We start from the raw sequence: 57671 nt of genomic DNA, 5'->3' as shown, positions 1-57671 counted from the left end.
TCCGAAAAAGGATATTTCCGCTAATACTTCTCATAAAAAAAGATCTTCCTTGCCCGAGTTTAGGAAAAATATCTACACTAAGGAAATCATAGAATTTATCCTGGAACAAATTGAAACCGGAAAAAAAACGAAGCTAGAAATAATAAATGATTATAAAATCCCAAAAACTACACTCTATAAATGGATAGCAAAATATACAGATAAAAATAGATGAGGTATCAATTTATATTTTGTATGGTTATAATTAGTTTTATTGTGCAATACTCTATTTTAAAATAATATTCAATAAATATGTGAAAAATAGAGTATTTTTAGTTAGAAGCTAAAATAAAACTATGGAACACTATAATCCGCTATTTTGGCCTTTTTTATAGGAAATGAGATGTTAATTCCAAGTTGGGAAGATATCTATTCCAAAGAAATGATTACACCTACCCTGATTTGTTATTCTCCGCCCAATCATCAGAGATGATTTTAAAGAAAAATAAGCATTACGATCCACCCAATAACATATACATCAAATGTACAGCACAATGAAACACACGTATTTTCAAGTAAATAACTCTGTTTTGCCTTTTGGGAGCTAATTAACCCGTACGGGTAACAGATTTCTGTATTTTTTACCATTCAACAAAAGCTGTATACATGATGTATCCAAAACATTGGAGTATATAGAATAGAAAATATACTTTTACATGAAAACACAAACTACATACTTTTTATTAGCTAGTCAATCGTTTAGTTGATATTAAGACCAAGTCAAGTACTAGAGCCGTAAATGGTATTAAAGGATACAGCTGTTGTAAAGTTCAAAGGCAGTTTAGTTTATTATCTTCAGGCATTGAAAGCATTCTTATGATCGGTTGAGAAACGTTCCTGAATTAATTTACGAACTCTGGTATTTATTTTCATTCAAATACAGTTCATTAAAAAAGAACTATAAACTGATAAAATCTACATCATTATATTACAATTATATTACAAATGGATCATCACAAAAAATCTCCCTCAATGACACCTGATTATAAAAAAATTTACAGTGATATTGTCGATCTGAAACATCCGGAAAAGAAGCATGAATGTGCAAGGATTTTGGCCAAGAAAAACCTGTCAGCGTTTGATGTGATAGAAATTAATGGAATCATATTTAATTATAACCAGAACATTAAGGTCAATCAGTCCCACCGTTCTTACAATAAAGAAACGATCTGCAAAATTCTCGAGTATCAAAAAAAGAATTGCCTTAATAATACAAGGCTTGCTTTACATTTTAAGCTGAGCCGTAATACCGTAGCAAAATGGAAAAGTTTATTCAGTGTTTAATCAATTCACATGCAGGATAACAGAGTTTTATCTCTTTCCTTTTAGTTTCAGAGGAGGAGAAACATTCTAATTCTTAGAAAATTCATAATTAAAAATGCCGTTATTGGCTAAACATATATTATTTAACTAATAAATAATTGGTTTAGCCAATAACGGCAAAAAAAATAAGATATCAGAATATCACATCTGTTCTTCTATTGTTTCGAATCAAGAAAACTATTTATAGTCCTTAGAGCTTCTTCTGGGCTCTTTTAGTTCAGGCCATTTTACAGTCTCTCCTTTTTCATCCTGAGGCATTACTCTTTTTTCTCTGTTGCTGAATTCAGGATCTTCGGATGCCATATAAGCTAATGCTGCGGTTAAAATCACATTATTTTTCACCTCATCAAAAACGATTTTGTCATAAGTATCTTTCGTTGTATGCCATGTATATCCAAAATAGCCCCAGTTCAGAGAACCTAAAGATATTCCGGGTACTCCTGCTGCCACGAAAGAAGCATGATCAGAGCCACCACCTCCAGGCATTCCTGGAAAATCAGTTTTAATATGGCTTCTTACCGCTTTTGGAACCCCATCCAGCCATCTTCCTACATAGTCATAAGCTTTTACAAATCCTTGTCCGCTGATGTTGACAACACGTCCTGTTCCGTTATCCTGATTAAAAGCAGCCTGCACTCCTTTAATAATCTGAGGGTTATCTGCCACAAAACCTCTCGAACCATTGAGTCCCTGTTCCTCACTTCCCCAAAGTCCAATTACAATTGTTCTCTTGTTATCAGGATAATATTTCTTCAGAATTCTCATGGTTTCCAGCATCGTGATCGTTCCTGTTCCGTTATCTGTAGCTCCCTGAGCTCCGTCCCATGAGTCAAGGTGAGCGGAAAGAATCACATATTCATCAGGCTTTTCTTTTCCTTTGATCATTCCAATTGTATTGAAACTTTTAGCCTCAGGAAGTACTTTTGACTGAGCATCAATTTTAATTTTAGGCTGAGTTCCATTTTCTGCCATTCTATAAAGCATTCCATAGTCTTCCAAATCGATGTCGATCATTGGAATTCTGGTTGTTTTCGCACCAAATATTCTGTTAGCTCCCATAATACCAGTCCAGTTTGAAATGGCAATACCTGCCGCCCCTGCTTTTTCCAATGCTTCGGGAAGCGTGTTATTATCATACCCGATATTCTTTATATATGCTGCAAAATCTTTGGCAGCCTGATCTTTTTCAGCTTTAAGCTTTTCATACAATTCTGGCGTTGCAAATTCTTTGATCTGCTCATCAGAACGTCCGATTTTCTGGTATTGTGCCATCAGCACAATTTTTCCTTTCACCGATGGCAGCCATTGATCAAATTCAGCTTTAGAAGATACTTTCGGAAGAATAATCACTTCTGCCTCAATCGCTTTTTTTGTAGCCGGACTCCATGCCAGCTGTGTTGCAGAAAGGGATTTTATGCGCGGATATGTCATATCAACATGAGTAGTTCCTCTCTGCCATCCTTTCCATGTTCCGAACTGCTGAAGATTGGCATCTACTCCCCAGGAGCGAAGCTTATTGGCACTCCATTCGTTGGCTGCAAGCATTTCAGGAGTTCCTACAAGGCGGGGACCTATCCCATCCAACAGTTCAGAGGCCAGATTTTCCAGCTGAGAATTATTATTAACTTCATCTACAAAACTTTTTACGACAGGGCTAAGCCTTTCTTTTGGGTCAACCTTTACCTGAGCCCATGAAAACTGAGCAGCCAGCACTACTGCAGGCACTGCCAAAAATCTATTTATCCTCATAATATATATTGATTGGTTTAAAGATAAAAGAAATTGAGGAGATAGTGAAAAATTAAGTGAGAAAAGAGACTTTTAAATCATATTATCAATATTTTCATTAAAAATAAATGATAAAAATTCATCAATAACTACAATATAAAAAAAAAACATCAATACAACAGTCTTTTTGATCTTTTGAAATGGTAATCCGTTTTCTGTGGGAATATCTGATTTCAAATAAAACTCTATTGAATTCAGGCCATAAAAAAACCGGCTTCAAAAGCCGGTTAATGGTGAATTATTTCTTAGCTTCTTCTACAGAAACTTTTCTGAATTCTTTGAACAGTTTGCTAAGTTCTAAAGCTGCTTTACGAGCTCTTGTACCAGCTGCCTTGTTTCCTTTTTCCGCTTGTTGGTTTGCCTCAGTTGTGAACGCTTCAAATTCTACGTTGATTTTTTCAATTAGTTCTTTCATTTATTTAAAAATTTAGGGTGCAAATATAGGTTTTATGGTGATTCCAGCCTAATTGTGTCGAAAAAAAATAGTGGATTAAATAATTTTTTTTTGTCTTTTTCAAATTCAATTTAATTTTTAAAATAAAATCAAATTATTATAGAATACAAGCCGTGTAATCGGATTTCATACAATGCATGAGTTCAGTTCTAAGTAAGTCATTAAAAATCAACATCAATCGATAAAAATTATGATAATTCTGTATTACAATATTCTTATATACATCACTTGATTTTATACAATTCTTCTTAATAACTTTATAACTCTTAGCGCTTTAAAATTGCAGCTCTATTCTATTTCTATCATTATTTTATACTAAAAATTTAATGATACAGGATATTTTAAACAAATAATTTCTGTGCCAGTGGCATTTTCACCAACTGTATCCTTTTTGAATGGATTAATCCTTATAATTTTAAATAAAAAAGATCCCGTGGATATCATTTCAAAATTTACAGTAGGTTCTGAAGAGGGAATTTCTGATCTTATACCTATTATTGATTCTTCTCTTTATGCATTACAAAAAGAATGTAAAAACCGGACCTTTTCAACTGCCGTCTCATTATTTTGGAACTGGAGATTAATAAAGGTTAATCCAGCCACTTTTTAACCATAGATGTTCTAGATATTTGCATATATAATAGGGTATATCATTTTTTAGTTTTGCAACTATTGAGGAAGACTATAATTCTAATTTCTATTATCTCATTTAAAATTATTTTGAATGAATAATACTTTACCTATCTTTGATTTTTATAATTTCTACTTATGAGTGATCAGCTGGAAACGATAGAAGATTATTACAGACGCATCCGTAAAGATCAGATCAAAATATTTGATTCTGAGGATTTTGAAACCGGAAAATCCCATTTTAATATTTCCATGCGGAGATACTGCAGTTTTAAAAGTCCTTACAACCGTCGTGATTATTATAAAATAAGCTTTATCATTGGAAAAGGGACTATTCATTATGGCGCACATCAGTTGTTTATAGACGGTCCAGCTTTATTCTTCCCTTCTCCAAGCATTCCTTATTCATGGGAGTGCGAAAGTGATTTTCAGGAAGGGTATTTCTGTTTGTTCAACCAGGAGTTTTTTAATGGAAATTCAGAATTTAATCTGTTTAAAAAAACTTCCATGTTCAAAGAATGGAGCAAACCTGTTGTTTTTCTCAATGAAGAACAGACCCAGCTGGCCACTTTGTATTTTGATCAGATCTACAGAATGAATAATTCTACGTATCCTTTCCGTTGCAGCAGTATCAAAAGCAATCTTGCCTCTGTAATGCATCTGGCACTGGAAAACCGTATGGAAGATATCAATCCTAATGAGCTTCCCGCCAATGTACGTCTGTATAAATTATTCGATGAATTGCTCAACAAACAGTTTCCTCTGGACTCTCCTGCTTATCCGCTGGCCTTAAAAACACCTTCTGATTTTGCCGCACATCTGAACGTACATGTCAATCATCTGAACTCTTCCGTGAAATCTGTAACCAACCTTACAACCACACAGATCATTAAAGAAAAGATGTTTGAAGAGTCTAAAAACCTGCTGAAATATACCAATTGGGATATTGCCCAGATAGGTTATACTCTGGGGTTTGATCAGCCTGCCCATTTTAATAATTTCTTTAAAAAGCATGCACGGACTTCACCCTTAAAATTTAAGAACCTGCCATAATATTTGATTTTTGCAATTTTTACTTTGTCTTTTAAAATTCATTTTTATATTTCCTGACTTATTTTTGCAGTGTAAAAAATGAATGAATATGTTGAGAGAAGCATCTGAACAACGAATCAGATTAATTACCATTATGGCTTTCGTGTCTATCCCGCTTTCCGGTTTTGTCACGGATATTTATTTACCATCGTTCCCTTCTATGGCAAAAGAGATGATGGTTTCGGAAAAAGATATTCAGATTACACTGACATCATATCTGCTGAGCTACGGGATTTCCCAATTATTTGTAGGGGGAATTCTTGACAGCATTGGCCGCTACCGTCCCAAACTGATAGCCTTATTCCTTTTAATACTTACCAGTATTTTAATTACAATGACCAACAGTATTTTACTGATCTGTCTGCTTCGTATTCTTCAGGGAGCTGCAGTTTCAGTACTTGTTGTGGCTACGCGTGCTATCTTTGTGGATATTTATGATGCGGAAAGGGTAAAGCATTATCTGAGCTACTTCACCATTGTATGGTCCTGCGGTCCTATTCTGGCTCCTTTCCTTGGAGGATATCTTGAGAAAATCTTTAACTGGCATGCGAATTTTTATTTTTTGGCCGCTTATGCAGGATTTCTGTTTCTTTTTGAGTGGTTTTTTAGTGAAGAGAGTCTTCCCCAGAAAAAGAAACTGGATCTTTCAGAGAATATAAGTCTTTACAAAATGATGTTGAAAAACAGGATTTTCATGTTGGGGATTTTCATTTTAGGACTGAGCTACTCTATCGTAATGTTATTCAATATTACCGGACCATTTATCATTGAAAACACTTTTCATTTTACTCCGGTAGTGATTGGCTACTGTACCCTGATCTTAGGATTCTCATGGATGATTGGAGGATTTATAGGAAAACGCAGACTGACTTTGGATTTTAAACCAAGAATTCTACAGCCTATACTTTTACAGCTGATTCTGATTGCAGCATTGATCACCACCAGCTATTTTGCAGAAAGCCTTTTCATTATGATTCCTTTTGCCTTTTTCATTCATATCTGTTCCGGAATTTTATTTACCTCTTTTTTTACGACAAGTATGCTTTACTTTCCTAAAAATGCAGGAACAGCCGGAGGTTTAATGGGTGGATTGGTATATGTGATCACTTCGGTAACCAGTTTTATCATTTCTGTAAGTGGCACTGTAACTGATCAAATGGGGCTGTCCTGGCGATATCTGATCATTGCATGTTTTCTTTTGGGAATTATCCTTATTATGAATCAGGCTGTAAAAAAAGAAAAAGCAGGGAATTAATCTCTGCTTTTTTTATTTCTGTTTTACCCATTCATCAATGCCTTTTCTTATACCATTACATCACCATCCTACAATGCTGATTTCTATAGGTTTAATTGGCTGTTTTATCTTTTTGACAGAATATTTCATCCTCAATTAGTTTTAATTAAAACTAATTTTCCGTATATTTGATAGGATAAGTTTACTACAAGACCTGTTAAGATAAAACTTATCCTATTAAATCATTATTATCAAAATATAATGTCTGCAAAACAGAATAACATATCAGAACTGGCTCTGGAACTTGGTCTGGCAATGAGCGAAATGAAAAGCCGTCTCCGGCAGAAAATCCGGAACAGCATTAATGAATATGATCCGGATCTTTCTTTTGAACTGATCGAAATTCTGGGATTGCTTTCACGAAATGACGGAATCAATCAACAGGAAATAGGAAATAAAGTGAGTAAAGACAAATCAAGCATTACGTATCTCATCAACAGTCTTGTAAAAAGAGATTTGGTGGAAAGAACAGCTGATAAGAATGACAGGAGAAATAAACAGATCTTTTTGACTCCTAAGGGTAAACAGATTGTAGAAACAGTTTATCCATGGGCATTGAATCTTTATAAAAAAGCTGTTGACGGTATTGACGAGGCAGAGGTCACCAAAGCACTCCTTTTGGTAAAAAAAATGACAGCTAACCTGGAAGAATAAGCATTAAAAGATGATACAAAATGAGAACAATTCTTGTACCTGTTGATTTTACATCAACTACGGAAAATGCAGTAAGCGTTGCCGCAGACTGGGCAAAAACCTACGAATATCAAAATATTATCCTTCTCAAAACAGCGGGAGAATCTGAGTTTGATTATCTGCACATCGCAGAAGGGCATTCATTTGTGAATGAAGAAAGTGTGAACAACCTGTTGCAAAGGACTGAATTGTTATTTGATCAGCTAGCGGATATCATCACTGAAAAATCAACTGAAATAAAGGTTTCCAGGGTATTGAGTGATTGGACACTGACAAGGAGTATCAATGAGCTTTTAAAAAACCAGCCTTCTGTAGACCTGATTATTCTGGGAAGTGATGATCAGACTTCTTTCACTGAGAGTTTTGTTTCTGAGAATATTATCAGTATTGCCAGAACAAGTCCTGTGAAAACATTAATTGTTCCTAACAGTTACCATTATTCGCCTATTAAGAATATATTTATTCCCTGTGATATTAAGGGTATTAAAAGATTAGAAAGACTGTTCCATCAAAAATCTCTTATTCATAAACAAGATGTTCGTCTTTCATTTTTAAATATCAATACCTCCGAAAAAGAGGATAAGAACCAGAAAAAAGAACTGGAAGATTATATACGTGAACATCTAACGGAAATTCCAAGCAGTATCTATTATTCTCATGATGAAAATATTATACAAGGTATCTTAAACTTTGCGGCATCTGACAAATCAGATCTTATTATTGCGCTTCCCGGTAAACACAGCTTTTTGTATTATCTGGCAAGCAGAAGTATCTCCGAGGGAATTTACCAAAATACCTTCCAGCCTGTTTTAATTTTAAAATAATCAGAAAACTGAAAATAAATTACCGAAAACTAATAATAAATTTTTGTGCTTTCAATTTTAACCATTTTCTGCTCTTCCATTTTCTTGACATACCGGATCACTGTCTCCACCCGAAGACCGGTTAAGGTTGCTATTTGCTGCCTGGTGTAGGGAATCAGAAATGAATAGGCTTCTTCAAATCCGAAATATTTTTTAATATGATCAAAAAGCTTCATAAGTTTTATAATAGGATCCGAAATTGCCAGAAAGCTGGAAATCATATACCTGAAATGCATTCTGTCCGCTATATATTTATTAATTTCAAGTAGTAATTCAGGATTTACCAGTAGTATTTCGAGAAGTTTGGTTCCGGAAATTCTGATAATTTCACAGCTGGTAACCGCAATAGCATTGATGGCATAATGATGATCGGTAAACAAATAGCTTTCACCAATGCAATGTCCATCAAAAGGAAGTCCATGAACAAATTCTTTTCCATCTTCCAAAAACGTATTCAGTTTTACTGTACCTTGTCTGATCTGGAAATAATATTTTGCTGCTACACCTTCCTGAAAAATGGCATCTCCTGCCTCATAACTTTCCAGAGTGGCTCCGTGGGAAAATAATAATTCTTCGCTTATGACCATTTTCTTATTATTAATTTGAGTAAAAATATTTAAAGTGTAAGCAATGCTGTAACTTATCAAATACCAACAAACAGTATTTTCTAACGTCAACACTACTCTTCTGACCTGATATCAGACTGTAATTTTCTTTTTATGCTTTGCTCCCCAATCTGCCAGTGCTGCAATAACATCTTTCAGTGACTCGCTATATTCCGTGGGAACATATTCTACCAGAACCGGCTTCTGATCTGCAATAACGGTTCTTTCTACCAAATGATTAACCTCCAGCTTTTTCAATTCACTGGATAATACTCTTGCTGAAATTCCGCTGATGGTTCTCTGCAGTTCATTAAAGCGTGTATGCCCGCCCAGAATAGCAATCATTACCCGGATGGTCCATCTGCCTCCCAAGACATACAAAGCATCCTCTGTAGCAGACAGATGGGTACTGCATTGCGGCCTTGAATACACTATTTTTTCTTCTTCCATTGTCTTTGTTTTCACTAATTACTAACCTAAATGTTATTACTAACCTTTTAGTAACTACTATCTTTTTATTAGTAAATATAAATAATTTTGAAACATCCATTTATTATTATTTTTAAGGATATTAATTTCCCGATATTAAAATCCAGTTCTATATTCACTGCCACACTGATGTTGTTTAAACATTTATATTCATTATTTTAACCACAAAAGGCATAAAAGTTTTAAACACTTAAGTTTTTTGAGAACCAAGCCTTATGCGTGATAAGTACCCTAAGTTTTGAGAAAATCTTTGATTTTTCTCTTATGTGAACATTTCTTCATAATTGAACCGGAGCTTTTTATTTTGAAAATAAATGAACATAACAGTTATAATTATTTACAATAAAACAGTAAATTTATAAAAACTAACTACAATGGAAACAAAAACGATCAGATTAGGATTATGTCTTGCAGGTGCTGTATCTGCAGGTGCTTATACAGCAGGTGTGATGGATTATTTTATTGAAACATTGGAAAGATGGGAAAAAGAAAAAGAAAAAATCAGAACTAAATTAAAATGGAATGAAGAACTCACAGAAGCTGAAATAAAAGTTCCCCTTCATGATGTTGTTATCGAAATTATTTCAGGTGCATCTGCAGGCGGAATGACAGGTGCAATACTTGGTTACTCTTTTTGTGACAACACTTACTATAATAAAATTAATGACGAGGTCGCCCATTTTAATTATACTATTCCTGATCATACATTTCAAAAATCGAAATTATACCAATCTTGGATTGAAATGATGGATGATGATAAAAAAGGTATTAGTACCCTTGAAAAATTATTAGATGTCAGTGATCTTAAAAAAGAGAAGTTTTCATTATGGGATATGAAGTCATTTTTAAATTCACAGGTAATTGATGATATTGCCAAAGCTGCTGTTCCGAAAGGTAGCATCAATTACAATCCTCCTAACTTTATCAGTAAAAATCTTAATCTGCTTCTATCCGTAACAAATGTACAAGGAGTTCCTATTGATATCAAATTTGCAAACATCAGCCAGGATAACCCCACCAGAAATGTTTTAAGGATGCACAGTGGCTTTCTACATTATACATTTTCCACAAACACCCACATCGATATAAATTGTGATTTTCCATCAGATACTTTATGTGATGATAATAAAGAATATCTTTCTCATGCAGCCATGGCAACCGGCGCTTTTCCATTTGGCCTAAAAAACAGAATCATTCATGTTTCCCATGACTATTTTTTAAAATTTAAACAAAATTTACTTGACAAATACAAAATGGATGTTGCGATAGATCCTCAGGGAAAGCCATATTCATTCACTGCTGTAGATGGAGGAGCAATAAATAATGAGCCGCTAGGAACTGTGGTAAAATTAATGCAGTCCAAAATAAAAAACTATCATCAAAATGATAAAGCATATTATATTCTAGTAGATCCTTTTCCTAATATTACAAATGCTACCTCAATTCGTTCCCAGGAAGAAGTGACACAAAATAATTTAAAAGACCTAGTTTTTAAACTTATAGGAACTTTTAGAAATCAGTCTATGTTTAAACAGGAAGATATTCTGAGCGCGTTAGATATGGATCGCTCCAGATTTTTAATTTATCCTTCTAAAAGAGGATTTTATTTTTTGGCAAGTGGCTTAATAAGTGGATTTTCCGGTTTTTTCAAAAAATCTTTCAGAGAGCACGACTATCAGTTGGGCAGAAAAAACTGCCAGACTTTTTTAAGGTATTATTTCGGTAATGAATTTTCAGATTTTGAATCTGAAACGGGTATTTCACTTAATGCTGAACAGAAAAGAATCTTTGCCTATGACTCCAATTATAAAATACCTGAAAAAAATAAAAATTTCAGATTTCCATATATTCCTGATTTATTATTACTTGAGCATAAGCGTGAAGAGGAAATTCCGGTTCCCATTTACAATGGATTAAGTATAGAAGAGTTCAAAAAAATCAACAGAAAAATAGAAGAAAGATTAAAAATGATTGTTGATAATACCTACCCTTCAATTATAACACAGATAAAGAAGCAAAGTAAGATTGCAGGATTTGCAAGTTCATTGTTTTCTTCTTACATAAAAAGAAATATTTATAAAAGAATCAATGCGCCCATTACAGAATTTCTCAATAATACTTTTAAGCCTCAATGTATAAAACAGGAGGAGCTCATGGTTAAATATTCAGATTTCATATTAAAACATGGAAAACCTTATTATAAAATAAAAGGTGTATATGCAAAAGCTGCAGAATCCAGTCAGGAAATAAAATCTGTGATAGGAGGAAAAACGGAAACAGTGAATTATGCCGGAAAAGGAGACTATATTATTAAAAACGATACTGATCATAAAGAAAAGTATATCTTACTGAAAGACCAGTTTGATCAAAGGTATATTCCCGATGGAAATGAAACTGATCATGACGGTTATTTATTTTACCGCCCTGTTGAAATACCCGTACACGCCATTCAGTTAACGGCAGATAATATAGAAAAATATAATCTTACAGAATTCTACAATGTCTTAGATCCTAGAAAAGAAGCACACATAGAAGCCCAGTGGAATCAGAGCATGCTGGTGACTCAGGATGACTATTTAGTTCTTGCCTTTGATGAATCCGGGATATACCGAATAGAAAAAGAAGTATTTAAAGAAACTTATCAACCAGCTTAATTATTGGTTGATTATAATTCTCTTTTCATTTTTATTATAAAATTCTCCCTCGAGTTTTACAGGATTATTTTTAAAATCAATCTTTTCTAAAGCTGATGTGGAGAATTTTTCTTTTAATATATCTAAGGTAGGAAGCTCTGTTATAGTGCTATTATTCAGATAAAGTTTTTTCAAAGATTTTAGCTCCAAAGTAGCCAAAGGAAAATTATATAAAGGATTTCCTGATAAAGATAATGATTCTAATTTTTTTAGTTTTTTAATTTCGTCCGGAATGATCAGAATCTTATTATTATTCAATGTTAGAAATCTTAAAGATTCTACATTACAAAGCTCAACAGGAATTGAAGAGATAGAATTCTGATTCAGATACAATGCCTCCAGATTAGTTAACTTTGATATGTCTTTTGAAATTTTTGATATTTTATTATTCTGAAGATTAATCATATTAATCGTTTTAATATTTAAAATATTAGGAGGAATAGTTTCAAAATTATTGTCTTTCAGTTGTACATTTTCCAAATATTTGAGGGTTTTAACTTCGTCCGGAAGAATATTAATCCCTTTATCCTCCAACCCAATTCTTCTACTGGTTATTACACCTGTAGAATCTTGTCTTGCTTTTTTCCATTCGTCGAAAGCTAATATCGATGCATAATAACTACTTTTAATACTGTAAATTTTGGAAGGATTTCCTTTATGCTTATTTATATATAAAACAACTCTTTCATAATTCTTCATTGCTTTCTCATATTCACCAACAGCAAAAAGGGAATCACCTCTTAATCCGGCCATTAAAGTATCCTGAACAGTTCTACTCTCATATTTCCCCCTGACATCCTTATCTGTATAAGTACCTGTCAAACAATAAAATATAATTGCATTTTTGAAATCTTTATTTTCAAGAAACTGCATATAGTAATCATCTTTTTGGTCAACAGAAGCCAGAGAATTTATTATCGAAACAATTGCTGAGTCCTTAGATTTAAAACGAGGTGCATAGATTATCCATAGTATAATCAAACCTATAATCAGTATTGCAAATGCCAAACGAAAGCGCCATAATTTTTTCATATTCCGTTTTAGGTTGCTGCTTGCCTTTTCGGCTTTTTCATTTACTTTTCTCACTTCGTCAGCAACTCGGGCCCTTTCTTCAATTCTTAATATATCGTTCTTTACAGAATCAACCAATCTATCATGGGTAAGTTGGTAAAATGTATTTCCATCAGAAATCACTTCTCTTATTAACCCTTCTTTTTTGAGAATAAGTATTGCTTTTGTAGGATTTCCTTCAGGAATTTTAGTTGTGATAACAAGATCTCTTCTTCCGGTGGAAATTAATTGAGGAACAATAATCTGCTTTACATCAAAGACTTCGCTATCTTTTAGTCCAATATTATAAGAAACAATATCCCAGCAGTCATTATAAAACTTCCAGATGATATCTGAAACCTCCGGAATATCATTTTCCTCAATGACAGTTTTTCCTTTTCCTATCACAATATTTCTTTCTATATCACGAGCAATGATCTGGAGCTGGATTGGATCTACCAAATGAGTATCATAATCAGCAATTTTTTCAATCAAACCTTTTAGAATATTGTCATTTTTAAAATGGAATGGTTTGGAATAATAATCCCCTTCGATAATTGCAGGTTCATAAATTGCATTGAAAGCATCTTCTAAAGAAAGTGGTTCAATTGCAAAATCATTTTTTAAAATATCAGGAAAAAGATCACTAAACTGTGTCATTACCCCCAACTTATCTTCTCTTACAACAAACAAGCATTTTGCTCTGTTCGGAACACTTAAAAAGTTGTATTCCTCCTGAACAGGAATGTCAGAATTAATTTTTACATTAAGATTATCCTCAATGATTAGATAAATTTCTGGTGGAATTTTTGAACCGAGTAGATAAAACAATTCTTTTTTAAAACCTTCAATCTGTTTTTTAGTAAAAATCTGTATGTTTTCAAATTGATCAAAAATCAACACCAAATACTTATTCTGTTTTTCACATCGTTTATTCAAAACCCATAATGATGTTATATCATCCGGAATAAGAGTAAAAAGATTCTTTTTTAATGAAGGAACTTCTTCATAAACCTTATTGAATACAAAATCAGTCAGCAGGTTATTACTCTTGTCATTAATAATTTCTGTAAGCTTTATTTCAATGGGGATAATTTCACACGAAACCTCATCATTATACTTATCTATAATTGGCAGCAATCCCGCCTGGATCAATGAACTCTTTCCAATTCCTGAGTCAGCGTGAAAGACAGTTGTTTTATTCAGAAGCAATCTGTTAAAAAGGTTCTGAGAATCATCATCTCTTCCTTTAAATAAGGATGCGTCTTTTTTTGAATAAGAATTCAATCCGGGGAACCTATAATTGGTACTCATAGCTCTTCTTTCATTTTAATGATTAACTGTAAGATAAAATCATCAAGTAGCTCCTCTGCAATATTGTTCACATCCACTACATAATTATTCAGATCAGAAATATTTTTAATAAATTTTTTAATAAAATCCCTGATAAGTACATATCCTATAATTCTTTCCTGATCAGCTCCTTCTCTGGATGCTGTTTCAGTAAGTTTACCCTGCCAATAATCATAGTAGTACTGCATCCCTACATCAATGTTTTTAAAGTCAAGAATGAGATCATTTGTAATCAAAATATAAAATACTCTTTCATCGAATTTATGATGTTCATTTACCCTCAATGCCTCAGTCATACAATAATATGATTTCAGATAGTCTTCACTGATCATCATAATCACAATCTTTCCTTTTCCAATTCGCGTCATAAAAGAATCAATACTTTGACCATATCCCAAATCCTGAGTATCATATAGTAACTGTAATTCGGTCTGGGCATTTTCATTGATATTCATTTCCGACACCTTATTTTTAAATCGTTCCACAAGAGTTTCCAGAAACATTTTATTTCTTCTATTATATGAAATAAAGGAACTAAATTTATCCTGCATGCCTGTATCCCTTAACAGATCAGTTGCTGGTGTATTGTTAATGATCTGAATAAGCCTGTTTAATATTTGAAGAGGAGGACTATCTGTAATACTTATACCTAGAGGTTTTGTCATTATAGAATTGATCATTTTATCCTTTACATATTGTGGACTACTACTTAGTCTGATTTTATTAGGATCTATGATCTTTTCATTAAATATTTTATAAGTAAGCAATTGATAAGCCCAGGAATCAAACCTAAAACCCAGAAAGAGAAAACTATTTGCCTTTTGTAAATATGTCCGGATTGCATTGGGAAAAGAGTTTTGAGGAAGAATCTCCTGCATCCTTCTATATAAAAGGCCATGAGAAATAATCAAACTCTGAGGGTCTGAAGATTTGCCAAAAACATTATAAATTAAAGGCTGATCTTTATTAAATGTAATATTCTTATTCTCATCCTGATCCCCTTCAAAATAATCTTCCTGAACATTATTATCCAACTTGTGTAAATAGTGGAATAATGATTCGTCCGGGGAAGCATTTATAATTAATGGGAATTTTATTTTGGAAATTGTTTCCAATAATTGAACATCTCCATCTCCCGAATAAAACTTTCTGACATTTTGCTGTATTTTAAACCTATCCTCATCCTGAAATATCATTACACCATCAGTAGGAAAAAAAGTTATGCCAGTGTTTTCTTTCTGAAGCTTGAGAAAAAACTCTGTCCTATCTATTACTCTATTTTCAATCTCATCACTCATATAAATGTCTGGTCCCAAAACCAAAACACATCTTTGCTGTGATAAACTGGCTATAGTAATAGACAAAAGATCTTGTAAATTATCATTTTCATACATATTGGTTTTAGTTTTTTATGATATAACTATCACTATAAAGTTAGTATTTTTTAACACAGGAACAAACAAAAACATTAACAAAACAACGTTATGTTGAAAAAATCAATAAAATATCAAAAAAAACAATTCATTGTTACATTATATCTGTTATTAATTCTTATTCTGGACAAACATCTGAAAACAACCTGTCAAATTATTTAAAGTAATTCTAAACCAAGTGAAAACAAAACCTCTTGAAACTACTTTACGTAAAGGTTTTGTTACAAAAAATTAAAAGCAAATAAAAGCAAATTACGTAGAAATACTGAATCGTATCTGATGGGATCTGATTAATTTCGGATAAACAAAATTGACAACTATGGATCGCTTGAAATACATTCAATCATTTCGGAAAAAGAGGTGGTATCTGAAAAATCAGCAGCTGTAGATCAATAGGCTTGATCATCTCCTGATAAAAGGAGTTGAAGATATCTAACCCAAATTTTTTACGAAATGAATATTATTAACAAAATTCTCAACGTCGACGATTATTATTTCGACGTGTTTATGTCTATCTCGGAAGCGCTTACCGGGTTTACGGTGAACGAACTTCAGTCAACAGGGCTTGCAGAAACTTATTATACCTATGTTTTAAAAAGTCTGGAAGCAGCAACTTTCGTGGAATTCCTTACCGTTTCTAAAAATATTCTTGAAAATTCTTCCGGTGAAGAGGGATTAAAAAAAGCCATACAATCTGAAATTATCAGCAACCCGGGAATGAATGACATTTCCGGAAAAGTAATTACCATGTGGTATCTGGGAACCTGGGAAGGGGCCTATATCAATGATCTTTCTTATAAGGAAGGTCTTGTCTGGAATCTGATGCACTCCCATCCTCCGGGAGCCAAACAGCCAGGATATAAATCATGGAATATTAAACCCGTAAACACCCACTCATGAGCCAGACTAATAACAAAAAAGATGTGATCATCGTAGGAACGGGGATCGCAGGATCATTGATCGCAAAGATATTGTCCGATCATGTATTTGACGTAACCAAAGGAAAAATGATCCATCGTGCAGATGCCGGAAAATCGGATAATGTCAAAGAAATATCAATACTCATGTATGAGGCGGGGCTGGAAGCAGGTATTGAACTGGATTCTGTATCCTCAATGACCACTTATAATGAATATATCCGTACTTTTTACAGAGAGGAAGCCAAAGTTCCCAATTCTCCTTATCCAAATTTAAAGCAAGCTCCTTCTCCAAATGTTCTCGATATGGAACATATTGTTCAGCCGTATCCCGATAAAAAAGGCTATCTGGTACAATTTGGGCCGATGCCATTCGCAAGTGATGCGATAAGAGTAGGAGGCGGAACTACGCTTCACTGGCTGGGAACGACTCCAAGAATGCTTCCCAACGATTTCAGGCTTACTGAAAAATACGGCATTACTATTCCAAAGCCGGATTCTGATGAAAAAACTCCTGTCAACTGGCCAATAAGCTATGAAGAATTAAGACCCTACTATGAGATGGCGGAATTTGAAATCGGAGTTTCCGGGGATGTTTCCAGACAAGAATATCCTATTGATGAGAATATGGAAGAGTATTATGGAAACTATGTCTTCCCGATGGAAGAAATTCCTCAGAGTTATATGGATCATAAGATTATTGAGGGACTTAAAGGCACCAGCGTGAAACTAAGCTCCGGAGAGATTCCTTTAATGATGGTACCATCTCCACAGGGAAGAAACTCCATTCCAAATCCAAAATACGGAAAAACAAAGATCATCAAAGCTGAACCGAAAGATTCAGGATATCAACTGATATTAGACAGCTCTGAAAAAGAAGAATACAAAGCCCTTGGCTCTGTGTGGAATCCTTATATGGGAGAACGCTGTGAAGGAAACGCTTCCTGTGTTCCGATCTGTCCTGTTCAGGCGAAATACAATGCTTTAAAAACATTAAAAAAAGCTTTGTATAAACTTAATGATAATGAAAATCTTAAGCGCAATCCATACATGCAGATTCAGGCACAGAGTGTGGTTTACAGGCTAAGCATTGACCCAAATGATAAAGATAAAATCTCCAAGGTTCATTTAAGAAAATATACTTCAAAAGAGAAAACAGATTTTATTGAAGAATCCGTTGATACCTCAGATGCTATTGTAATTTTGGCTGCTAACGCTTTTGAAAATCCAAAAATCCTACTGAACTCCAAATATACCGTTAACAACGTTGTAAAGACGGCCGCTAACAGCAGTGATCAGGTAGGAAGAAACCTTATGGATCATATGGTAATGCTGACATGGGGACTTTTCCCTGAACCTGTTTATCCTTACAGAGGTCCCGGTTCTACCACAAACATTTCGTCATTCCGTGACGGGGATTTCAGAAGTGAATTTTCAGCATGGATTTCTCCGCTTGACAATTGGGGATGGGGATGGCCGGCATTTTCTCCGGGATCCGATGTCGGAGAATTTATCGGCAAAGGTCTTTTCGGTGCAGAATTAAGAAAAGAACTTACCAACAGGCTTTCAAAACAGGTTTTATTCCATTTTGAAATAGAACAGTTACCTAATCCCAATAACAGGGTTACCATTAACGATCAATATCTGGATGTACTTGGAATTCCACGTCCTGTTATTCATTATGAACTGACAGAGTACGAAATGAAAGCTATGGAGCAGGCAAAAGATGCTTCGGATCAAATGTTTAAAAAATTAAACATTAAGGATTTCACAAAATATACAGAGAAAGACAAAAACTCTGTGATATACAATAAGAAAAGATATTCTTACAACGGAGCGGGTCATATCGTAGGAACTCACAGAATGGGTTCTAAAGCTGAAGATTCTGTAACCAACAGCTATTGTAAAACCTGGGATCATCCGAATTTATACGTCGTAGGAGCAGGAAATATGACTACGCTGGGAACTTCAAACCCTACTTTAACATTATCAGCATTCACGATCCGTTCGGTGGAATCTATCCTTGCTGATCTTGAAATTCTACTTAAAAAATAACAACATGAGACAAAGACTTATCAATAAAACAGCACAGCCACAGGAAACCTTATTAGCAGCAGGAAGAATGGCCGCAAGAAGCGCCGTGGTTACAGAAGCCATTTCATTACCTTCTTTATTATTTGATTCAACATTGAGCAAAGAAGACTGGATAGAGGGATTAAAACATCAAAGCAAAACACTGACTAATCTTTTATTGAATGATCAGATTGAAGATTTTAATGCCTATCTGGAAGCTCAGTTCGGTTCATTAGCTCCGGAATTTAAAAACGGGATAACGGAAATTGATTACAAACCGATTTTACAAGACCTATTGCAAACGGCCATTCTTATTGAACATTCTACCATTCCTCCTTACCTTACAGCTTTATACTCAATCAAGGATGGAACTAACGCTCTGGCTTCACAAATTATCAGAAGTGTTGCTGTAGAAGAAATGCTTCACCTGATTATGGTTTGTAACGTTCTGAATGCAATTGATATCCAGCCTTCTGTAAACAAACAGGAGAACTACCCTACCTATCCGATGAAATTACCAATGAATGTGGATTTCTACGTAGGGCTTGAAACATTTTCAAGCAACAGTATTGCTACATTTATTGCAATTGAAAGTCCAAGCCAGCCTTTGGTAAAAGCTCCCAAATATGATTACGAAACCGATTCTTCCGCATTATATTCTCAAAGGGCAGCATTACAGGAAAACAACTTCTGGACTCTTGAAAATATGAAAGGTTTCATCATGGAAAATGTACACACCATTGGTGAATATTATGATGTCTTATTCTTCTATATAGTTATTTTCCAAATCATTGCTTATTACAAAGAGCATGGAAAATTTCCAACAAATTTTGAGGAATTAAATACCGGAGGAATTTTCACCGGAAACCCGGCAAAACAGATCCGTCCAGAGCAATATTATGGAAGTGGCGGAAAATTACATTCTGTAGAAGCTTTAGCCGGAGTCATTGCTGTTTTCCAGGAAATTAAGGGCCAGGGTGAAGGTGCTGATGATTCTATTTTTGATGTAGATCCATCTCAGTTTGAAGAAGGGGTTGAACTGGCACATTATTTCAGATTTAAAGAAGTTTTCCATGAACATTTCTATCTGGGAGGAAACTATGAGCCTTTCATGGATGAAAACGGGATGATGCCTGTAACAACGCCGCCTACAGGAAAAGATCTTCCGGTAGACTGGAACGAAGCCTATCCTATGAAACCTAATCCTAAACTGGAAGATTATATCAGAAACAAAGAATTACACGCCCAGGGTGTGGAGTTTAATAAAACTTACCGACGTCTATTAGATGCCATACAAAGTGCCGTAGAAGGAAATCAGAGAGAACTGGAGAAATCTATTATGTACATGTATGCTTTGAAAGAACAGGCTGTTAATCTGATGAAACAACCATTAGATGCGCAGACTAATGCCGGGCCAACTTTCGAATACATCAATCTATAATCATAAAAACGATATATCATGCTTAAAAGAAAAAAAGAAAGTCCCGAAGCGGGAGGCGAACAGTTATTCCGCAAAATGCCTGGTCAGAATGAAATTAATCTGGCTGAAATAATGGATGGATATTCAAAACTTCTTATTGATGATCCGGTAAGACCATTCAGAGAAGACAATCTGCAGGCCATTGAAAATAATGTAAATTATGGAGTTCTGGCTGCACTGGATGGTACCTGGGTAAGCTATAATGTCAATTACAATAAAGATATTCCAAAACCATCATTAGCAAGCGGAATACATACCACCATTATGCCTTCCCCCGGAACCAATTCAGGAACAATACCCGGAAAATTCGCTTTTGACAGTGAAGAATATATTGAGAAACTGACATTTTCCATCGTTCCGGGAGGAGTACGTAACCGTGGAGGTGCCAGTGAACTTTTCTGCGGAGCAGTTAAATACGAACAAAGCATTAAAAGTGTTAATGCTATACCAGGACAGGATGGTCTGAAATATACCCCCATCCACGAAGAAAACGGAATGTACCTATGGCTGAGTGATGTCTATAATCATGCAGCAACGAAAGAATCTATTGAAAGAGACCGTGGTATTCATGCCGTTTCAACAGAAGATGCCAAATATGGATATACCGGCGAGTACAGGGATGAGCCTTTACTAAGGATAACACCGGACGAAGATGCCAACCCCCAATATATTCTTCAAAGCCAGCTGCAACCGGGACAGCTTTATTATGAAATTATTCCGGCCCAGGAAATAAAGCCGGGAGCAGGGCTTGATGGTCCTTATTTTATTCCGGACTACTCTATCTCCCGAAGCGGAGTTATTCCTCATGGAAGTACCATTACTTTGCTTGGAGATATTATTCCTCAAAATAAGGATAACACAACGTACTATTTAATTGAAGGTTCTCCTCAGTTCCCTTATGGTAAAGAAGCATGGGAAACCAATCATCTTTCAATTTCACGTACAATGGGAAATGCAGGAGTAACGCCAGAAGAAATCATTGACCTTGATAAACCTGCACCGGATTGGGTTCATGAAACACTGGACGACAAGAATGATCCGGGTTCAAACAAGATTTATACCCAGAGAATACTGGCTGATGATTTATATCCTTACTCTGTGCGCCCTGATCTGAGACTTAGGGACACATTAAGAGGTCAGAAAGTCAGTAATTATGTTCATGTGAGAATGTCTTCCAAAATGAAGACCGGAGCACAGGGAGGAGTTCTGAATGTTCCTTTTGTCAACCGTTTTGTTCCTACCGTTGAGGTAGATATGGATATGTGGATAGAGACAGTGATTGAAGATGGAAAAGAGATTCTTCAACTTCAGTATGAGCAGATTGTATTCTTTGAATTTGATTTCGGAAATGATGGAGGTACTACAAGCTGGCCTCACATCCAGGTAAACACCCTTCGTAAGATACAGGATATTCCTGAAGAGCAGAGAAAGGTAATTGAAGAGCAGTACTTTACTACGGATGGAAATGCTGTTACAGCTTCAGGCTGTCCTTATCATAAAGGATAGAATACTCATCAATAAAATAAAAAATAAGGGGCAGTGATTTGCCCCTTGTTATGTTCTTTACAATTTATCTTTATTAAAGGATTAAAGGTTATCATAGGTCTGATCTACCATAAAGGATATCGCTTTTTTAATCTTTTCGCGCCCTTCAGGAGTGTTGGTATCGATGCCGCAGAAAATGCTTCCGTTTAGAGAAGCAAACATATTCAGGTAATAAAGCCCTGAAACCATGATCGCCATAATCGCACGGTATGTTTCCAATTTATCTTTGAAACGGGATTCCATCAACAGTTTAAAGATAAATTCTCCGTTTTCTTCCTGTGTATCAATCAGTTTCTTCAATGATTTTCTGGGCTCAGAGATGGTCCATAACAAAAGCTTCTGGGCTTCTTTATTGTTATACACATAATCAAACTGGGAAAGCAGCATATGCTCAATAAATTCTCTGCCTCCATCTTCAAGATTCGGTTTCATTTTTTCCACTTCCTCGCTGGTTACTTTTACCCAGAAATCCTGTGTACGGACATATTCGTCCATCAGGCCATCCATTCCTCCAAAATAGGTATAGATCATTTTTTTATCCACTCCGGCAGTAGCAGCGATATCATTAATCTTCAACCCCGCATGTCCCTTCGTTTTCAGTATTTTTCCAACAGCATCCAAAAACTTCTTTTTGCTGCGTTCCTTATTCCTAATACTACCTGATGCTGACTTTCTTTCCATGATTAAACATTCAATATACAAGTTTAAGAATTTTTTTTATCATTTTAGACACCAACAAGTGTCTAATTTAATTTGTTTGTATATATTTGTACAAACTAAAACCATTATATATATAAACACTACCGAAGTTAAAAAATTAAAAACTATTCAGACTGTATCGTTAGTTCCCTCAGTTTAAAATATTTCGAACATCAACGACTGAGGTAAAAACACAACCAGCAGCATCATTTTTCCATAGTGATGCTGCTTTTTTATATAAAATACCAGCCTGATATTAAATAAAATACTTTCCTATAGATATTTTTTATCACTATTTTTTTATTTAAGACACTCTTTACCTTAGAAATGTTTTCTGTTGTATTTTATAACCTAAACTGAGCCTATCGTATCATTTAAGAGAAGTTTTTACATAGACAACGAAAAATAACATACTGAATTTCAAAATATTAAGTAAAAATAAGAAAAATTTTAAAATTTTACACACTTTGAAGTGTCTTATTTTATATATTTGTATAAACTAAAACCAACTGCATATTTTAAAACACTATTAGGTTGAAAAATAAGACAATCCAAATTGTATTATTCGGTTCCCTTACTTTAAGACAATTTCAAATACGAAATAACTAAGGAAGAAACACAACTTATAGACAGACCATTAGCTTTATTTCTAATGGTTTTGTTTTTTTATAACAGTTTCAATTTTCAAAAATAAGAATTTTACAGGCTTTTATAGGTATGATGTAACATGAAAGAAATCGCTTTCCTGATCTTATCCCGTCCTTTAGGGCAGTCAACATCTATTCCACAGAAAATACTTCCATTCATTGCCGCATACATATTCAGGTAATAAAGCCCCGAAAACATAATGGCCATAATGGAGCGTACATGTTCAGCATTATTTTTAAAATGGGAATCCATCAAAAGCTTGAAAATATATTCTCCGTTTTGTTCCTGGGTTTCGGTGAGTTTTTTTAAAGATTTACGGGGTTCTGATAAGCGCCAGAGAATTAGCTTTTGCACTTCTTTGCTTGAATAAACATAGTCAAATTGGGATAAAAGCATTTCTTCTATGAAAGATTTCCCTCTGTCATACAATTTAGGTTTTATTTTCTCAGTTTCCTGAATGGTTACTTTGCTCCAGAAATCCTGTGAAAGGATATACTCATCAATCAAGCCGTCTATCCCTCCAAAATATGAATAAATCATTTTCTTATCCACCCCGGCTGTAGCAGCAATACTATTCACTTTCAAAGCAGTATATCCTTTTGTTCTCAGTATTTTTCCAACCGCATCCAAAAATTTTTTTTTACTGCGTTCCTTGTTCCTGATACTTCCTGCAACAGACTTTCTTTCCATAATAAACTTTCAAACTTACAAGTTTATGATTTTTTTTTCATTTTAGACACTTTTTAGTGTCTAAATTTATATATTTGCAGAAACTAATAACCATTTTATATAAACAGACAATCAGAGTTGTGAGGTTGAGAGAGATCAGATTGCACCGTTAGTTCCCTCAGTATAAATATTCTAATATTCCATTACTGAGGTAAAACATTACTCTGGCAGCATCATTATCATATAATGGTGCTGCTTTTATTAATAAAGCATGTTTTTTTACCCATTACATATAAGTAAATACTTTATTTCTTGGCTGTAGATTTATCCAAACCTAATTTTCAGAATTTTGCTATTCTCTTACAACGCCCTATTAGAAAGGATTTTATTCACCTTTCAAAATATTTTCAAAAAAGTTTTATTTTTTTTCAACTTTAGACACTACCAAGTGTCTTATTTTGTATATTTGCTCCAAACTAATAACCATTTTATATAGAAACACTATTTGAGTTGGAAAAATTAAAAGTTTCGAACAAAAAACAACTAAGGTAAAAACACTAAATGCAACAGCGTCATGAATTTTCTAATGATGCTGTTTTCATTTAGGATGCTTTATCTTCGTTTTAATCTACAGAAAATTGTATGTACCGGGAATCCGGTATCAGAATAGTTGATATGAAGAGAGACTGTCCAGGGACAGTCTCTTATTTTTTAAAGATTGAAATGTATTAACCTCTGGCCTTTTCGTCTGTAAAAAACTGAAATCCATCCTTCTTCTCAATAAGCTGCATTGGATACAATGAAGGATTATATTCACCATTCAATACCTCATTCAGTGCATGTTTTTTGGATTCACCAAATGCAATAGCCAGAATATTATCCGCATTATTGATTATTGGTGCAGTTAATGTGATCCTGAACATTTCCTGAGACTTAAGATAATAGGCAGATACCCATTTTTCTTTTTCATTTAGCACTTCTTCCCCTGGAAATAATGAGGCTGTATGGCCATCATCTCCCATTCCCAGCAGGATAAAATCAAAAACTCCATCATCACCAAGAATAGTTCTGATCTGCTGCTCATAAGCTTTTGCATAATCTTCAGGAGTTATGCCTTCAGCATACATAGGAAAGATATGATTTTGATCTATCGGAACCTGGCTGAGCAGCGTCTCCTCCGTCATCCGGAAGTTGCTTTTATCATCATTTAAAGGAACCCAGCGCTCGTCAACCCAAAAAAAGTAGACTTTATTCCATTCAATATGTTCTTTATATTCCGGTGTTGCCAAAAGTTTGAAAATGGCTTTGGGAGAAGATCCTCCACTTAATGCCACCACAAAACGGCCATTTTTCAGAATAGATTTTTTTGAAAGGTCAACAAATGCACCTGCTGCCCTGGTGTACAGTTTTTCCAGATCGTCAAATACTGTAATATTCATTTTCTGTTTGTTTAAATTTAGATTGTTTTTATACCCAGCTGTGTCCCTGTCTTTCTACCAAAGCATTAACGTCTTCCGGCCCCCAGCTTCCCGCTTTGTAATTGGGGAAAGAAAGATCTTTATTATTTTCCCAGGCTTCCTGGATGGTTGTGACAACATCCCATGCTTCTTCCACCTGGTCGGAACGCATAAATAAGGTAAGATCTCCTAAAAGAGCATCCTGCAGCAAAGTTTCATAAGCTTCCGGAGTATCTTCTTTACAGGCAAAATTATCGAAAATCATTTCCGCAGGCTTCAAATCCAGCGTCAGTCCCGGTTTTTTGGTCATGAACTGTAATCTGATATCCATCATGGGCTGAATATTAATAATCAGTCTGTTAGCCGATAAATGATGCGGACTGTCTGAGAACGTTGAGTGAGGAAGCGGTTTAAACTGAATGGTAATATAAGAATGTTTTTCTTTCATTTTCTTTCCGGTACGGACATAGAAAGGAACATCCTGCCATCTTTCGTTATCCAGATAAAATTTAATCGCTGCAAAAGTTTCTGTATTGGAATCCGAAGCAATTCCATCTTCCTGACGATAGCCTTTCACTTCCACTCCGTTTATGGTTCCTTTTCCATACTGGCCTCTTACTGCATAATGTTCAACCTGATCGGAAGATATTCTTCGAATTGATTTCAGAACGTCTACTTTTCGGTCTCTGATTTCGCCGGACAGTAATGAAGCTGGCGGTTCCATAGCTACCATACACAGGATTTGCAACAGGTGGTTCTGAATCATATCCCTTAATGCTCCGGTCTGTTCGTAAAAAGCTCCTCTCGTCTCTACCCCAACTTCTTCCGCTACGGTAATCTGTACGGATTCTATGTATTTATGATCCCACAAAGGTTCAAAAATAGAATTTCCAAATCTGAATGCTAATATATTCTGTACGGTTTCTTTCCCCAGATAGTGGTCGATACGATAAATCTGTTCTTCTTCAAAAGTTTTAGCCAAAAGGCTGTTCAATTCAATGGCTGACTGTTTATTATGACCAAAGGGTTTTTCAATAATAATGCGATCTTTCTTAGGATCAGAGGCCAATGAGGTCGTTTTGATATGATTGGATATGGTAGCAATAAAATTAGGCCCGATGGATAAGTAAAACAACCTGTTTGCTCTTACCCCATATACGGAATCAAAATCCTGTAATTTCTGCTGTAAATTGTGATAAGAGCTTTCTTCATCCAGCTGATGCTGAAAGTAAGTAATATGAGCCTGAAAACCAGCCCAGTCTTCGGAAGTTACTTTTTTTCTGGAGAAGCTCTCAAGGTTTTCTTTGATATAATTTCTGAAATTTTCGTTGGTATTTTCTGCCCTTCCCAATGCTACAATATTAAAGCCTTTGGGCATTCTTCCATCGATATATAAGTTATAAAATGCCGGAAAAAGTTTTCTTTTTGCCAGATCTCCTGTAGCACCAAAAATAACGATAGTTGTTGGCTGCAAGATTCTATTTTGATTCATTTTTTCCGAATTTTAATTGTTTGCACTTTGCCAAGAAGTATGGAAAACTCCCTCTCTGTCAATACGCTGATACGTATGAGCTCCGAAATAATCACGCTGAGCCTGGATCAGATTCACGGGAAGAGATTCTGTGGTATAGGCATCAAAATACCCCAAAGCCGTCTGGATTCCTAAACTTGAGATTCCGTTGGCAACGGCATATCCTGCTGTTTTTCTTAAAGCTTTGATTTTTGATTTTACCAGTTCTGAAATCTCATGATCAAGAAGAATATTAGAAAGGTTAGAATTTTGGGTATACGCTGAATAGAATTTTTCCAGCAATACAGAACGGATAATACATCCTCCCCTCCAGATTTTCACAACATCTTTCAGAGGAATTTCGAAACCATATTCTTCAGATGCTTTTACGAGTAACGACAGACCTTGTGCATAGCTGATTAAGGTAGAAAGGAAAAGAGCATCACCCACTTCTTTGATGAACAATTCTGTATTTTCAGGCTTAATAATTTCGCTTTCACTATATATTTTTGAAGCCTGAACTCTTTCGTTTTTATAGGCAGATAAAATTCTTGAAGTTACCGCAATGTCAATAGTGGGAATAGAAACCCCGATTTCCATGGCCTGCTCGGATGTCCATTTTCCGGTTCCTTTTGCTCCTGCTTTATCTAAAATCTGATCTACAAGGTAGCCATCTGTTAATTGGTCTTTCTGGGTAAAAATATCTCTGGTAATTTCAATAAGGAATGAGTTCATTTCGCCATTATTCCATTCTTTGAAAACCTGATAGAGCTGTTCATTATTGAGACCCGCTCCTCTTTTAAGAAGATCATAAGCTTCACTGATCAGCTGCATAATTGCATATTCAATACCGTTGTGTACCATTTTCACATAGTTTCCGGCAGATCCTTTTCCCATATAGGCTGTACATGCTTCGTTGTCTACTTTGGCTGCAATGGCTTCCAGCATCGGCTTCAGAAGTTTGAATGCCTCCGGATCACCTCCCGGCATTATACTGGGACCTTTTCTGGCTCCTTTTTCACCTCCTGAAACTCCCATTCCCATAAAATGCAGTTTTTTGGATGCCAGATCAGCAACACGTCTGTTGGTATCTTCGAAATAAGAGTTTCCTGCATCAATCACGATATCGCCTTCGCTTAAAAGTGGGGTAATATTTTCCAGCACAGCATCTACAGGTTTTCCGGCAGGAACCATAAGAATAATTTTTCTTGGGACTTCCAGAACGGATACAAAATCTTCTAAAGAAACTGTACCTTTCACCTTCATTTCTGAAGCAGCTCCGCTTTCTAATTCTTTCACTTTTTCCTGATCAAGGTCAAATCCTGCGATTGAGAACCCATTATCAGCGATATTATAAAGCAGATTCCGCCCCATTACTCCAAGGCCAACCATTCCATAACTATATCTTTCCATTATATTGGTATTAATATGAATTTTATTATATAGTGAATAAAATTACACAAATGCCCATAATGAAAAAAATAAAAGGGCATAAAATGTTTGCTTCACAATTGTTTCGTGCTCATTTATAAGCCCCTAATATTCACATTTTCACATGATTTTGTCTTTACAGAATAAAATTCGATCATTAATATGGGAATGATCTATTAAAACAGTCTGTTTTTTGGCATAATTAAACTTATATTTGCCAAAATTTATAAAGTAATGAACTATAAACTTGAACTCAACACTCAGGAGCCTAATTCTAAAATCGTTTTTAATAATATCATATTTGATTCGTTCAAGATTAATATAGTTGAAAGATATATCGGGTCAATGAAGGCTCGTCCTACATTATGTGAAGTTTTATTCAAGGTAAGAACTTTGGATAATGTCATTATCAACAGAAAAGATGGTCATGTAAGAGTAAAGGTAAAGGGTGATGATTTTGAAACGTATCAGAAATTATCCCGAGACCTGAATTCCTATGAATACAAAAACAAACTGATTAACAGAAAAGAGGTTGAACAGAATTATGTTCATTTCATCCTGAGTTTAGTAATTACAAATTATCAGCTTAATTAAGCTGTTCCGGATATTCTCCTTCTATAATTTTACAGAGGGAGAATGTTCAGGAAAACAATACACAGAAAGCCATCGGTTTTTTAATTAAAAACTGTAAGTTATACTGAGCATTCCATTTTGATTCTCAGCGGTTTCGAGCTGATTTTTTTTAAATATAGTTTAAATCAAATTATTCGTTATTACTTAGCATATTGCTTCGATGATATTTTTCACTCCAATTCTTTCAAACAATTTGCTCCTGCAAAATTTTATTGTACCTGAACAGAAATTTACCCAACCTTTAAGTATCTGTTTAATTATGAAATAGCTATGATATATCTTGTACTTTTATGGGGAACACTTCCTGCTCAAAGAAACACTGATGTAAATTTTGCAGTTTATAATAAAGCCGCTGGAACTGCCTGCAATATTGAGCTTAAAGAGGCTAACGACAACAATGCATCCATATTTCCATATAAGAAATTAATGACTGGTTTTTAATTGGGAATTAATTTATTGACTTATCCTTTTAAATAATAGTCGAGATTAATCATTAACAAAGGTTTTCTTATTGAGAGTCCTTCGACAGGCTCAGGGTGGAAAATCGAATACCACCCGAAATTTTTGAGCGTTTTCAGGCTGAGCCTGTCGAAGCTGGTATTACTAAAAGGGATAGGTCGATTAATTTAAAAGCAGGGACTAATTCATTTCGAAACAGTCTCTTTTTTATTTCAATAATTTAGAAAACCATACATAGATATCCATATCGCCGGGAATATTCATTTTTTTCCTTAGATTATACTTTTTGGTCTGCACCGTTCTTACTGAGGTGAAAGTATATTCAGCAATCTCTTTGGTAGAAAAATTCAGATAGATATATGCACAGAACCTTATTTCCGATATTTTTAAAGGAGAAATTTTCAGCAGCTCTTCTGAAAAATGTGGATAATATTCATTGAAACGGGTTAAAAACTCAGGATTATTTTCTTTGGCAAGCTGTATAATTTCTTTAAAAGCACTTTCATCTACAGATGGCTGATGAGGAATATCAATTTTATCCAGATTCTTGCTCTTATGTTTTCTATAGTAATACAGGAAAAGAAAAATGAAAAGAATACATACAGCAACACTTACTGATAATATAAAAAAGAGATTTTTTGTTTCTTTTTTTATTTTATTGGTTTCAAGTTCGTTTTGTTTATCAACGGTGTCATTCAATAGCTGGTTTTGGTTTTTGTTTGAAGACTCTATTTCCAACAGCCAATTGGAGTAATAGGCAATGCTGTCTTTTTGTCCCGTACTTTCATACAAGCTCTTTAGCTCCATAGCCACCGACTTTTGATAATTTTCGCTTTTATAATAATTATTAGCGATATTTTTACAGATCCATAAGTGATGCTGAGCTTCAGGAATTTGCTTAATGGATTTAAAATACCTACCAGCATAATACGACGTAATGTATCGTATCCCTATTTCATCTATTTTTTTTTCATTCTGAATGGCTTCCTCAATATATATTTTCGCAGAATCAGGTTTATTGAGGTCCAGATATATTCCGGCAAGATAAGGTGAAGTTTTATAGCTGTTGCTCAATCTATTCTTATCTATTCTGTAAAGTTCACCTTTATTTTCTCTGTAAATTTTGGAGTATTTGTATGCTGTTTTATAATGTTTTAATGCTAATTCTTTTTTATTAATTTCATTATATATTCCTGCATACTGCCAGTTGATAAGATAAATAAAGTAAGCATTATTGGTTTGCATCACTTTATCATACATTTCATCCAATTGTTTCAAAGAAGTAACTCTTTCTCCTAATTTCTGGTATAGCAACGATCTTTGAAGATGGAGATAAAATATGACTTCAAAATCTGTATCTGAATTGATGAGGTTTTCTTTTTCCACTTTATCTGTGTAATAAAAGGACCTCTTCATATCACTGTTCCGGTTATAAATATTGGCGATCTTCAGATACCCTAATGCCACACAATCATTGTAAGAATTTTGCTTACATACTTTAATAAGACTGTCTATTTTCTCAATTTCTTTTGGCCCGGCAGTAGAAAACTCAATATCAAAAAGAATATTCTTCATTTCTTGTTCTGTCTGCTGTGAATAGAAAAAGGAAGAAATCAAAAAGAATAAAACAGTTAGTTTTTTCATCATAATATTATCAATATAAAAATGCAATATTAATACTACACTATCACCACATTGGCTAAAATACATACGTATCACATACACAATGTAAAGAAATCACAATATAACATTACTTATAATACAAAATTAGCAATTACTTTTGAATAACCGAATATTATATTCATTCTTCACACTACCACTATTTAAATACCTAATTTTTAAAATGAGAAAAACTCTATTATCACTATTTTTGATATCAGGCTTCTGTCTTTCCAATGCCCAAAGATGGGAATCCGCTTCCCAGAAAACATCTGACATCAGAAGAGAGGTTACAATCAAATTTGCTTATAAAACTGATATCAATACATTAATACAGTTATTAAAAAATGCTGAAGAAACAGGGGCTAATGCACAAGCTGTTACAATCCAGCTGCCCACTGCTGAGGGAACCATAGAAAAGTTTGCTGTATACAGCAATCCTGTCATGGAAAAATCTCTGGCAGAAAAATATGGATTAGGATCTTATGTAGGGATTGGAATTGACGATCCGTCCAAATATGTCAGGTTCAGTACATCACCTACAGAAATGCAGTCTATGATTATCAAGGATGGTGTTTTTCAGTTTATAGAACCTATCACAACGGATAAAAAAACCTATGGAGTGTTCTATAAAACCAAGAGGACAGATTCTGAACATGGTTTTAGCTGCAGCATGGAAGGCAAAAAAGAACTGGATATCAAATCTTTAAAGAATTCAGGAAAAAACAAACTTGCCGGAATCAATATTACCGGAAGACCAGCTGCATCAATGTACAGAACTTATAGGCTGGCTTTGTCTGCAACCGGCGAGTATACAACACTTTTTGGAGGTGTTGCGGGCGCACTTGCCCAGATGAATAATACTATGACCCGTGTAAATGGTGTTTTTGAAAAAGAATTTGCCATTCATCTTACGATACAGAATTTCCCCAATATCATCTATGCCAATCCGGCCAATGATCCTTATACGGATGATTTAAACGGCGAGCTGCAACAAACTTTAAGCGCTCAGGTAGGTGATGCCAATTATGATATAGGACATGTCTTTAATGCAGCCGGAGGGGATGGAAATGCAGGATGTATAGGTTGTATCTGTACTGATCCTACGGCTGCAGAGCCATTGGGTAAAGGGTCTGCATTTACCCAAAACCAGAATCCTGTGGGAGATACATTTGATATTGATTATGTAGCTCACGAGATGGGACATCAGCTTGGAGGCAACCATACATTTTCTACAGTTACAGAAGGTTCGGATGTCAATGTAGAACCTGGAGGAGGTACAACCATTATGGGATATGCGGGAATTACTGCCAATAATGTTCAGATGAACAGTGATGCGTATTTTCATTATTCATCAATCAATCAAATCCTTACCAACCTTGAAAGTAAAGTTGGATGTGGTGTAGCTGAAAATATTGCCAATAATGCACCTGCCATTACTCCGCTTATTTCTTATCATATTCCTAAAGGAACAGCATATTACCTGGATGCCAATGCAGTTGATGCTAACGGAGATCAGTTTACCTATAACTGGGAACAGTATGACAGCGTGGGCTCAACCAGTTCAATCTCCGGAGATAGCGGATGGGGCTTCAATCCTGAAGGTTCTCTTACCCGTTCTTTTCCTGCAGTGGCTACCGGAAGAAGATATTTCCCAAGCCTTCCTATTGTGATGAGCGGTAAATTGACCAACAAAAACACCTGGGAAACAGTTTCATACATCCCCAGAGTTTTACATTATGCTGTATCTGTTCGTGATAATAATCCGAACAGGCCTTTAACTATTTCTGCTGAAAATACAGTAACTGTAGGAAATGACGGACCTTTCAAATTCAAAGGATTAAGCGAAGCTACTATCTTATATAATAACGCTTCCAATACTATTTCCTGGGATGTTGCCAATACAAACCTGGCTCCCTATAATGTTGCCAATGTAAAGATTGAGTATACAACTGATCTGAATAACGGATCAGCATGGACAGAGCTGGCATCCTCAACACCTAATGACGGCAGCCTTGACATACAGATGCCTGCTGCATTACAGGGAAACATTAAACTGAGAATTTCAGCTGTCGGAAATATATTTTATGCTGTCTCACCTTCAATTACCGTAGGAAGTGCTCCTGCTTCATTAAATAATCCTCCAACGGGGCTTGCTGCTTTTGAAAATGATATATTAAAAACTTCAGCCACCGTTTCATGGAATCATGTACCGGGAGCAACCTATTCTGTGAATTACAGAAAAATGGGAACAGCAAACTGGTCTAATGCTGTAAGCCCAATTAATTCTGTATTGCTGAATAATCTTGAGGATGAAACTTCTTATGAAGTTCGTGTTTCGTCCGTGATTAATAATGTTGCGGGAGAATTTTCACCGGTTTATAATTTTAAAACTAAAGGATTACGCACAGGATATGATTACTGTCTGATGACTACGGGAGGAAATACGACAATCAGTCCGTATTTCAGCGGAATCTTGAGAGTGACTTTAGCCAATGTGGATTTAGCTGGAAATGGGACAACCGTTCAGCACGCTTATAAAGACTATTCGGAAGACCCTGCGAAACTGATTCAGCTTACTCAGGGTGCGCAATATAATATGAACTATATTGTGTATGCTAACCGTGCAGGAGGAAACTTTCAGGATTGGGTACAGGCATGGATTGATTACAACAGAAACGGAGTATTTGAGGCTTCGGAAAGAATAGGAATTAACGGAGCTGCTCCGGACGCCAATAAAAGACATCAGGGAAGCTTTGCATTTGCAGTTCCGGCCAATGCTTATAATGGTGACAAAACATTAAGAATGAGAGTAGCCAGCGGCTTTTTCAATGCTTCAGCTGATGCGTGTACAAGTCCATCTTTAAATGATAATGGTGATCTTTTCTCAAGAGGTTCGGTATGGGATTTTTCTGTAAAAATCAATGCGGCACTTGGGGTTAAGGAATCCGTTCAGTCATCTTCTGATCTTGAAATCTATCCTAATCCGGCAGATACATTTGTAGAAGTGAAGAATCTGAAAGGCAAAGCCGATTACAAAATCTACAGTGCGGACGGAAGACTTGTTCAGGAAGGGAAACTGGATGGCCAGAGAATCAATGTAGCTTCATTGATTAAAGGAATGTATGTGATCACTGTAAAGGATGACAAGACTACTTACAATACGAAATTAATTAAGAAATAGTAATAATTAGTACCGTGTACCTGTAGGTTAATCGTGATACCTGCAGGTACTTTTTCTCAACATCTTTTAAAATAATACAGCCCAATCAATAACTCATAGTAAATCAAAATATCCAGCAAAGTAAATACATTTTCATTTAAACACCTTTTAATGTTGTACCTGCAGTATAGATTGGGTTTTCTGCAGGTGCTTTTAAAAAAATATACTTGAACAGGGATATAACATTATATTTATAAAACATTTTTTAATCATCGTTTGTGTTTTGTACCTGCATTAGAAGTGGTTTTCTGCAGGTACTTTTATTAAGATAACAATTTAAAAAAATCTATATGATAAAAAAACTACTCTTTCTGATATGTACTGGCTTTTCAGTTTTATCATTTTGTCAATCCGATGAGGTTCTGTTTATCGGAAACAGTGTGACCTATTTTAATGACATGCCTGAAATTTTCAAAAATATAGCCGCTTCAAAGGGGAAAAATCTGTCTGTAACAACCCATACTCCCGGAGGAACCGGATTTGTGAATCATGTGGATGATCCTTCATTGTATCAGAAAATAAGGTCTAAAAATTATAAGTATGTTATCATGCAGCCCGGAACTGGTGAATCTGCAGGTCATTCTTATCCTGTTTCCGTAACAGCCGAACGCGGGCGAAAAATAAGAGATTCTATTCGTAAATACAGTCCTTGTTCTAAAATATTCCTGTATGAAATTCCTTATGGAGTACCCTCTGCCAATGATTACAACACCTATTTTGCTTTTCAGCAGAAAATTAAAGATTCCATTACAAAGATGTCTAATCTGATGCAGGTGGAAATGGTACCTGCGGGAGAATCTGCAAAACATTACTATAATTCTTCGCAGGATCTGGCTCTTCACGGATCTTATAACGATATTCATCCGGGGCCTAAAGGAAGCTATCTTGTGGCGGCTTCTATGTATTCTGCAATTTTTCAGGATCATGTCTTTCCATCCACTTTTTATAACGGACTGGCTCAAAATACCGCTGAAAATTTTCAGAATATTGCAGATCTTGTTTTTTTTAATAATCCGGCGCAATGGAACATTAACACGTTTCATCTTCATTCGGATTTTATAGCTGGAATTAATGGTACGACTGTAAGTTTTACCAATCATTCTGCAAATTATACTTCTGTATCATGGAACTTTGGAGATAGCACCACCGATTCGACATTGAATCCGATTCATCACTATTCCGCTCCGGGAAATTATACGGTATCACTTACTGTCAGCAAAAATTCCTGTGCAGAAACTTTCAGTAAAGCAATCACTATTGGTTCTCTGGGAACTTCGGATATTAATATACAGCCTGAGTTTATATTTTACCCTAATCCTGTGAAAGACTTTGCCTATATCACAAGTAAGGAAAAGATAAAAGAAATAATCATTTACAATAGTGAAGGAAGAAGGGTATCCAACATCTCAGATACAGAAATTGCTGATCATAAAATAAATTTTTCACACTACCAGAAAGGAATGTATATCGTGAATATTATTTTCAAAAACAATCAACAAAAAATCATTAAAATAATTAAATAATATAGTGATGACAAACAGATTAAACAAAATCTTCATTTACTCCTTAATTTTCAATGCATGTATGCTGAATGCCCAGCAAAAAGGCACTTCAGAGATAAAGATAGGATATGGTGTGCTGTCTTCCAACGAAATTGGCAAAGTCTTTTCAGATATTATAACTGCACCATTTTCTTACGCTGAACTGAAAGCCACTGATGAAAAACATTCCGGAGCTCTTTTTATTGGTTACAATTATGCCATTAAAGATAACTGGACTATCGGTACAGACCTTGTGTATGAAAGATATACAGCTTCCGTTAAAGATCAAAACCATATTATTGCCAGCCAGAAGAATGATATTTACACACTGGCCGTAAACAGTACTTATTCTTATATCTCAAAGCCTAAGTTCAGAATGTACTCAGGGGTTGGTTTAGGATATACTTTTTCAAATGAAAAGCTTAGTCCTAATCAGTCAGATGTTCAAAGTATGTCTTCAAAAAACAGTTCTTTCAACTTTCAGGTAATAGGAGCAGGTGTAAGAATAGGCGGAAAACTTGCAGGATTCGCAGAATTAGGATTTGGATATAAAGGTATAATTAATTTAGGGATCAGCTATCAGCTTTAATTATTAACCTTGTATTCCTTATTTCAAGTTAAAAACAGCTATTTACAATCATCACAATTTATGCTAAATACCGACAAAATATGTTTCCGTAGGGATTCCGGCTCTTTTATCGTTGAGGTTGTTTAAACTTTTATAATCATTATTTTATCCATAAAAGGCACAAAAGTTTTAAATACTTACCTTTATTCAAAGAGAATACCCCGAGGCAGAGCCTCGGGGTATTCTCTTTGAATAAACAATTTGCATATAAAAGTGGTTCTATTTAGCTGCCGTAGTAATTTTATTAAATGCATAAGGCACTACTCCTATTCCCAGTGTAAGTAAAACACCAACGAGGTCATTCAGATTGGGAAAATTATTTACATCAAAATAGTTCCAGATGGCAAAGGTGGTGAGAACACACGCCAGACCTACAGACACTAACCCGCTTATAAATGCAAGAAAACGGCTTACACTTGTGTTAGGTTTTTCGGTATTGGAATCTGAAGTGCTGTTAAGTGCTGCCGCAGCATCCATCATTGCCTGCTGGCTTCCAAACGAAGCGGCTAAAAAAGCCTCTTTTTGCTTTGTTTTTTCTTCTTCTATCTGAACATTAGCATCCTTATCCAAAAGAAGGTCCTTTAAAGATATCTTGTCTTTTTTCAGTTTAAAAAATACAATACATGTAATTAAAAGAAAGAGCAAAATGGGAGAAAGTGCAATCCACTTTTCGGCATCTGTTATAGGAGTTATCGTAGGTACAGAAGTTGTGGCAGAAGGTTGTTGTGCAAAAAAGCCGACAGATGTAAAAAATGTGGTCAATAATAAAATAAAATTCAATGGTTTCATCTGGATTAGTTTAAAGGTTGTTAATGATTTGCGTTAAATTGCATCTGAATATATTCTACAGCCTACAATTTATTTTATAACAAATATTGTAATTATATAACAACCTGTCAATTACCCATTTGGGTAATATCCTATCCCTATTTTAAAATTTATAACCTGAAAAGCGATGTGTTTTCAGATTGCTAAGTTTACGGTTTTATTTTCTATCATCAATTTCCAAAATTGACAAAATGAGGAACATCTGTTGCAAAACTGTTCAAAGGTAAAAGATTATTTCTGTTACTGTTAAAATCAAAAACAGAATTATTATCAAAGGGAACGCGTGGATAATACATAAAAGAAATCTGAATCCTGTTGAAAACAAGATATGGATTATTAATTAACACACCTATTCCGATTTTTGTATTGACTTTGGTCTTCAGCAGTTTATCATCAGGCATTCCCAGCCAGCCCACTGCGGTAGTTAAATAAGGACTGAAATGGAAATTCTTCCAGGTTTTATTGATAAACAACTGAAGCTGATATCTTAATACTATTTTTTTTGTCCCGATATAATCTGAATTGTAAACAGGAAATTCGTCTGCAGAAGAAAGATTGATCCTATCCTTATAAGAGTAATTATGCTGTGGATTTCCCAAGGCTAATGTCGGAGAGAAGAAATGTCTTGCTTTGGCAAATTTCCAGTCCATCAGGTTGGTAAAATAAGTTCCGTCAAAACGGAAAGATTCCCTGTTCCGGCTGTCTTCATTAAAAAACCTTCCAAACTGTGCTTTCACTGTGAAATATCCCAACTTTGTAAAACGACCGTAAGATGCAGAGATCCCCACATACGGATTCACTTCTTTATTTCTTGATAAGCCTCCGGCAATGAGGTTCACAGAATTACCATAAGCTACATCCTCCGGCAAATCATACTGGAAAATATTCTTCTGAACTGAAAAGTTTCTCTGAATAAACCCAACAGACATCAGAAAACTGTTATAAGAACTGAAATATTTGTACTTGTCAATTCCCGGACTGTCTTTGTACTGATAGTTCTGAAATCTTCCTATTATGGCAATATTGCTGGATACCTTCTCACTGGGGTCAGATGAAACCGGAATCTGATACCCACCCCATACATCTTCGCTGTACACCTTAATCTGAACTTCCGGAAAAGTGGTATCTGTTTCTATCGGAAGCAAAACTTTACGCATAAAATATTCGAATGTAAAACCTCCCGCCCATTTCGTTAAAGGTGAGAAAAAGTCTCTTCTGAGGCTGAAATTGATTCTTTCATTTCTCGAAAAATCCCGTTCCCCAAGAATCTGGGCGTTGATATAGGTACCAAAGAGATTATATGTGGTATAGCTTCCTAAAAGATAATCCTGCTTCTCTTTGGAGTCATTTCTGTAAAGAAAGTCTAAGGTGTGTCCCAGTCCCAGTACATTCTCTTCAGTAACTCCCAGGCCAATCTTGCTTCCTGAATAGCTTACTCTTGGCTTCAGACTCCAGGAATCAAGAACCCTTACAACAACATCTATAGAGTCTTTACCGGAAATACTATCAGAAACACTGATATTAACTCTGTTTATAAAAGGCATTGTTCTGAGCAAACGCTCAGATTCGTAAAGTTTTTGGGCGTTGTACTCTTCTCCTTCTTTAAAAAGCAAAAAATTATTAACTGTAGATCTTGTGGTACTGGAATGAAGGTGATCCTTTATCCAGTCATACCATTTGCCTATTTCCTTACTGTCTTTAGAGCCATATCCGAAAGGGTCAATGGTTTCTATCCTGACATTTCTGATAATTCTTTTGTTATAAGTGTTTTGCGAAAGTTTTTCAGTATTGGACTTAACAGAAGTTGAATCCGGTTCTCTACGAAATATAAAGCGGTGAATGAATTTGGTAACTTTTCTTTTATCAGAAAATTCTTCAATTTTATAATAAAGTGAATCTTTCTTCTCCTGTGCATTTAAAAAGAAAAAACCACTTAAAAAGAAAATCAGAGTTACAGTCGTTCTAGTCATTAGCCATCAAAATTCAATTCAGTTTGTTGTATCAATTTATACGCCAATAGGGCTTAAACACCTACCACATTTAGGATTTTTTTCTATATACAACTTACTTTATTGAATATTTTCATACAGAAATAGAAAAACACCTCTGTTTTACTGTCAGATAACCGCTAATTTACAATCATTTTTTATTTCACTTTTATTTCCAGAAAAAGATCCATATTCTCAAAACTAACTTAAATCATAAAATAAAAGCAACCGCAACAACCTTTTTTTGTTTATTTTTACTCATTATAAATAAAAATAATACATGAAAAAAATTGTACTTACGGGAATAGCATTTATAGGAGGGCTTCTAACAGCCAATGCGCAGTGTAAAGCCGTAACCACTATTGCAGAAAGTTTTGATACCTGGAAAGATATCAATAAATGCTGGAGTGTTCAATCCGGAAAAGCGATGCTTTATGCCAGTGAAAAAAGAATTATATTTTATTCTATGAACAATCCCAGAGAAAATATGTATCTGGTAACCCCGGAAATTAAAGCCGGAACCTATACACTGTCTCTTGACCTTTCTGATAATGGAGGAGAAACTACCTTAGAACTTTTCTCAATAGATAACCCTTCAGATATAAAAACCTATATTTCGATCACTAAGCCTTCCAAAATAACAGGAGAGAAAAAAACATTTACAGTTTCTTTGAAAAAAGATTCACATTTAGGGTTGAAAGTCTTGCTGAATGGCGTTAATCAGGCTGTTTATATGGATAACTTATCTCTACAGGCTAAGAAATAGTTTTAGGATAAAGTCTAATGCTGACCGGCAAAAAAAGAATTTACTATTCTATAATACAAGCCCAAAATAGTTATTATTCAAGAAAACAGTCTAATATATTAAGATGCAAAACTTTAAATCAAAAATTTCATTCTAAGTTTTGCATTTTTCAATTTTTAGGAATCGCTACAATTTCTATGTAATATTTAATCATTAATCTTATTAAGTTTTAAAAAAGGAATGTTTGAAGTCAAACATATTACCTGTAAATTTAATGTCTGTAAATAAGAGTACTAAAGCTATTAATTTTTTTATGCCGTGGAAATTAATAATAAATATTGCTGGAGATACTGTTTAAAACTTAGATAAAAACAAGGTAAATCTACCGTTAATATAATTCGTTTAAAATATACGCTTCCACTTTGCAATGGTATTTCTGCTTAATTTAAAATGTCTGGCTAACTGACTATTACTTAATTTATACCTCTTTTGATAATCAAGAATTTCAAAAATAGTTTGTTTATTATAGGATTTGAATTTTTGATTTTCAGATAATCTATCATAAAATATAATATTATTAACTTTCAAAATATCAGATAAAGACATTATTTCTTTTGATAGATATCGCTTTACATATTTCAATTTCTCCGGGCATTTAGACTCTATAAAATCGTGATAAATCCTTTTATAATCAGGTCCTGTATTTATTATCTGTTCTTGCTTTTCCATTTATTCAATGTTGATTTGGGAATCCTGTAATGATCCATAATTTCTACAGGAGTCTTCTTTTTATCTTTCAAGATCTTCAGTATATAGTCTATCATTTCCTTTGTATATAAACTTTTCCGGAACTGAGGTAGTTTTGACCTCCCTTCATTTTTATTGTGTCTGGCGACCGGAGGGTAAAGGATAAAATGGGTGGGATAGAGAAAAAAAATCATATCTCAATAGTTTTGATCATTTTAGAAGTATATCCACATCCAATGATTTCATAGAATACATTTCCAGCATCTCATTTTCTGTTGAATGTAATAATCTACAAATTCTGCTCATATCAATATCTTGTTCATTTACATGCTCATATACCAAAGCACCAATATGAATATCTTTGAAATTTTCCGCTTTTAAAATTTATCTGTATTCAAAAAGCAAAATCTTTTACTTTTATAAGAAATAAGTTCCTGATTTTTCTTTTACTAAATTGTTGGATATATCTCCTAAAAGCTGCTGAGTTTCATTCTCACTACAAAAAGTAATATCAATATTTCTTCTTAATATCCTGCCTGAAGAATTTGAAAAAAGAATTATTAAATATTTACGAAAAGTCCTTTCCTTTATTTCTATCCTTACAATTTTTTTTTGTGGCATTTCAAAGACATGATATTTTTTCCCACCTGAAAACCATTGATAACTTTTAATGGAAATCACATGTCCTGAATTCTCATATTCGAATATAAACTGGTTTTTTAACCATCCATATACAAGTAATGCTATTACGAATAAAATTACTAAAACTGAATTGTACCCCAAATACATGTGAATAGTAATAGTCAATAAAAGCAACGCCAATATAATTAACTGAGAAATCATATATTGACTTACTCTTTTTTTATTATTTATTTTCATTAACATTCAATTATTAAAATTTTCTATTCTTATTTATATCCTATCTGTATATTTTTAAAACCAAATGGCGGAAAGTGTCATGCTACGAATTCGAAACTGTAATTAAAAATCTTAATTCATCTAATAACTATATCCTTTGGACTGTACCCTTCAATTTTGTATAAAAACCGGGTTGGTAAGATTTTGTCCTGATGTAAATTTTCTAGTCCATATAACAATTCTACACTATCAAATTTGTTTACAATAAAATTGTTTGGATCAACGGGTTTAAATTTTTCTGCATTTATGGCAGCAACTCTAGAAGTTTAGCAGCAATAATCGGCAGATCTCTAACAGGTGACTGTCTGTTTATACGGAATGTTTTTAGAAATAATATTATATTGATCCCTATACTTCCGGTTTGTGCAAAAAATACAGTCTGGTATATGTAGTGTGTGCTTTTTGCGATCTTAATCATACCCATTCTTCTTCATACTTATATACTTACTGTTCATCTTTTCTTTATTTAGGATCAATTTATTCTAACCCAAAATTTAATCATATAAACTTGCTTTTTTAATTAAACAAGCGAATTAAAATCACAAATAAGTGAAATAAAATTAAAATTTTACTTTAAATTACATGAATAAATGATAAACTTAAATCACTAAAAGAAAGTAATAATTTTATACTGCAAATATCTGATAACATTGACAAAACATAAAATAATTACTGTAAAGATACATTACTAACGTTGTCATTTTTAATCTAACCGCATGTAGTTTATAAATGTCATTTAATTCTTTAAACAATGAATAATTTTTACTACATTTATATTAATTGAACAGAGTAAACACAAATGCATCAACTACTTTAATTTATACCAATGTCTTTTAAAGCATTCATATTGCTATTCCTATTATGGATACAACTTTGCTATAGCCAAGAAGCAGCTTCTGTATGGTATGACACAGATAATGGACTTCCCAAGAATAGTGTAAAAGATATCATTAAAGATAAATACGGATTTATATGGCTGAGTACGGAAAGCGGCTTAGTAGGCCATGATGGAAATAATTTTGTAACCTATAATCATTTTAAGCTTAAAAATAAGAGGTTTTCTGCATTTTTTGGAAATATTGAAAAAGATTCTATTTATGATTTTACGGCTTATACTGAAACCATTGTTTTAATTAGCAAAAGAAATGTAAGCACTGTAAATCATCAGAACAATTGCACAAAAACAGCATTACATGAAATCAAGTTGTATGGATTATTTGTAAAAAATGGAACTCAGGAAAAAACAGATCATAAAGACGTCTTCATTTATTTTGATAAAAAAATAGTCCACATAAAGGAATTTGAAGAAATTATTGCAATAAGAAGCCGGAAACTATCAAAAACATTTTCAAAACATGAATATACCAAGGAACAGCTCCGAAAAGAGAGTTTGCGGCAGAAAAAATTATTGGAGACAATATGTCATGATATTATTACTATTACTCCCATAAAATTATCCATTACAGCACAAAAGCTCTATGAAACTGACGAACATGATCATTGCATACAAAAGAAATATTTCGAAAGTTTCTACACATCTTCTGTAGATTTTTACAATTTTATGAAACCACTAAAGGAATACGCTGAAATTTATAACATTTATGAGGTAATAGAAGCTAAAAAAGCTTTTTCTAAGGTTACAGCTAAAGAGCAAAATCCTCTTATTATCAACAATATTAAAGATCCAACTCGCACAAAAAACAATCAAAAAATGTTTGCTGTTACTATCCATAATCTCATAGACAATGTGGTTAAAAACACCACTAATGGAATCATAGAACTTTCTACTATTGAAGATAGCAGGAATTTTTTCTGAAGCTAAAAGATACACGGAAATGAATAAACAAAGAACAAATGACCTATTATGAAAAACTTATTTTACAAAAACACAGTTTAGGACTGCCTATTATTCTACAGCTTCTCATGAGGATCAATGGTAAAATTGAATTTAAAAATAATACACCCAACGGAACGATAATATGAATTAAATTAAAAAACAAAAAATGACTAGAAAAATTATTATTGCAGATGATCACTTCGTGGTAAGATTAGGTACTACCCTAATTCTTGAATCTCACTACAAAGATGTAACAATTTCCTGTGCAGAATCCTATACTGAACTCACAGAAAAACTATGCGCAGAGTCGTTTGACCTGCTCATCTTAGATATCAATATGCCGGAAAGCAAATATTTGAATATGATTGATGAAATAAAAATAATACAACCCAATCTCAAAATCCTTGTTTTTTCAGTATATGACGATGATATTGCTGTACAGTATATCATTGAGGGAGCTGATGGATATATTAATAAACTATCGGATGAAAACAATATCCTTGAGGCAGTTCAGCAAATATTTGAAACCGGAACGTATTACTCTCAGGATATTGTAAAAAAGCTGGTTTTATCAGCTAAAAAAGATACTCCCATTAATCCACTGGAAACTTTATCCGAAAGAGAAAAGGAAATATTTGATCTGCTGGCTAAAGGTTATGGAAATATTGAAATATCGAATGAGTTAAATCTTCATCTTTCTACTGTAAGCACTTACAAATCGAGAATTTATAAAAAACTGAATATTAAAAACACCGTTGATCTGGTAAGGTTAGGAGATAAAAACAAGATACATAAGCCTAGATAAGTGCCCAATATTTAGGTTTGTCAAAAAAGACCTGCTGAGGAATAACATTGAGGGTATAAAAAAAACGGAATAGGTATTCCGTTTTTTTTAATATCCTGTATTCTATCAGAATAGTAAAGTTATTATAGCAATTGTTACAAATGTTTTTTTCATTTAGTTTTCTTTTGTAATTGTTGGGTCAGGTTAATTAGTTCATTAATTTGTCCTCTTTGAGAGTCAATCTGTGCTTGCTGCTTTATAACATGCAAATAAAGTTCTTCTACCTTCTCCAGAGTCTGGGTTGAAAGCTCTGATAAATTAAATGAATAAAGGCCATTTTCCGTTTTTGCTAAATCATTAATAGAAGTTACACCAGGTAAATGATTGTTCTCTTTGATAAATTTTTCAGTATCATAAATATTCAAAAATTTATATTTAGAATTCAGTAAAGATTTCCCAGTATAATATTCTTCAAATACATAATCAGGATAAGTAGCTGTAGCAGTTTTAATACTTCCGTTTACATTTAATTTTTCTGAACCAAAAGCAGGTTCCGTACCATGCCCTACTGCCAGATTATTAATTGCTCTAATATTCCCTGCTGGCGAAATATGCATTCGTACCTGGCCTAAAGCATCTCCAGCCGATGTTGTTATAAAATCTATTCCGGTAGGAACATGTGTACTGCTGGTTCCTAAAGAAAGGGATGTACTTTTTCCGGTAGCTAGCATCTGTGCTGCCGAATTGGTATCACAATAGATAAATAAAGAATAATTTCCGTTATTAGAAAATCCCATTGAAGATCTTGTTCCTATACCAGAATCCTGCACTATACCAACGCCGGCACTATTATTAATGGTTGTAGTTTGTTGATTCACGAATATCAGATCCTTTCCATCCTGAGTAACCGTTCTGGTATTGGTAAGAGTACCATCTGCATTATAAATATTATTATAGATCAGTTTTTGCCATACTGTACCATCAAAATAGTAATACCCAATACTGTCGATATTAAGCCTGGGTCCTGTATTATCACCAGCTGAAATATCTGTTATGTATATCAATGTTCCTTTTTGATTGGTTCCGTAAAGAGTATCTCCTTTAGCAGAAAGCTGTGCGCGGGTAAGTCTTGGTGCCTGAAGTCCGTCAATATCAGTATTTCCTAGTTTTCCATTGACATCCAATGTGGAATTAGGTGCTGTAGTGTTAATCCCTACCCCTGCTTTCTGTGCAAAAATGCCATAAGAGGCTACCAATAGGGCTGCTGTTAATAAAGTTGTTAAATTTTTTTTCATTGCTTTAATTTTAGTGTTTAAACTTTTGAAGTGAAAAATATAGGACTGTTAAGTAAATCCAATTAAACCTGGCCAATACCAGCACAAAACTGATCAACACACCTTTATGTTGAAATGGAATAATAAAAAACGAGATTCTTTGTTTAAGAATAAACAAAAAAGTGGAATTAAAATCTTTATAAAGGCCGTGTAATTTTAGATAGATGTAGTGTTCTACGGATGGCTTCTGTTACTATTTTTTAAGAGTTTAAATATATTTTACTTTTCTTCTATTTGCATTTTTATTACTGAATTAATGGTTCTCTTGTTTTCAAGAATTAAACTCATTCATTTTGATAGTGCAAATTTAAAACAGAGAAAACAAAAAAATAAGCTTACTGTGTAAAAATAAATTACCATATATGTAGTATTGCATCCTATCTATGTAGTTTTAAAACTACATAATTCTGTAAATAGTGAAATATAAATGAAAAGTTATGGATGATCTGCAGATGTATAGGCTACATAACATTATTTCGTTTCTGTATCAAAATTGGCATATCTGATATTCACAACTACCATAGCAGATAACGATCTTTCCTGGCGGAGTTGATGTGCCAGTTGTTCAGTCATTCCGGAAATCAATCTTTTAAACTCTTTAATATCCATTTTGTCACTGCTAAATATTCTCTTTTTGGAAATGGATTTTCTTTCTGAATAAGGAATCACTGTGACTCATCAATTCCGTTTGATTTTCTCAAAAAATCAGTTACATTCTTACCGATCATTTACTATAAAACTTCAACCGCATTTCCATGAAACAACGCCCTTTTCTCCATCGCCTATTATCAGGTTCAATTCCGTTGAGTTCATAGTTCACAAACCTCTCGCAGTATACAAAAAAAGTATCCAGAACCATATGTACAATTCACCATTCCGTGTTACAAAATCAGATATATTTTTAATCAAATATGATAATAAAGATTAATATATTTCATATCAATCTTTCTACAATAAACTAAAATCTTTTATAAGACAGAATTTGCCCCGCACAAAAAATCCCCAGATAATTCCGGGGATAAAAACTAATAACCATGAAAACTCAAAAAAATGAGCTGCATCTTGATATACGATAAATTTTAAAAATTGGTTTTTTATAGGATACAAAGAAAAACCTCCCGGCGAACCAGGAGGAGAAAGTAAAAAATGAATTATAAGTTAAATGATTCGGTGTTAAATAAAATTTACCTTAAAAACTTCTATTATCATTAACAACGCTTATGCCAATAATATCACTGTTTAAAGAAATCTGCCATTTTGTGGTATATTTTAAATAAAAACCTCCCATTACAGCAGGAGGTTGAATACATATAATCCGAAATTTAAAATAAATCGAACAATTTAAAGATACGTAAAAAACATTTCACAAACCAGTGATGTGGTATGTAAAATCACTTCTTGCTATCACTCTACGGGAAACCGTAAGATAGATCAGTTTAAACTGTCTGTATATTGGCTTCTTAACAATTAAAAACAATAACTCATGAGTTTGATATTTTATCACATATACATCAAGAGAAAGATTTAGCATTAATAATACAAAACGCAATTGAAGATGAATTTAGTGGTTTTGTAAAAGTATCTGTTTCATCAGACGAAAAGACTATTCTCGAGGTGATATAATAAAAAAGCTCCTAAAAAGGAGCTTTGTGACCGCAGAAGGACTACATTCAATTAATTTGTCTTAATTTCTTAAATCTTAAAAACCTCTATGAATACTATGTTTGTAGAGGTTTTAATTATTTTAAATTCAACTTAATTTAAATAGCTTTCAAAATTTGGGCACAAATTTGGGCGCATATTTAGTAAATTGCAACACTATGAAATTTATAATTTATGGCTAAAGTATCTTTTTTCCTTAGAAGTACGGTTAAGAGCAAACCAAGCAATATTTGCATAAGGCTCAGAGATAAAGACCTTGATGTAAGACTTGCCATATCAGAGTTAAAATGTCTTCCTGATGAATGGAAAAACGGAAAATGTAAAATTGCATCAAAAAAAATGTTTGATACAGATACCGAATCAATTAATACAAAGCTTTCTAAAATTGAATCACATATACTGCAAAAATATTCCGACCAAAATAGCATTTTAAATTACAAAATATGGTTACAATCTTGTCTTGACGAAATATTTAAACCGAAAGTAAAAACTATATATTCATCGAATCTCATTGAATTTATAGATACTTACTTAGAACTCAATAAAAGTACAATAGCAGTAAGAACCAATTATAAAATTAAGGTTCTAAAAAGTATGCTTACTGATTACTGTAACCATAATAAAAGAGTTCCAATAATTGAATTTAAAAATCTTGATAATTATTTCAAAGACGATTTTGAAAAATATTGCTTGAATATAAATTATAAACATGAAACAATATATAGTAAATTAAGAGATATTAAAGTTATTTCAAAATTTGCAAGTAATTACGATATTGAAACCCACCCACATACAAAAGAATGGAAATTGGGTTTAAGTAAATTTAAAAAGGATAAGCCGAAGCATATTTACTTAAATTTTGAAGAATTAGAAAGTATAAAAAAATCTGCACAACCACATGATTATCTTGACAATGCAAGAGATTGGCTGATGATAGCCTGTTTTACGGGTCAAAGAGTGAGTGATTTTCTGCGATTTGAAAAATCTATGATTGTGGAAGATAAAGACATAAAATATATAGAATTTAAACAGGAAAAAACAGGAAAGCTAATGCAGATTCCTTTGCTTAAAGAAGTACAGAATATATTGGATAAAAGAAATGGTGAATTTCCGAGAAAAATTTCTGATGTCAAGTTTAACAAGTATATAAAAATTGTGTGTAAAAATGCTAAAATCTCAGAAATTGTTTACGGTCTTAAATCTCAGGTCTTGGAAGATAAAACCAAAAGAGGAGTTTTAGGAGATTATCCAAAATATGAACTTGTAGCAAGCCATATCGGAAGAAGAAGTTTCGCAACTAATTTTCACACTCTAATACCTACGGCAGATATTATGTATATGACAGGTCATTCAACTGAAAAGCAGTTTTTAGTGTATATTGGTAAAACAGAAAAAGAAATGGCTGTACGAACAGCAAATAGTTTTGCTAAAATTGGTTTTTAATTAACTATTAGATAATAATTAGAAAATGCAGAAAATAGATCAAATACAGAATAATCTAGCGTTAATCAAGATATATGACAGGCATACATTAGAAAAATTTATGCTTGGAAAAAATATAACTGTTTTTGATGAAAATCAGAACTCAATCGAAAAAGTTAAGATTATTGAACATTATACCCCTATTACGCAGGAAATAAGTGATGCATTTCAAAAAAGTGGCTTTTTGTACGTCCTTACGTTTAATATTTTTAATGGAAAAGCAGATGCAAAGGAAGTACGGATCATTAATTATGTTGATTTTATTGATAAAAAAAATAACTATTCCGAAATTTTACTGGCAGATTTCAAAAAAGTATTGAGCTTGATTGAACAGGATTTAGAGGATTATGTTCTAGACAATTCTAAAACTAATCCTGATAATATAAAAGATCTTATTAATAATAAAATACTTGCACAATATCATAATTCTATAATAGTTTTTAAACAAAACTATAACACATACGAGATGGTTAATAGTGTTTTTAAAGATCCTGTTACTTTTTTCATTGACATTGAGAATATGAAAAAGATGTCTTTACTATTTAATAAAGCTATTGCATCAACTATTGAAAAATATAAAAAATACATAGATAAGGATTCAGCTTTTTATAAAAAGTACAAAGAGGAACATAAATTTATTCTAAAGAGCGAAAAGAAAAACAAGAAAAAGTTCAAAGAGAAAAAACACGAAGATAATATCGAATGGAAGGATATATTCAAAGAAAAGTCTGTCTATAAACAATTTATTAAATATGCAAAAAAACATATAATAAATAGGTTTATTGATTATTCTTTTATTTTCCAGAAAATGAAGCATCATGAAATTATTCATAACTATACTCATTTCAAATATATTGATTGGTTGAGAGATAATAATTTTATTACTGATAAAGACTATGAAGAGTTTGTAAAAAACGCAGGATTTAGAAGCCTTTCAAAGTCATCTTCTGAACAGAGGGAAAATAATTTTAATAATATTTTTAATCTTTAAATTTTTTATCGGAAAAAAGTTCCGAAAATCGGAAAATCAGCCAAGCTAAATTTGCATCATAATCTTAAACAAATAAAAATTATGACAAATTCAGCCATTCAATTGATGCAAATAGATATAGAATCTTTTGGTCAGTTTATTCAAAAACTAGTTAGGGAAGAATTAGAAAAAATCATTCCTACACAATCAGAGGAAAAAGAGTTTTATACCCGTGAAGAGACTTCAAAACTTTTAAATGTAAGTCTGACCACTTTATTCCATTGGAATAATCAAGGAGTACTTAAAGCTAAAAAGATTGGGAAACGAGTTTACTATTCGAAATCTGATGTACTATCACTATTAACTTGCTAATTTCTATCAATCAGTTCTACTGATTTTAAATCCCCATTTAACAATCAATTATTAACAGCATTTAGCCGTAGTAAAATACTATGGGGTGCTACTGCTATGCTAAGTTTAAAATTATACAAAATGCAAACAAACTTAATTAATCAAACAACTAAAGAATCTGTTAAAAATGAATATGCAAAACTCCTTAAAGAATGGAATAAACTTAAAAAAACTACTGATTTTCCTTTCTCTAAGTATACAGATGAAATGTTTAATGATATCAGAAAATGTTTTTCTAATAAGATCCTTCTTGAAATTAAAGCGCCTCAATATTTAAGAGAAATCAAGGAAATACATTTAACGGGTAAGTTAGACTATAATTTTATAAAAGCCTTTTCTCCGACATCGCAAAAAATATATTGGTTTATGGAATTCCAACATCTATTTTCCGATAGAGAATATTGGGATAATTTAGCTTATGCTCATCTTATGCAATCTTATGATCCTAATTTACCACATGAAATTTTGTTAGCATTGTTTCTTTCTAAGAGAGATGGAAAAAAATACTTAATGCATGAAGAAGATTGGGCTTTTTTTGAAGCTTTACCTGATAAAATTACAGTTTATAGAGGTATGAGTGAAAAAGAATTTAAAAGTGGCAAATTCAGATTTAGCTGGACTTTAGATAAAAGTATTGCTGAACAATTTAAGGTAAGAAATAGTCAATATTACGGGCAAAAGACATTGGTACATGAGCTAGAAATTGAAAAAAGTAAGATCATAGCTTATATGGGTAAAACTGAGAAGGAAGTTATTATAATATTTTAATCTTATAATTAAAAGCTACATTATACACGGGAATAAGGCTGGATAAGAAAGATCTTTTTCTTATAATGCTGCACCACACTTCATGCACCTACTGTAAAAGCCTCATAAACGCCCGAAAAATCAACTAAAACATTTTATAACATATAACTCAAAGGCATAGTGAAAACTACTGTTATAGCTCTTGCTATGCCTTTTTTAAACTAAAAATTATGATTAATAAAATAAATAATTGTACTAACAGAACCATTACAGATTCATTTAATAACATCGGAGAAGTAGTCGAATTTATCCGAACTCCGCCATCAGAACATCTAAAATTAGTTCTGGATGCCCGATCTTTAGAAAGAGGTTGTAAAGAATATCAAAACATAAAAAAGTATAAGCTGCCTGCAATAACTATTAATTTCCAGTACTCAAACAATTATATTAGAGGAAAGAACTTGAGTAATCCAACAGGATACTTGTATATTGATGTTGATAACCTGACTGAACAGGATCTAGAGATCAATACTGCATATGTATGTGCTTACTGGCGTAGCTTATCTAATAAAGGTTTGACTTTAGTAGTGAAAGTGGATGGATTGACACCTGATAATTTCAAAATTGCTACTAAAGAGATTGCTAATGCGCTAGATATACCTTATGATCCGCAGGCGGTATCAATTGATAGGCTTACTATATTATCCTATGATCCTAATGCTTACTATAATGATAATGTGGAGGTTTTTCCTGTTACGGAAATGATACCATTGGAAATTGTGCAGGATAATACAGCGGTAGACACAGAAAAAAGTACCCACTACAATACTATAAATTATAACTCAATAGGGTATGATTGTAATGGGTACAAATTAAGATTTAATAATCTTGATGAACTATTGCAAGCGTACGATATAATGTATGATGAACATGGCTTTTATGATTTAGGTAGAGATACTAAATTAAATTACGCTCAGGTGTTCGTTCCCTTTAAAAAGGTTTCTGAAGGTAATAGAGAGAATATTTTAAAAAGTATAACATATCAATTGATTGCTTTAAACAAGGAAGTAGATAGAAGTACTCTGTTAAAATATCTTTACTCTGTCAACAGTGGCAAAATGAATCCGCCTTTGGAGAAAAATGAGGTAATGGAAACCTTTGAAAAAGTTTATCGTAAGCTAAATGATATTGAACCGATTATTAATGCTGAACGTAGATTTATTTATGATAAGCTAAAAAAACTCAGTCCAACAGATAAAAGAAGGTTTAATCTAAAAAAGATCAATCAAGATCGTAAAGATAAAACCATATCAGAAATACTGAATACTATGCAGGGCTGGGATTATAGTCTGAATGGTAAAATAACGATCAATAAGCTTTGTGAGACTACAGGTAAGAACAAGAAAACAATCCAGGCTTATTATAAGGGTTTAAAAGCTGAAATTGTTGTTAATAGGCAAAATAATTTTAAGGAGTTTATCAAGAGAAATCAATTGTTAAAAGACTTAGATGATCTGATGAAGTATGATTTAAGAGATTTGACTTTTGATGAATCCGAATTATAATATGGATATAATGATTTAATTAATACTTAGTCTGACAGTTATCAATAAATTAAATAACTTTAAAATTAAACTGTCAGACCAAGTTATGATTATTACAAATTAAGTATTAACTAATCCAGATTATTCTTTAATTTAAACCAATAATTAAAAATTCATTATTAGTTTCATTCGTTTTATTTAAAGCATAACCATAATTTCCGAGATCAATTACATGTACATTATTATAATTTTTATACTCTAATAAAAGATTTGCAATTTGATCTATTGTTGGTACACCATTATTCCTATAGGAAATAACAATATTGCTAAAACGATATCTTTCTATTAGAATTTCCAAGTCTCTTAAAAAAGTCTTAGGGTCTTCAAACTCATTGCTTCTATTAATTTGTATTTCTTTATTTTTTTTCGCAAGATCAAGTGAATTGGGAATTTCATAATAATTTGCAAGTCCCTCCAGAAAATGATATTTTGAGTGATAAGTTGTATGATGCCCCTTGTTATTGAAATAAGGAGGATCAATATAGATTAAATCTGCTTGTTCAAAACATTCTAATGCAGAAAAATTTACGGATCTATTTACTAATAAGTTATCAAAATTGAATTTATCTAGTTCATTAATAAATCTTTTAAAAAGCTCTTCAAAACTTCTTTCCCAAGTTTTTTTATTGCCAAAATTTCCATTTGTATAATTTATTCGCATATTTAAATTATTCCTATGAAATAAATTATAAGGTCTTTTAATTATACAAGCTTGAAAAATAATATAATAAGCACTGGCTTTTTTATTTTCCTCTAAATTTGCTATATTTTGTATAAAAATATCGATCTGTCGATTTTCAGCTTTCGTAAAATATATACCTTCAAAATTATCCTCAATTATTGATAAATATTCAATTCCCTCGATAGGTTTTAAAAGACTAACAGCTTCCTCAAATGTTAAAAAATTACGATTCTGTACAATTAAAGCTTTGCCGATGATACTATTAAATTTAAATATATCGTTGTAAATTACTCTTTTATTGTGTCTTTTCGCATAATATGAAAAAATACCAGATCCTCCGAAAATATCTAAGACAGAATCAAAATTTACATTTAAATCATTTAAAACATTCCATATTTTTTCTATTAGCTTTCTTTTAGATCCATAATATCTTGTGACAGGAAGGTTTATAGGGGGCATACTTCAAGGATTAGAGATTTTAACTTGTCAAATTCTGGTTCAGAAATACACTGTAATATCTCATTTTCTTTATCTGGGATTGGTACGTCAAACAAATATGGTATACTACTTAAGCCGTCTCTCTTTTTATTATAAATTTTATGTTCATTAATAAAATATTTAAAATCTTGTACAGATTCCTCACTATATGCGCTTACCATTAAAAACTTTATTTCAATTTTTTTATTCGTTAAGTTCTTCAAAAGATTTATAATCTTAGAAATTTTCTTAATATGTGATTCAATATAATATTTTGTAAGTTTTGTTTTTGTTTCAACAATATATAGGGTATTCTTGGTTTTTATTAAAAAGTCAATTTCACACTTGAAATCGATAGATTCTAGTTCAATATTCCTCATGAATTCATAATCATTCTCTCTTAGTATTCTATCAAAAAAATCTTCAAAATAATTTTCAATAAAATAATAACTAATTTCTGGCTTTAAGGTGTGAATATTGTTTTTTCTCTTTCTATTTCCTTGGCTATTTCTAAAATGGCTCAAATTGTCCTCTCCATTATTATTTAACCAATGGATTAAATTATATTCTCTACCAATTTTTTCTTTAGCATAAATTCCCAGAGCAGTATGATTTTCTTTTGATTCTGACACTAAAAATTCAAAGTTTTCAATATACTTTAGTTGACTTATTAATGTGACCTTTTCGAAAAAAATTAGAAATTCTTGAGGAATTATTTTTTCATCTTTTATATATAAATTGTATTTTAAGAAAGAAAGTAATTTATTTAGTTCTCCATCATTAATTTTGTGTTTGAATTCTGTTAACTCTTTTCCACTTGCAGATATAGGACTAATTTTCGTTTTGGTAGAATAATTATATAAAAACATTTGCCAGAAAAAATCTAACATTTTCTCATTACTTATATAATCAGTAATGTCAATTTTTGTATATGGTATTAATGTTTTTTGTAATAAAATTCCAATTGTTGCATTGCTTTCATTATCACTTACTAAATAAACATCTTCACTGTTAATGAGATCTTCATTTATTAAAAAAACACTACTATAACATGAATTATTGATCCATATATCTTTGTCGTCTATAGAGTCCTTTGTATATTTGGTTTCATCTAAAAGGTCTATATCTAAGAATGGTAATTGTGGCTTGATTGTGGAATCAACGGTCTCAATTATATCCTTATAGAATGTATCGCTTTCAAATAAATTAATTTTACTGAGGCTATTCCTTATTTTTTCATCATTTAGGTTACCTATAATATCTTCTAATAATCCGAATTTTTTAACAGCTCTAATAAACCTTGTTTTAAAATTCTTTTCATCATTAACACTATAAACAAAAGTTTCGATTTTATTTATTAATAATACATCAGATTCAATAAATTCATTTAAGATGTTTTCTTCTTTTAATACTTGACTATTATAATGATTTGCGATTTCAGTAAATATGTCTTTTTCATTATACTGATCAAGTTCAGAATCTCTCAACCCAATTTCTGTATAAAAATCTTCTTTAAATAATTCTTTTAAAAAAATCTTTTCCTGGTCTGGATCAATGTCATATATTTGTTTGCCAATATCAAATGCTAAATTACATATTGCAAAAACTACTGAGTCTAAAACAATTCTAAAATTAATTTCTTTAATTGGAGTCTTATTCAACATAATTATAAATTGTTTTGACTATAAATAGATATTACATCACTGACAACTTCCTCTTTGTCAAAGTTTTTACGATAAATTTCTAATAATGTAAATAAAACTTTAGGTTCATAATCAATTATTTTGATTTTATTATCCTCATTTTCCAATAAACTATTAGTTAATTCAAGCTTTTCAGGTGAGTAAATAACAATTTCATGATCGGGATAATTGTTAGTTAATTTACTGACTTTAACTTTTTCATTATCCAAGTCTTCTAGAAGATCATTAAAAATAAAATAGTGAACTTTTTCTAAGAGGTCATCAACAAATACTCTTTCTTGTCTATTCAGTTTTTGAGTATCAAACTGTAAAGATTCAATATAATATTCAAACGGATCAAAAAACTTTCTATGTATATTTTTAAATGCTTCATCTCTTTCTAAACCAGAATAGGTGTCATAAAATATCTTAGATAAGTTATAATCTTCTAAAGTTGTTTCAAAAGGTTGAATTAGCTCTTCTTCAAATAATATTTTTGCAATATTTTGAATATTTGTTCTGTTAATTTGGCTTAAAGACTTTCTTATTCTTGTTACAACAGCTTCTACTTCCTTTTTTGTACCAAATAAATCATTTAGGTATATAATAAGTTCTTTTAAATCTTGAGGATTGGTTAAAGGTTCAATCGTTATGATGTCATTTTTAATTCTAGTATATAAGGCATTGTTTGCTTCACTAATAGAATTTGAATCAGTACTATCTGTCATTGCAATAATAAGATAATGTCCGTTTATTAAATTAAACAGATCTACTAATTCTCTATATGAGGTCAAAAAATGATTAAATCTTATTTTTGATTTTTCTCTTATCTTTTCTATTTCGTCGATTCCAAAAATTAAAAAAACATTTTCGTTTGCTAAAAGATTGAGAAAGAATACTAAAATTTCTCTCCTATTGAAATCTTTTAATTGTTCTATTTTGTATTTATCAAAATATCTTTTATTATATAACCTTCCAGTACCTAAATATATTAATTCTTTTAGAACCTCGTCGTCATGTTTTGGATTAAATAAAAATTTAGAGTACTCCTTTATTTCTGCAAAATTACTTTGAAAATCATTCACAAAATTTTTTAATTGTTGATCATTATTTCTATTATGCTTAATCGCAGAAATTAAATCATCTAAATGGCTATCTTGAATAATTTTTAACAAGAAAATTATTAAATCCGTTCTCTCAATATCAGCTCTAACATTATGAACTTTTATATTATATTCTTTATGAATCGTAAAAAATAGTTGAATATATTTAAGTAGATTTGTTTTACCATTCCCATAACTGGCAATAATAAGATTCGATGTCATTCTTGATGAATCAATTTTTTCAATTTTTTCACCAATTATTTTTTTTAAACTTTCTTGACCAACAATATAATATGGCAATTCTGGTACTTTTCCTTCCGCAACATCCATTTTAAAGGTGTTCAGTTTTTTACCTTCTGGAAGTGATAGTTTTTCCCACAGATTATTAATTTTCATTTTTTTATTTTGATATTTATTATCGGTTTGTTTCTTACATAGAAACGTTTTCTTCGATCAATTGAGCTAACAATATTATTAAAAAAAATATTATAATTACTTTTTTCATTTTCGTAAAACTCATTTAAGAACTTTTGGAAACCTTCATAAGAAATTCTCATACCATCTTTCAAGTCATATAAATTTACAAAACCCAAATCATTTGCTTTAAGAATGCTTGTTTTATACACGTCCAAAAACTTATTTCTGTTTTGGAGATAATTTTTCTTACTTCTGAAATTTTGTTTTTCATAAGTATTAAAACTATTAAGTAATTTCATGTAATCTTCTTCAAATCCCATTTGTTGGATTTCTTTTAAAAATATTTTTTTTATGTTGAAATTTGTGTCTAACAAACCAATTTCATCCATCCAAAACATTCTTACTTTATTATAGTTATCCAGACTTGACGAAGTAAAATTAAAATGTCTAATTCCAAAATGTAGATCAAGAAAATTAAAAATTTCGTTTTTAAATTCTTTTAATTTATATTTTTTTTGAATTTTAATAAATAATGCTGTAGAAATAAAAAAATGAAAGTCGACTTCTATTATTCTTTGAAAAAAAAATTTCTGTTCTTTACTTGATAATTTGAAAAAATTTGCTCTAAGTGATAATAAAAGTTTTCCTTTTTCAGTTAATTTATTTTTTTCATTTATTAAGTGAAATTTATCTTTTGCTAAGTTTATAAAATACGAAGCTGCTTTATAAGTAGAATAAATTTGTTTTTCGACAGGAGTATTTCTGTTTTTTATTATTTGAGGAATTTGTTCGAATAACTCTTTACGATTTTTGTTTTCTAAATAGCTAAATACTGCATCAACTGAATTTTTACTAGGAAGCCCATTATATTCTTTTAACTCG

At 32.7% G+C, this 57671-nt stretch carries 48 protein-coding genes (1 of these 48 running past the window's edge); 25 read left to right on the top strand and 23 right to left on the bottom strand.

Annotation, left to right across the window (positions count from 1 at the left end):
• Positions 1-214, top strand: partial view of a transposase gene (locus tag EK417_RS19075; protein ID WP_076597511.1) — the 3' portion only. Its footprint begins 224 nt before the window's first position; the window shows 214 of its 438 coding nt (coding positions 225-438); its start codon lies off the left edge, out of view; its stop codon occupies positions 212-214.
• A gap of 770 nt (positions 215-984) precedes the next feature.
• Complete coding sequence (locus EK417_RS19070) at positions 985-1323, top strand: hypothetical protein (RefSeq protein ID WP_076597510.1); 339 nt, start codon at positions 985-987, stop codon at positions 1321-1323.
• A gap of 216 nt (positions 1324-1539) precedes the next feature.
• On the opposite strand, the gene EK417_RS19065 is transcribed toward EK417_RS19070, so the two are convergent.
• Entirely contained in the window at positions 1540-3111 is a 1572-nt protein-coding gene (locus tag EK417_RS19065) for a M28 family peptidase (protein ID WP_136523062.1), read from the bottom strand.
• A 277-nt stretch (positions 3112-3388) separates the two neighbouring features.
• A complete protein-coding gene (locus EK417_RS19060) occupies positions 3389-3565 on the bottom strand; it encodes a BF3379 family histone-like protein (protein WP_076597882.1) in 177 nt (58 codons plus the stop codon).
• Positions 3566-3962: 397 nt separating this feature from the next.
• On the opposite strand from EK417_RS19060, the gene EK417_RS19055 reads away from it, so the two are divergent.
• The 5 genes from EK417_RS19055 (at position 3963) to EK417_RS19035 (ending at position 8137) form a co-directional block, all read left to right on the top strand.
• Positions 3963-4214 (top strand): hypothetical protein, encoded by a 252-nt coding sequence (locus EK417_RS19055; protein ID WP_136523061.1) that lies wholly within the window; start codon positions 3963-3965, stop codon positions 4212-4214.
• Positions 4215-4372: 158 nt separating this feature from the next.
• Positions 4373-5287: a helix-turn-helix domain-containing protein gene (locus tag EK417_RS19050; protein WP_136523060.1), complete on the top strand. Its 915-nt coding sequence runs from the start codon at positions 4373-4375 to the stop codon at positions 5285-5287.
• An 88-nt stretch (positions 5288-5375) separates the two neighbouring features.
• Positions 5376-6581: an MFS transporter gene (locus tag EK417_RS19045; protein ID WP_076597885.1), complete on the top strand. Its 1206-nt coding sequence runs from the start codon at positions 5376-5378 to the stop codon at positions 6579-6581.
• A 240-nt stretch (positions 6582-6821) separates the two neighbouring features.
• On the top strand, positions 6822-7274 hold the full coding sequence (locus EK417_RS19040) for a MarR family winged helix-turn-helix transcriptional regulator (RefSeq protein ID WP_110366342.1): 453 nt from the start codon (positions 6822-6824) through the stop codon (positions 7272-7274).
• Between the two features lie 20 nt (positions 7275-7294).
• Positions 7295-8137 carry a universal stress protein gene (locus EK417_RS19035; protein WP_136523059.1) on the top strand — a complete coding sequence of 281 codons (843 nt, stop codon included), beginning with the start codon at positions 7295-7297 and terminating at the stop codon, positions 8135-8137.
• 29 nt (positions 8138-8166) lie between these two features.
• Here EK417_RS19035 and EK417_RS19030 read toward each other — a convergent pair whose 3' ends face one another.
• Together EK417_RS19030 and EK417_RS19025 are read right to left on the bottom strand one after the other, a co-directional pair.
• Entirely contained in the window at positions 8167-8763 is a 597-nt protein-coding gene (locus EK417_RS19030) for a Crp/Fnr family transcriptional regulator (protein ID WP_110366344.1), read from the bottom strand.
• A 111-nt stretch (positions 8764-8874) separates the two neighbouring features.
• Complete coding sequence (locus EK417_RS19025; RefSeq protein ID WP_110366345.1) at positions 8875-9231, bottom strand: winged helix-turn-helix transcriptional regulator; 357 nt, start codon at positions 9229-9231, stop codon at positions 8875-8877.
• A gap of 413 nt (positions 9232-9644) precedes the next feature.
• On the opposite strand from EK417_RS19025, the gene EK417_RS19020 reads away from it, so the two are divergent.
• Positions 9645-11924, top strand: coding sequence for a patatin-like phospholipase family protein (locus EK417_RS19020; RefSeq protein WP_136523058.1), 2280 nt, complete (start codon positions 9645-9647; stop codon positions 11922-11924).
• Here the strand turns inward: EK417_RS19020 and EK417_RS19015 are convergent, their stop codons facing one another.
• Positions 11925-14327 carry a leucine-rich repeat domain-containing protein gene (locus tag EK417_RS19015; RefSeq protein ID WP_136523057.1) on the bottom strand — a complete coding sequence of 801 codons (2403 nt, stop codon included), beginning with the start codon at positions 14325-14327 and terminating at the stop codon, positions 11925-11927.
• A complete protein-coding gene (locus tag EK417_RS19010) occupies positions 14324-15760 on the bottom strand; it encodes a toll/interleukin-1 receptor domain-containing protein (RefSeq protein WP_136523056.1) in 1437 nt (478 codons plus the stop codon). Before EK417_RS19010 ends, EK417_RS19015 begins: the two co-directional genes overlap by 4 nt.
• A 492-nt stretch (positions 15761-16252) precedes the next feature.
• On the opposite strand from EK417_RS19010, the gene EK417_RS19005 reads away from it, so the two are divergent.
• From EK417_RS19005 to EK417_RS18990, 4 genes are read left to right on the top strand one after another with little or no spacing between them, the layout of a single operon-like run.
• Positions 16253-16699, top strand: coding sequence for a hypothetical protein (locus tag EK417_RS19005; protein ID WP_076597890.1), 447 nt, complete (start codon positions 16253-16255; stop codon positions 16697-16699).
• A complete protein-coding gene (locus EK417_RS19000; RefSeq protein WP_136523055.1) occupies positions 16696-18771 on the top strand; it encodes a GMC oxidoreductase in 2076 nt (691 codons plus the stop codon). The genes EK417_RS19005 and EK417_RS19000 overlap by 4 nt, the downstream gene beginning before the upstream one ends.
• 4 nt (positions 18772-18775) lie before the next feature.
• Complete coding sequence (locus EK417_RS18995; protein WP_136523054.1) at positions 18776-20230, top strand: ferritin-like domain-containing protein; 1455 nt, start codon at positions 18776-18778, stop codon at positions 20228-20230.
• Positions 20231-20248: 18 nt separating this feature from the next.
• Positions 20249-21775 (top strand): peroxidase, FMP-type, encoded by a 1527-nt coding sequence (locus tag EK417_RS18990; protein ID WP_136523053.1) that lies wholly within the window; start codon positions 20249-20251, stop codon positions 21773-21775.
• Between the two features lie 81 nt (positions 21776-21856).
• Here EK417_RS18990 and EK417_RS18985 read toward each other — a convergent pair whose 3' ends face one another.
• From EK417_RS18985 to gnd, 5 genes are all read right to left on the bottom strand, one after another.
• Positions 21857-22495: a TetR/AcrR family transcriptional regulator gene (locus EK417_RS18985; RefSeq protein ID WP_076597894.1), complete on the bottom strand. Its 639-nt coding sequence runs from the start codon at positions 22493-22495 to the stop codon at positions 21857-21859.
• A 717-nt stretch (positions 22496-23212) separates the two neighbouring features.
• A complete protein-coding gene (locus EK417_RS18980) occupies positions 23213-23851 on the bottom strand; it encodes a TetR/AcrR family transcriptional regulator (RefSeq protein ID WP_136523052.1) in 639 nt (212 codons plus the stop codon).
• A 707-nt stretch (positions 23852-24558) separates the two neighbouring features.
• On the bottom strand, positions 24559-25269 hold the full coding sequence (gene pgl, locus EK417_RS18975) for a 6-phosphogluconolactonase (RefSeq protein ID WP_136523051.1): 711 nt from the start codon (positions 25267-25269) through the stop codon (positions 24559-24561).
• 28 nt (positions 25270-25297) lie between these two features.
• Positions 25298-26779 (bottom strand): glucose-6-phosphate dehydrogenase, encoded by a 1482-nt coding sequence (zwf, locus tag EK417_RS18970; protein WP_136523050.1) that lies wholly within the window; start codon positions 26777-26779, stop codon positions 25298-25300.
• 12 nt (positions 26780-26791) lie between these two features.
• On the bottom strand, positions 26792-28210 hold the full coding sequence (gnd, locus tag EK417_RS18965) for an NADP-dependent phosphogluconate dehydrogenase (RefSeq protein WP_136523049.1): 1419 nt from the start codon (positions 28208-28210) through the stop codon (positions 26792-26794).
• 252 nt (positions 28211-28462) lie between these two features.
• On the opposite strand from gnd, the gene EK417_RS18960 reads away from it, so the two are divergent.
• Positions 28463-28822: a prevent-host-death protein gene (locus EK417_RS18960; RefSeq protein ID WP_076597899.1), complete on the top strand. Its 360-nt coding sequence runs from the start codon at positions 28463-28465 to the stop codon at positions 28820-28822.
• A gap of 309 nt (positions 28823-29131) precedes the next feature.
• Positions 29132-29302, top strand: a complete 171-nt coding sequence (locus EK417_RS21220; RefSeq protein WP_168802034.1) for a hypothetical protein — start codon at positions 29132-29134, stop codon at positions 29300-29302.
• A gap of 225 nt (positions 29303-29527) precedes the next feature.
• Here EK417_RS21220 and EK417_RS18955 read toward each other — a convergent pair whose 3' ends face one another.
• Positions 29528-30967: a helix-turn-helix transcriptional regulator gene (locus EK417_RS18955; protein WP_168802033.1), complete on the bottom strand. Its 1440-nt coding sequence runs from the start codon at positions 30965-30967 to the stop codon at positions 29528-29530.
• Between the two features lie 196 nt (positions 30968-31163).
• On the opposite strand from EK417_RS18955, the gene EK417_RS18950 reads away from it, so the two are divergent.
• The 3 genes from EK417_RS18950 to EK417_RS18940 all read left to right on the top strand — a co-directional run bounded on the left by EK417_RS18950 (position 31164) and on the right by EK417_RS18940 (position 36332).
• Positions 31164-34163: a reprolysin-like metallopeptidase gene (locus tag EK417_RS18950; RefSeq protein ID WP_136523047.1), complete on the top strand. Its 3000-nt coding sequence runs from the start codon at positions 31164-31166 to the stop codon at positions 34161-34163.
• A 329-nt stretch (positions 34164-34492) separates the two neighbouring features.
• Positions 34493-35725: a T9SS type A sorting domain-containing protein gene (locus tag EK417_RS18945; protein ID WP_136523046.1), complete on the top strand. Its 1233-nt coding sequence runs from the start codon at positions 34493-34495 to the stop codon at positions 35723-35725.
• Positions 35726-35732: 7 nt separating this feature from the next.
• On the top strand, positions 35733-36332 hold the full coding sequence (locus EK417_RS18940; RefSeq protein WP_136523045.1) for an outer membrane beta-barrel protein: 600 nt from the start codon (positions 35733-35735) through the stop codon (positions 36330-36332).
• A gap of 258 nt (positions 36333-36590) precedes the next feature.
• On the opposite strand, the gene EK417_RS18935 is transcribed toward EK417_RS18940, so the two are convergent.
• Together EK417_RS18935 and EK417_RS18930 are read right to left on the bottom strand one after the other, a co-directional pair.
• Positions 36591-37160: a hypothetical protein gene (locus EK417_RS18935; protein WP_136523044.1), complete on the bottom strand. Its 570-nt coding sequence runs from the start codon at positions 37158-37160 to the stop codon at positions 36591-36593.
• 209 nt (positions 37161-37369) lie between these two features.
• Positions 37370-39169 (bottom strand): hypothetical protein, encoded by a 1800-nt coding sequence (locus EK417_RS18930; protein ID WP_136523043.1) that lies wholly within the window; start codon positions 39167-39169, stop codon positions 37370-37372.
• A gap of 298 nt (positions 39170-39467) precedes the next feature.
• Between EK417_RS18930 and EK417_RS18925 the strand changes: the two genes are divergently transcribed.
• Entirely contained in the window at positions 39468-39953 is a 486-nt protein-coding gene (locus EK417_RS18925; RefSeq protein WP_136523042.1) for a hypothetical protein, read from the top strand.
• A gap of 381 nt (positions 39954-40334) precedes the next feature.
• Here EK417_RS18925 and EK417_RS18920 read toward each other — a convergent pair whose 3' ends face one another.
• The 3 genes from EK417_RS18920 to EK417_RS18910 form a co-directional block, all read right to left on the bottom strand.
• Complete coding sequence (locus tag EK417_RS18920; protein WP_136523041.1) at positions 40335-40661, bottom strand: helix-turn-helix domain-containing protein; 327 nt, start codon at positions 40659-40661, stop codon at positions 40335-40337.
• Positions 40640-40873, bottom strand: coding sequence for a hypothetical protein (locus tag EK417_RS21670; protein WP_317129521.1), 234 nt, complete (start codon positions 40871-40873; stop codon positions 40640-40642). The genes EK417_RS18920 and EK417_RS21670 overlap by 22 nt, the downstream gene beginning before the upstream one ends.
• Positions 40874-41096: 223 nt before the next feature.
• Positions 41097-41558 carry a hypothetical protein gene (locus EK417_RS18910; protein WP_136523040.1) on the bottom strand — a complete coding sequence of 154 codons (462 nt, stop codon included), beginning with the start codon at positions 41556-41558 and terminating at the stop codon, positions 41097-41099.
• An 865-nt stretch (positions 41559-42423) separates the two neighbouring features.
• Between EK417_RS18910 and EK417_RS18905 the strand changes: the two genes are divergently transcribed.
• Positions 42424-43413, top strand: a complete 990-nt coding sequence (locus tag EK417_RS18905) for a hypothetical protein (RefSeq protein WP_136523039.1) — start codon at positions 42424-42426, stop codon at positions 43411-43413.
• Positions 43414-43600: 187 nt separating this feature from the next.
• Positions 43601-44239: a response regulator gene (locus tag EK417_RS18900; protein WP_136523038.1), complete on the top strand. Its 639-nt coding sequence runs from the start codon at positions 43601-43603 to the stop codon at positions 44237-44239.
• Between the two features lie 149 nt (positions 44240-44388).
• Here EK417_RS18900 and EK417_RS18895 read toward each other — a convergent pair whose 3' ends face one another.
• Both EK417_RS18895 and EK417_RS21485 read right to left on the bottom strand, forming a co-directional pair.
• Complete coding sequence (locus tag EK417_RS18895) at positions 44389-45513, bottom strand: phage tail-like protein (RefSeq protein ID WP_076597926.1); 1125 nt, start codon at positions 45511-45513, stop codon at positions 44389-44391.
• A 510-nt stretch (positions 45514-46023) separates the two neighbouring features.
• Positions 46024-46161, bottom strand: coding sequence for a DinB/UmuC family translesion DNA polymerase (locus EK417_RS21485; RefSeq protein WP_262509782.1), 138 nt, complete (start codon positions 46159-46161; stop codon positions 46024-46026).
• A gap of 1227 nt (positions 46162-47388) precedes the next feature.
• Between EK417_RS21485 and EK417_RS18885 the strand changes: the two genes are divergently transcribed.
• The 5 genes from EK417_RS18885 to EK417_RS18865 all read left to right on the top strand — a co-directional run bounded on the left by EK417_RS18885 (position 47389) and on the right by EK417_RS18865 (position 52389).
• Positions 47389-48657 (top strand): phage integrase SAM-like domain-containing protein, encoded by a 1269-nt coding sequence (locus tag EK417_RS18885; protein WP_136523037.1) that lies wholly within the window; start codon positions 47389-47391, stop codon positions 48655-48657.
• Positions 48658-48682: 25 nt separating this feature from the next.
• Positions 48683-49687, top strand: coding sequence for a hypothetical protein (locus tag EK417_RS18880; RefSeq protein WP_136523036.1), 1005 nt, complete (start codon positions 48683-48685; stop codon positions 49685-49687).
• An 81-nt stretch (positions 49688-49768) separates the two neighbouring features.
• Entirely contained in the window at positions 49769-50038 is a 270-nt protein-coding gene (locus EK417_RS18875) for a helix-turn-helix domain-containing protein (RefSeq protein WP_136523035.1), read from the top strand.
• Between the two features lie 120 nt (positions 50039-50158).
• Complete coding sequence (locus EK417_RS18870; protein WP_136523034.1) at positions 50159-50845, top strand: hypothetical protein; 687 nt, start codon at positions 50159-50161, stop codon at positions 50843-50845.
• A 209-nt stretch (positions 50846-51054) separates the two neighbouring features.
• Positions 51055-52389 (top strand): BT4734/BF3469 family protein, encoded by a 1335-nt coding sequence (locus EK417_RS18865; RefSeq protein ID WP_136523033.1) that lies wholly within the window; start codon positions 51055-51057, stop codon positions 52387-52389.
• Positions 52390-52516: 127 nt separating this feature from the next.
• Here the strand turns inward: EK417_RS18865 and EK417_RS18860 are convergent, their stop codons facing one another.
• The 4 genes from EK417_RS18860 to EK417_RS21215 form a co-directional block, all read right to left on the bottom strand.
• Positions 52517-53569 (bottom strand): DNA adenine methylase, encoded by a 1053-nt coding sequence (locus EK417_RS18860; RefSeq protein WP_136523032.1) that lies wholly within the window; start codon positions 53567-53569, stop codon positions 52517-52519.
• Positions 53557-55251 carry a nuclease-related domain-containing protein gene (locus EK417_RS18855; protein WP_136523031.1) on the bottom strand — a complete coding sequence of 565 codons (1695 nt, stop codon included), beginning with the start codon at positions 55249-55251 and terminating at the stop codon, positions 53557-53559. Before EK417_RS18855 ends, EK417_RS18860 begins: the two co-directional genes overlap by 13 nt.
• A gap of 2 nt (positions 55252-55253) precedes the next feature.
• Complete coding sequence (locus EK417_RS18850; protein WP_136523030.1) at positions 55254-56768, bottom strand: hypothetical protein; 1515 nt, start codon at positions 56766-56768, stop codon at positions 55254-55256.
• The coding region (locus EK417_RS21215) for a hypothetical protein (protein WP_168802032.1) at positions 56765-57671 on the bottom strand (907 nt) is incomplete at its 5' end. The genes EK417_RS18850 and EK417_RS21215, both read right to left, overlap by 4 nt.

This window comes from Chryseobacterium candidae (assembly GCF_004916905.1).
In the GTDB taxonomy this organism is placed as follows: domain Bacteria; phylum Bacteroidota; class Bacteroidia; order Flavobacteriales; family Weeksellaceae; genus Chryseobacterium; species Chryseobacterium candidae.
Note: the sequence above shows the minus strand (reverse complement) of the source record. Positions and strands in the feature narration are given on the sequence as shown.

Coding starts and splice junctions, on each gene's coding strand:
- EK417_RS19010 (WP_136523056.1), bottom strand. CDS start 15,760: ATGTATGAAAATGATAATTTACAAGATCTTTTGTCTATTACTATAGCC.
- EK417_RS18860 (WP_136523032.1), bottom strand. CDS start 53,569: ATGCCCCCTATAAACCTTCCTGTCACAAGATATTATGGATCTAAAAGA.
- EK417_RS18925 (WP_136523042.1), top strand. CDS start 39,468: ATGAAAAAAATTGTACTTACGGGAATAGCATTTATAGGAGGGCTTCTA.
- EK417_RS18910 (WP_136523040.1), bottom strand. CDS start 41,558: ATGAAAATAAATAATAAAAAAAGAGTAAGTCAATATATGATTTCTCAG.
- EK417_RS21220 (WP_168802034.1), top strand. CDS start 29,132: ATGATATATCTTGTACTTTTATGGGGAACACTTCCTGCTCAAAGAAAC.
- EK417_RS19005 (WP_076597890.1), top strand. CDS start 16,253: ATGAATATTATTAACAAAATTCTCAACGTCGACGATTATTATTTCGAC.
- EK417_RS18935 (WP_136523044.1), bottom strand. CDS start 37,160: ATGAAACCATTGAATTTTATTTTATTATTGACCACATTTTTTACATCT.
- EK417_RS18945 (WP_136523046.1), top strand. CDS start 34,493: ATGATAAAAAAACTACTCTTTCTGATATGTACTGGCTTTTCAGTTTTA.
- EK417_RS18955 (WP_168802033.1), bottom strand. CDS start 30,967: ATGATGAAAAAACTAACTGTTTTATTCTTTTTGATTTCTTCCTTTTTC.
- EK417_RS18875 (WP_136523035.1), top strand. CDS start 49,769: ATGACAAATTCAGCCATTCAATTGATGCAAATAGATATAGAATCTTTT.
- EK417_RS18960 (WP_076597899.1), top strand. CDS start 28,463: ATGAACTATAAACTTGAACTCAACACTCAGGAGCCTAATTCTAAAATC.
- EK417_RS19065 (WP_136523062.1), bottom strand. CDS start 3,111: ATGAGGATAAATAGATTTTTGGCAGTGCCTGCAGTAGTGCTGGCTGCT.
- EK417_RS18995 (WP_136523054.1), top strand. CDS start 18,776: ATGAGACAAAGACTTATCAATAAAACAGCACAGCCACAGGAAACCTTA.
- EK417_RS18930 (WP_136523043.1), bottom strand. CDS start 39,169: ATGACTAGAACGACTGTAACTCTGATTTTCTTTTTAAGTGGTTTTTTC.
- EK417_RS19070 (WP_076597510.1), top strand. CDS start 985: ATGGATCATCACAAAAAATCTCCCTCAATGACACCTGATTATAAAAAA.
- gnd (WP_136523049.1), bottom strand. CDS start 28,210: ATGGAAAGATATAGTTATGGAATGGTTGGCCTTGGAGTAATGGGGCGG.
- EK417_RS19015 (WP_136523057.1), bottom strand. CDS start 14,327: ATGAGTACCAATTATAGGTTCCCCGGATTGAATTCTTATTCAAAAAAA.
- EK417_RS18950 (WP_136523047.1), top strand. CDS start 31,164: ATGAGAAAAACTCTATTATCACTATTTTTGATATCAGGCTTCTGTCTT.
- EK417_RS19040 (WP_110366342.1), top strand. CDS start 6,822: ATGTCTGCAAAACAGAATAACATATCAGAACTGGCTCTGGAACTTGGT.
- EK417_RS18985 (WP_076597894.1), bottom strand. CDS start 22,495: ATGGAAAGAAAGTCAGCATCAGGTAGTATTAGGAATAAGGAACGCAGC.
- pgl (WP_136523051.1), bottom strand. CDS start 25,269: ATGAATATTACAGTATTTGACGATCTGGAAAAACTGTACACCAGGGCA.
- EK417_RS19035 (WP_136523059.1), top strand. CDS start 7,295: ATGAGAACAATTCTTGTACCTGTTGATTTTACATCAACTACGGAAAAT.
- EK417_RS19030 (WP_110366344.1), bottom strand. CDS start 8,763: ATGGTCATAAGCGAAGAATTATTATTTTCCCACGGAGCCACTCTGGAA.
- EK417_RS21485 (WP_262509782.1), bottom strand. CDS start 46,161: ATGGATATTAAAGAGTTTAAAAGATTGATTTCCGGAATGACTGAACAA.
- EK417_RS19050 (WP_136523060.1), top strand. CDS start 4,373: ATGAGTGATCAGCTGGAAACGATAGAAGATTATTACAGACGCATCCGT.
- EK417_RS19045 (WP_076597885.1), top strand. CDS start 5,376: ATGTTGAGAGAAGCATCTGAACAACGAATCAGATTAATTACCATTATG.
- EK417_RS19000 (WP_136523055.1), top strand. CDS start 16,696: ATGAGCCAGACTAATAACAAAAAAGATGTGATCATCGTAGGAACGGGG.
- EK417_RS19025 (WP_110366345.1), bottom strand. CDS start 9,231: ATGGAAGAAGAAAAAATAGTGTATTCAAGGCCGCAATGCAGTACCCAT.
- EK417_RS18865 (WP_136523033.1), top strand. CDS start 51,055: ATGATTAATAAAATAAATAATTGTACTAACAGAACCATTACAGATTCA.
- EK417_RS21670 (WP_317129521.1), bottom strand. CDS start 40,873: ATGATTTTTTTTCTCTATCCCACCCATTTTATCCTTTACCCTCCGGTC.
- EK417_RS18905 (WP_136523039.1), top strand. CDS start 42,424: ATGTCTTTTAAAGCATTCATATTGCTATTCCTATTATGGATACAACTT.
- EK417_RS18980 (WP_136523052.1), bottom strand. CDS start 23,851: ATGGAAAGAAAGTCTGTTGCAGGAAGTATCAGGAACAAGGAACGCAGT.
- EK417_RS18855 (WP_136523031.1), bottom strand. CDS start 55,251: ATGTTGAATAAGACTCCAATTAAAGAAATTAATTTTAGAATTGTTTTA.
- EK417_RS19060 (WP_076597882.1), bottom strand. CDS start 3,565: ATGAAAGAACTAATTGAAAAAATCAACGTAGAATTTGAAGCGTTCACA.
- EK417_RS19020 (WP_136523058.1), top strand. CDS start 9,645: ATGGAAACAAAAACGATCAGATTAGGATTATGTCTTGCAGGTGCTGTA.
- EK417_RS18895 (WP_076597926.1), bottom strand. CDS start 45,513: ATGAAAAAAAATTTAACAACTTTATTAACAGCAGCCCTATTGGTAGCC.
- EK417_RS18850 (WP_136523030.1), bottom strand. CDS start 56,768: ATGAAAATTAATAATCTGTGGGAAAAACTATCACTTCCAGAAGGTAAA.
- EK417_RS18940 (WP_136523045.1), top strand. CDS start 35,733: ATGACAAACAGATTAAACAAAATCTTCATTTACTCCTTAATTTTCAAT.
- EK417_RS18900 (WP_136523038.1), top strand. CDS start 43,601: ATGACTAGAAAAATTATTATTGCAGATGATCACTTCGTGGTAAGATTA.
- EK417_RS18885 (WP_136523037.1), top strand. CDS start 47,389: ATGGCTAAAGTATCTTTTTTCCTTAGAAGTACGGTTAAGAGCAAACCA.
- zwf (WP_136523050.1), bottom strand. CDS start 26,779: ATGAATCAAAATAGAATCTTGCAGCCAACAACTATCGTTATTTTTGGT.
- EK417_RS18920 (WP_136523041.1), bottom strand. CDS start 40,661: ATGGAAAAGCAAGAACAGATAATAAATACAGGACCTGATTATAAAAGG.
- EK417_RS18870 (WP_136523034.1), top strand. CDS start 50,159: ATGCAAACAAACTTAATTAATCAAACAACTAAAGAATCTGTTAAAAAT.
- EK417_RS18990 (WP_136523053.1), top strand. CDS start 20,249: ATGCTTAAAAGAAAAAAAGAAAGTCCCGAAGCGGGAGGCGAACAGTTA.
- EK417_RS18880 (WP_136523036.1), top strand. CDS start 48,683: ATGCAGAAAATAGATCAAATACAGAATAATCTAGCGTTAATCAAGATA.